Source organism: Blautia caecimuris, from assembly GCF_024622975.1.
In the GTDB taxonomy this organism is placed as follows: domain Bacteria; phylum Bacillota; class Clostridia; order Lachnospirales; family Lachnospiraceae; genus Blautia_A; species Blautia_A caecimuris.
The window spans coordinates 115,343-173,013 of sequence record NZ_JANJZT010000002.1 but is presented as its reverse complement, the minus strand read 5'-3'; the positions used below and the strand labels follow the sequence as shown (position 1 = coordinate 173,013).

The window sequence follows — 57,671 nt, the reverse complement described above, 5'->3', positions numbered from 1 at the left end:
CACAGAAGCCCTGAATTTCAGAAAATCATTGATGAGGCGGAGCAGGATCTGAGAGATCTGATGAACATTCCGGACAACTATAAGGTGCTTTTTTTGCAGGGAGGGGCATCACAGCAGTTTGCAATGATTCCCATGAACCTGATGAAAAACGGGGTGGCAGATTATATTGTCACCGGACAGTGGGCCAAAAAAGCTTATCAGGAAGCGCAGAAGTACGGCAAGGTCAATAAGATCGCATCTTCTGAGGATAAGACCTTTTCCTATATTCCGGACTGCAGTGATCTGGATATCAGTCCTGATGCCGATTATGTGTACATCTGCGAAAACAATACCATTTACGGAACAAAATTTAAAACTCTTCCCAATACAAAGGGCAAAACTCTGGTGGCAGATGTTTCCTCCTGCTTCCTTTCCGAGCCTGTTGACGTAAGTAAATACGGAATCATTTACGGCGGAGTCCAGAAAAATATCGGACCTGCGGGAATGGTGATCGTGATCATTCGTGAAGATCTGATCACTGAGGATGTCCTTCCGGGTACACCTACCATGCTCACCTACAAGACTCACGCAGACGCAGGATCCCTTTATAATACTCCAAACGCTTACTGCATCTATGTGTGCGGAAAGGTATTTAAGTGGCTGAAGTCCATGGGCGGACTTGAGGAGATGAAACGAAGAAACGAAGAAAAAGCAAAGATCCTTTATGATTTCCTGGATGAAAGTAAGCTGTTTAAAGGAACGGTGGAGCCGGAATCCCGCTCACTGATGAATGTTCCGTTTGTTACAGGAGATAAAGAGCTGGATGCGAAATTTGTAAAAGAAGCAAAGGCAGCAGGCTTTGTAAATCTGAAAGGTCACAGAACCGTGGGCGGCATGCGCGCCAGCATTTACAACGCAATGCCGAAAGAGGGAGTGGAAGCCCTTGTTGCTTTTATGAAAAAATTTGAGGAGGAGAATGCGTAATGTTTCAGTATCACTGCCTGAATCCCATTGCCGAAAGAGGCCTGAACATGTTCAGTGAGGATTACACAAAAACAGAAAATATCAATGAAGCGGACGCTGTTCTTGTAAGAAGCGCCAGGATGCATGATATGGAGCTTGGCGATTCTGTAAAGGCTATTGCCCGCGCCGGCGCCGGTGTAAATAATATTCCTGTTGATGCCTGCGCGGAACAGGGAATCGTTGTTTTTAACACTCCGGGGGCCAATGCCAACGGTGTAAAGGAGCTGGTAATTGCAGGAATGCTCCTTGCCTCCCGCGACATTGTGGGCGGCATTGAGTGGGTAGCCGGTCAGAAGGACAAGGAAAACATTGATAAGCTTGCGGAGAAGCAGAAAAAACAGTTTGCAGGCTGCGAGATCAGCGGCAAAAAGCTTGGAATCATCGGCCTGGGAGCCATTGGAGCCATGGTTGCCAATTCTGCTACTCATCTGGGAATGGAGGTTTACGGCTATGATCCGTATATTTCCATTGACGCTGCATGGAATCTTTCCAGAACCATCAAACACAGCAAATCCCTTGATGAGATCTACAGCCAGTGCGATTACATTACCATTCATGTGCCGCTTCTTGACAGCACACGCAAAATGATTAACAAAGAAGCCTTTGACAAAATGAAAGACGGAGTGGTTCTTTTAAACTTTGCCAGAGATCTTCTTGTTGATGAAGAAGCGCTGATCAATGCACTGGAAAGCGGAAAAGTGAAAAAATATGTGACAGATTTTGCAAATCCTCTTGTGGCAGGCCGGGAAGGGATACTGGTAACTCCTCATCTGGGAGCTTCCACAGAGGAATCAGAAGAAAACTGTGCAGAAATGGCAGTAAAAGAGCTTCGGAATTTCCTTGAAAACGGAAACATTAAAAATTCTGTGAATTTCCCCAACTGCGACATGGGAATCTGTGTGGCAGTGGGACGTATTGCTATCTGTCATAAAAATATCCCCAATATGATCAGCCAGTTTACCAAGATCCTTGGCGGAGAGGGCGTGAATATTGCGGATATGACAAATAAGAGTAAGGGCGAGTATGCCTATACTCTTATTGATCTGGAGAGCACAGTTTCAAGAGAGGCGCTTGAAGAACTTCGTGCTGTAGAGGGAGTATCCAAGGTTCGTGTGGTAAAATAAAATTGATTTGCAGAAAAGGGTCTTACTGAAAAAGTGGGGCCTTTTTTTGATCAGATTTAAAAAACAAGCTGTACCAGGACCATGTATAGAATTGTCCCTCCGGCAATGGACAGCAGCATCTGCCGTTTCCACAGGTGGAGAAACACCACTGCAAGAATGGACAGAAATTCAGGGATACCATGGCTGCCGGTAAAAATGCTTACGTTTTTCAGACAGTAGACCACAAGCAGTCCAAACACAGCCGGAGGGAGAACCTTTCCCAGATATTGAATGTATTTGGGAGTGGCTTTTCCTGCCGGGAAAAGAAGAAAGGGCAGAAAACGTGTCAGGACAGTCCCAAGCATTACCATTGCAATGGTAATGATCTGTTCTGTAAGAGTCATTGGTTTTCACCTCCTCTGGTCAGAGGCGTCCGGAGAAAGGTCAGCATGGCAAGGAGCATCAGCATGGCGGGAATGATGAAACGGTCCGGACCGAAAATAATCAGGCAGATAAGAGAAAGCAAAAGCCCAAGAACAGAACAGGTATGGCTCTTTTCTTTCATCCATTGTTCCATAAAGATTACCACAAACATGGCTGTCATGACAAAATCCAGTCCCTCTGTACTGAAGTGAATCAGAGAACCGAAGATGCCTCCCAGAGTGGCGCCGGTTACCCAGTAAATGTGATTATACAGGGTTACAAAAAACATGAACCAGCTTCGATCCACATCTTCAGGGATTTCTGCGGCATAGTTTATGGAAAAACTTTCATCGCACATACCGAAGATCAGATAGAATTTTTTCAGACCGGCTCCCTGGTATTTTTCCAGCATGGAAATACCGTAAAAAAGATGACGGGCGTTAATCATCAGAGCCATGGCCAGTGCCTGAACAGGATGGAAGGCGCCCAGAAGAAGATTTACGGTAACAAATTCAATGGATCCGGCAAAAATTGTCAGGCTCATGAGCATGGGATACCAGAAGCTGAATCCTGAAGCATTCATGTAAATACCATAGGTCATGCCCAGAAACAAAAAACCTGTCAGAATAGGTATGGTGTGAGGAAAGGCACACCGGGCTGCTTTTTTTATGGTGTGCCTTTCTCTGGAAGATTTATTCATAATCTGTTCCACGGAAAAATTACTGTCTGGATGCGATAAATTCCAGAACTTCTTCTCTGGACGGCATAACGCGAAGCGCGCCTTTTCTGGTGGTGATCAGAGAAGCGGCTGCGTTGGCAAAGGTCAGAAGCTCTTTTAAGTTTTCTGCAGTCAGATCCTCCAGACCATGCTCCAGAACATAGTTGAGAGCGCTTGCGCAGAAAGTATCTCCGGCGCCGGTAGTTTCAATGGTGTTTTCCTGAAGGAAAGGAGCAGCCTCCACTCTGAGATCCTTGTAATAAGCGCGGCTTCCGTCTTTTCCCATAGTGATAAGCACCAGAGGAATGTTGTATTTTTCGCGGATCAGGGCAGCGCCTTTGTCGTAATCAGTGGTTCCGAAAAGAAATTCTACTTCATTGTCAGAAATTTTCAGTACATCGCATTTTCCCATTCCGTATTCGATCTCTCTGCGTGCATCGTCCAGAGAATTCCACAGAGGAGGGCGGAGATTCGGATCAAAAGTAATGATACAGCCGGCCTCTTTTGCCAGTTCAATGGCATGACGGGTCGCTTCTCTGACACCTTCATGGGTGGAAGAAAGAGTACCGAAATGGAAAATACGGGAATCTTCAATCAGTTCTTTCTGAACCTCTTCCTTTGTGAGCATCATATCTGCGCCGGGATCACGATAAAAAGAAAAATCTCTGTCCCCGTCCGGATAAGTATGGACAAAAGCAAGCGTAGTATGATGCTTATGGTCCATGATCAGGTTGCGTGTATCAATTCCAACTTCCTCTACAGCCTTTTTTAACTGATTTCCGAACATATCGTTTCCGACTTTGCCAATAAAGGCTGTTTTTTTGCCAAGCTTCTGCAGCATGGCAAGGACATTGCAGGGAGCGCCGCCCGGATTTGCCTCCATCAGAGGATTCCCCTGAGCGCTGTCGCCGTTTTCGGTAAAATCGATCAGCAGTTCACCAAGTGCTGTTACATCGTATTTTCTGTTTTTCATAATAAACCTCCTTAAGTATCTTGTGATCCACACAGACTCCTGAGCTGGCAGGAACAGACCGGCAATCTGTATGTTTTCGCTATTATCAATTTAGCGTAGGGAATCAATTTTGTCAAACAAAATTCGGACAAATCTTTATTTTTTACAGTAAAAATGGTAAAATAACAATATTACAGATTCTTTTGCAGGGGAGAATCCATTTGTTTTAGATAATGGAGAGCCCTTTTTGCCGGAGGAATCAGTTAGGAGGTTGGAGAAGATGAACGGAAAAGCGTATGACTATATGGACTGGCCAGGAATTGAAGCGATCATATACGGGGAGGAAGTATCTCCAAAAGATATTATGGCTCCAAGGCTCACTCCGGACGGGATACTGCTGCAGGGCTTTTTCCCGGAGGCAGAAAAGGCCGAGGCGGTGATAGAGAAAAAGGCATATTCTATGGAAAAGGAAGATGAGGCAGGATATTTTGCAGTTCTTGTGCCCGGAAGAAAAATTCCTTCCTATTCTTTCCGTGTAACAAAAAACGGAGAAACAAAGGAGTTTGAAGACCCTTATGCCTTTTCTGGACAGATGACAGAGGAAGAGGAAAAGGCTTTTTGTGCAGGAGTATATTATCATGCCTATGAAAAAATGGGCGCCCATGTGATGACCATAGACGGAACAGAAGGAACCAGCTTTGCCGTGTGGGCTCCAAATGCGGTAAGCGTAAGCGTTGTGGGAGATTTTAACGGCTGGGACGGCAGAGGTCATCTGATGCACAGACGGCCCATGTCCGGTATTTTTGAACTTTTTATTCCAGGAGTAAAAAAAGGAGATCTTTATAAGTATGAGATCAGAATCCGGGGAGGTCAGAAGGTTCTGAAAGCGGATCCCTATGGAACCTGCACAGAGGCTTTTCCCGCCACAGCATCCATAGTGGACAAAGCTGCCGGAGACATTACCTGGACAGATGATTTCTGGATGGCGGAGCGTAAAAAATATGCGGACAGGAATCAGCCGGTATCTATTTACGAAACGGACCTGACTCAATGGAAAAACGGGGAAGAACTTGTTTCCTTTGTAAAAAAACTGGGCTATACCCATGTGGAGCTTCATCCGGTTATGGGATACCTGGACGAAGAGGCAGGGCCTTATTCTACATTCTCTTACTATGCACCTAACCGTAGATATGGCGTGCCGGAGGATTTTGCCCGTCTGGTCAATGAACTCCATAAAGAAAATATCGGTGTGATACTGGACTGGACTCCGGCTCATTTTCCGCGTCATGGAGAAGGACTGGAGCGCTTTGACGGAACACCTCTTTATGAGATTCCGGATCCGGCAATGGCAGTCCATCCTATGTGGGGAACCCTTCTTTATAATTATGAAAGTCCAATGGTAAAGGAGTTCCTGATCGCCAATGCGTTTTACTGGACAGAGGTGTACCATGTGGACGGATTCCGTGTGGATGATGTGGATTCCATGCTTTATCTGGACTATGGAAGAGAGGGCGAAAGCTGGCGGCCAAATCTTTACGGAACCAACGAAAACCTGGCGGCAGTAGAATTTCTGAAGCATCTGAATTCAGTTATGAAGAAAAAGCACCCCGGTGTTCTTATGATCGCTCAGGAGGACGGACTGTGGCCGGAGCTTACAGATGATGTGGAAAACGATCATATTGGTTTTGACTATAAATGGAACAATAACTGGACCAGTGATTTTATTCATTATCTGGAGCTGGATCCCGTTCAGCGTCAGTATGACCATGATCAGCTTACTTTGTCCATGCTCTATGCTTACTGCGAGCATTATGTACTGACACTGGGAACAAGAAGTGCCGGGGAGATCAGTGAATTTATGGATAAGCTTCCGGGCGATGAGAAACAGAAGCTTGCCCAGATAAGAGCTGCCTATACGTATCAGATGCTTCATCCGGGAATTAAAATGACTTCTCCGGGTAAAGAGCTTTCCCGGGAAATGGAAACATTTTTCCATGATCTGAATGAGCTTTACTGTTCTCATCCCGCGCTGTGGCAGAAAGACCATGAATATGAAGGTTTTGAATGGATCCAGCTGATGAAGTATGAAGAAAATGTACTGACCTTTATGAGGAAAACAGAAAAACCGGAAGAAACCCTTGTAGCGGTGGTGAATTTTGCGGCAGTACCCTATGAAAACTACCAGATCGGCGTTCCTTTTAAGGGTAAATACAAAGAAATCTTTAACAGCGACCGAAAAGAATACGGAGGTATGGGTGCCGGAAATCCAAGGGCAAAATCCAGTAAGGCAGAGGAATGTGATGAGAGAGAAAATTCTCTGAAGATACGGATTCCGGCTTTTGGAGCCGTAGTGCTGTCCTGTACACTGGCAGAAAAAGCAGAAAAGAAGCCGCTGAAAAAGCCGGCTGCCCGTAAAAGATCAACAGCAAAAAAAACATCCAAAAAGCCTGCGGCCTGAAAAAAGAAGGTGGCGAAAAATTTGGACTTTCAAGATTGTAGCCCCTGTTTTCTGATGATATAATAAAAAAGGCAAGGAGACCACTTTCATGTTAAAAATGATGATCCGCATGGATGATGATAAGATAACGACAGAGAAAAAATACCATTTGGACAGTATTTACAGTACAATCAATAACACATTCCTTACAGTGGGACTTTCTCGTATTGAGGATGGTTCTGGTGCGTTAGTATATCGTGATTGTGGACGGGCAAGGGATTTCAGCCTGTTTGGGAAAATAGTCAACACTTTGAAAAGGCAGACTTGGTTTATGGATAATGTAGCCGTTTGGCGTTTATATGACAGTGATGATTCCGACAGCCCCGAAGATTTTAATGAAGAAGATCTGCTGACCCATTACAGAGAAAAACAGGCTATGAGGGCTTGATCTTTTGGAGAGAAAATATTTTAAGGCACTGAATTTTTGACAGAATTATTAAAACCATCAGAAGACATTGTAATCGACGATTCACTTCTGATTGCTCCATCCGAGGAACCAACAGAATAAGGATACATATCAGGCAGGACATGAAAAATGTCCTGCTTTTTGGGCTCTATGTCAAGTTTTGGGGTGGGATTCTTAGGAATCTCGCCCCGTTACTGCGTTTGGAGCCTTTTTTACATTTTTAAGTTCTATACTTATATTTGGGCATGAAAAATAAACCTTCGTGCCAGTCTTGTTTATAAGTTTCTATTTAAATTGTCGTTCATCTCGTTCTATCTTCATAACATCACCTGATATAATTTTACATTTCATGTGATATTATTTGAACGATTATAAATTTCATACAACCGACTATTTATTTTTATAATAAGGGCAATAAATTTGACTTCCGTATTTTAATTATACATTCATTCTCTAAATTCATTCAAAAATATTTTGACCGCTTTATTAAATCCTAAAATGAAATTTTAGGAATACCGAAACCATTCAAAAATATACTAGTCACATATAGTATAAAATGGTATAATATATTTAAAAGAGGAGAATATAATGCAGATAAAATACAAAAAGAAAGCTGTAAAATATATTAATTCAGCGGACAGTCCTACAAAAAGACGTTTACGGGAAGCTATTGAAAAAATACCATTTGGTGACATCAAAAAACTAATAGGTTTCGACAATGAATATCGTTTAAGAGTTGGAGATTTACGTGTGTTATTTACGATTGAAAATGATATTGTAACTATTAACGATATAAAGCCCAGAGGTCAAGTATATAAAAAAATTATAGGAGGAAAAAATGAGTAGAGAGACTATAAAATATTTGATTGATATGATCCCCGAAAAAGACATTGATACAATTTATAGAGTTTTAGTGCGTTTTGTTCCTGAGACAGAACCACTTCCGGACGAAATAGAAGCAATATTAGAAGCAAAAGCAGATACATCTCCGACAATTTCTCATAACGAGATTAACTGGGATTAAAAGCAAATTTATAAAAGTTTTCAAAAAGAACAGGTTTTATCTTGTTCTTTTTTTATACTCAAAATTAATGTAAAAGCAGGCACAGAAAGGAGAACAAAATCATGAAAAAACAATGAAAACAATCGAACTTAGAAACCACCTTTACAAAATGGCAGAGGACAGCACTTTAGGATGGAAATACTCTTCCGATCACAAAGCTTACATGGAAATGATTGATTATCACACCGGAAAAGTTTATGCACTGGAGCATGATGTATTCGATCAAGAATACTCAAAGGGAAGACGGTTAATCCAGGTGAAATTGCAACTTTTCAGGATGTGCCTGTTATTGGTGTTTTTGATATGCGGAATGTAGATGAACCTGATATCTGGGGCAACGCAAATTATTTGAAATACATTCGTAAAAAAACTTTGACTTTTCAAGGAAAGATTGATTATCTCAAGGATAAACTTGCTAAAATAGGACAAGCGAAATCACAGTTTGCTTTTCATGTATACGAGCATGTAAAGGAACAATGCCCCAACGCAGATGCAACTTTTAAGGAAAATTTAATTACTATGGTGGGTGTACCGGGATTCCATTTGCTTGAAGAAGCTGGATATATTGAACTGCTTTCATTTTCGCCCACTATAATGCTTAAGACTTCTTTCATGCCATCTTCATTGATTCCAAGTACCACAATGCTGCCAGCTTCCTGATCACACCATCATCCCGTACAGAGAAGTGCACAGCATCAATAAAAACGATTGGATACACAGGTGACAAAGGACGGTTCTGCCATTCCTCGATTTTTGGAAGGAGCTTATCTGTGATATCGGATACCATTCCTTCACTGACTTCAAACCCATAAATATCCTCTATGGTTTCTGAAATCTGCCGTGTAGTCATCCCCTTGGCATACATTGCAATAATCTTATCATCAATCGCAGAAATATCCTTTTGACGTTTTGGGAGCACTTGCGGTTCAGAAGAACTTTGGCGATCCTGAGGTACATCTACTTCGAATTCACCGTATTTACTACGAACAGTTTTAGACTTTGTTCCATTACGGTAATTAGGCTCACCAGATCTTTCATAACGATCGTATCCAAGATGATTGTCCATTTCTGTTTCAAGCATATCTTGAAGGGCTCCGGAAAGCAGATCTTTAAGTGCCTCCTGAATATCCTCAGCTGATTGGATATCGTATTCCTGGAGTAGTCCCTGAATAAGATTTCTTTTTCCTTCTGTCATCGGTTTTGGTTTGTAAACTTCTTTTTTCTGTTTGCCATAATAAAAGGCCTCCTATGATTTAATATATTTTATCATAGAAGCCCTTTATAGTGTTTAATTTACAGAGATTTTTTTACAGGCTCATTTGCGCTTATCAGCCAATCTATAACCATCATATCCTATACTTTCCCCCATAATACAATCTTCGTATCCATCATAAGTAGATCTTTTTACTTCCGAAAATTTTTCCTTTTTGAGCCATTTAAGTATTCCACCGCCGAAAGTCTGAGATCTTACTTCTTTGCTTTTGTCTACAATAGTTTGTTTTTAAGACTTTTCTTAGCATCTTTATACTTTTCGTAATAAGCATCCTTTTTGGCGTTGATTTCTGCATTGGTTTTTCCGTAGAAATAGTTACCGTTTACATCTTTGTAGAATTTATATTTGATTCCATTAATTGTTTTGGTTCCCCATGAACCTTCTCCATTTTTTCTTCGACTTGCCATTGCATCATACCTCCAATCATCCAAAACGTATGTTCGCAATAGCTGATTAGTTTTTTAATTTTACTTGACAATCTTATATTTGTGCATTAAGATAATAAATGTGTTTGGAGAACACGTTGTACTTTTACCATAACTATAATGAAAACTATGGTAAAAGTAAATAGGGTAAAAGCAGGAAAGAAATTACCATAGTTTTACCATAGTTAGAATAACATTAGATGGTATTATAAGGTACAGCGAAGTAATACTTAACCAGTTGGAAAATCTGCTAAAAACCCTTATAACATGCGGAAATAAAGGAAAATCTTTGATTTCCGTTGTCACAGGCTGGAATAGCTCAGTCGGTAGAGCACTTCACTCGTAATGAAGGGGTCGTGAGTTCGAGTCTCATTTCCAGCTTTTATGATACAGATATCAGTAAGTGATATATACGATCCAAATAAAATGACTGTTCTTTCAGAAAATGAGAGAACAGTTTTTTGTTTTTACAGGAAAAACCAGGAGCAGGAAGGTTGTTCAGGAAAACGGAAATGTTGCTTTTGCAAATGGATTTTGGTTTTGCTGACACTTGCAATAGACAGAGATTATGGTATGATTAAATATCAGTAAGATGTTTCAGATCATGTATAAACTGACAGAAAGGATAAGCGAAACCCCATCCTTTTTATTGGCGATATACTTATTTATGAGGAGAACCGTTATGGATGAAACAGAACAGCGGATCATTGATCTTATAGAAGAGCACAGACAGGAGATTCTGGATTTTGCCAGGGATATTGAAGGGCATCCGGAGCCTGGCTTTCAGGAAGTACGAACAGCGAAAAAAACAGCAGAGCTTCTGAAAAAATATGGATATGAGGTTCAGGAGGGAATTGCCCTGACCGGAGTCCGGGGCGGCTGGAACAGCCAGGACGGAGGTCTGGAACGGATATCCGGAGCAGGAAAAAACGCTGCAGGAAAAAGTACGGGAAAGTTTCCGAATATTTCAGTGATCGGGGAGATGGATGCCATTGGATGCAAAGCTCACCCGATGGCAGATGCGCAGAACGGCACAGCCCACGCCTGCGGCCACCATGCTCAGATGGCTGTGCTGGCCGGGGCGGCAATGGTTTTTGCAGATCCTGAGATCAGAAAACAGATTACAGGCTCTCTGACTTTTTTGGCTGTGCCTGCAGAAGAATACATTGATGCAGATAAAAGAACAGCCCTTCGGAAACAGGGAATCTGTTTCGGTTCCGGCAAAAGTGAAATGATCCGAAGAGGAGAGTTTGACAATACAGATCTTGTGATGACGACTCATGTACATATGGTTCCGGTTGAAGAGGACTTTTATCTGGGGAATCCTGCCTGCAATGGTTTTACAGCAGAACGAGTGACCGTCCGGGGAAAAGCAGCCCATGCAGCCATTGATCCCTGGAATGGCGTCAACGCGCTAAGTATTGCCTCAAGCGCCATTCAGATGATGGGACTGATGCGGGAAAACTTCCGGGAGGAGGATCATGTGCGGCTTCACAATGTAATCCGAAAAGCCGGAGATGTGGTAAACAGTGTGCCGGATGAGGCGGTTGTGGAAACAAAGATCAGAGCATCTTCTCTGGAACGGATTCAGGAAGTACAGGAGATGATCGACCGGGCCTATGACGGAGCTGCCTATGCTTTCGGCGGAAAAATTGAAAGAGAAAGGATTCCCGGCTACATGCCTGTCCGTCCAAGGGAGGCGGATCCGGCGCTGGTTCAGGCGGCAGAGGCGTTGGGAGTTTCTTTTCGTACTGTGAAGCCGGGAGACTTTAACAATGCATGTACGGATATGGGAGATCTTACCCAGCTGTTTCCGATAGTAAATTTTACCTTCCGGGGCTTTGAAGGCCGGCTTCACGGAGAAGATTTCCGGATCACAGATGAAGAAAAGGCATATATTCTTCCGGCAAAGCTTATGGCGCTTGCCATTTACCGGCTTTTGAGAAACGATGCCCGGGAGGCAAAAAAAATCGTGGATGATTTCACTCCGGTTTTTGACAAAAAACAATATATAGAGTATATTGAAAAGCAAATGTAAATATATAGAGTTACTGATCACTCCGTTCACAGAAACCTGGTCAAAACGCATTCCAAATCGCTTTTGTTGATGGCATTTTGCCCCGTATGTCCCGGAACTTTGGAATATATATCAGAACACCTTCCGGGACAGTGAGGTGCAGACAGTAACGATATAAATAAAAGCATCCCGGACAGAAAATGTGTGCGGGACAGAAACAGTAAGGAGGCAGTATAAAAAACAGAGATGACAGAAAAGTGTTTGGAATTAAAAAATATCAGAAAAGGATTTTCAAATGAGGAGGAAGTTTTAAAGGGCATCAGTCTTGCTATTGAAAAAGGTGAGTTTATTACCCTTCTGGGATCTTCCGGATGTGGAAAGACAACAACGCTGCGTATTATTGCAGGACTTGAAATGCCGGATGCGGGACAGGTGTTTCTGGATGGAAAGGATGTAACTGCTCTGAATCCGGAGGACCGGGATGTAAACACGGTATTTCAGAACTATGCTCTTTTTCCTCATATGAATGTGGCAGATAATATCGGTTACGGTCTGAGGCTGAAAAAGGTTCCCAGGACTGAAATCCGCAGAAGAGTAAAGGAAATGCTGGAGCTGGTGCAGCTTCCCGGCTATGAAAAAAGAAAGCCCTCTGAGCTTTCAGGCGGTCAGAAGCAAAGAGTTGCCATTGCCAGAGCCCTTATTAATAATCCGAGGGTGCTTCTTCTTGACGAGCCTCTGGGAGCTCTTGACCTTCAGCTGAGACGGGCCATGCAGGTGGAATTAAAGCGGCTCCAGAAAAAGCTTGGCATTACGTTTATTTATATTACTCACGATCAGGAGGAGGCTATTAACATGTCCGACCGGATCGCGGTAATGAATCACGGAACCTTTGAACAGATCGGAACTCCGGATGAAATCTACAATCATCCCCGCACAAGCTATGTGGCAACCTTTGTGGGAAATGCGAATATCCTGAAAGGAGTGGCAGGAGCCACAGAAAACGGAAAGGTAGCTGTTAATATTTCAGGAGGCCATATTCAGGCGGATTCTCACAATGAGACAATCCGGCCCGGAGAAAAAGTGACTCTGGCAGTGCGGAGCGAAAACATAAGAATTGACGAGGAATGTTCCTGCGGCCTTTCGGCAGTGGTAACGGAAAAAACCTTTGCAGGAGGACTTCTTCGGGTTGTTCTGAAGCTTACAGACGGGACAGAGCTTGTGGCAAGCCGCTATGGCATAGATGCGAGAGTGCAGCAGGGGCAGACAGTCAGCGTGTGCTTTGCGCCGGAGGATGCGGTTCTTGTAGACCGGGATGCTGTCCGGGAAGGCGGGGAGGCCTGAGGATGAAAGGAACAAAAGCAAAAAAGAAAACCACCTCAGTGTGGATGATCCTGCCTCTGTATTTTTTTACGCTGGTGTTTGTGGCAGGACCTCTTATTTATATGGTGGCTCTTAGCTTCGCCCAGCCGGGAAGCGGAACCTCCGTGGAGTGGAACCTGACCCTGGAAAATTACAGAAAAATTCTGGACCCGGTTTATCTTCAGACCTTCCGGGAATCCTTTCAGCTTGCCCTGACCAGTACGGTGATCATCTGTCTGGTGGGATATCCTTTCGGGTATTTTATGGCAAAAATGTCTGATACCTGGAAAAAAAGAGCCATGCTTCTTCTGATGCTGCCCTTCTGGATCAATTCCCTGATCCGTCTTTACGGATGGATCATCATCCTTCAGAACAAGGGTGTGCTGAATTATATTTTAAAGGGGCTGGGTATCATTGATAAGCCGCTGAAAATCCTGTACAGCTATCCGGCTATTGTAGTGGGTATGGTTTATGTACTTCTGCCCTTTATGATCCTTTCCGTATATTCCAGTGCGGAAAAGCTGGACTGGTCTCTTGTGGAGGCAGCCCGTGACCTTGGGGCGGGAAAAATAAAGGCATTCTGGACCGTTTCCTTTAAGCTGACCCTTCCGGGACTTCTGTCAGGAGTGATCCTTACCTTTATTCCGTCTATGGGACTGTTCTTTATAGCGGACATCCTGGGAGGAAATAAGATCGTTCTGGTAGGAAGTCTGATCCAGGAGCAGATGACAAGGGGAAATAACTGGCCCTTTGCGGCAGCTCTTGCAGTGGTGCTGATGATCCTTACCTCACTGATGATCGGTCTTTACCGTAAAATAACAAATGTAAAAGAATTGGAGGGAATCGGATGAAAAAAAATACGAAGCTCTCCGGGCTGTATCTTGGAATTGTGTTTTTTCTGATGTATCTGCCGGTGGCAGTGGTGATTATTTTTTCCTTTAACGAGTCCAGGCTTCCTGTGCGGTTTACGGGATTTTCCCTTAAATGGTATCAGGAGCTTTTAAATGACAGAGCCATGATCGAGGCTCTGGGAAACAGTCTGGTACTGGGCGCAGCAAGCTGTCTTGTTTCCGCGGTGATCGGAACTCTGGGAGCAGTGGGACTTTCCAGAATACACTGGAAAACAAAAGGGGCTCTGGAATATATATCCATTCTTCCGCTGATGATCCCGGAGATCATTCTGGGAATGGTACTGATGGCATTCTTTTATCTTCTGGATATGCCGTTCGGAATGCTGACTCTTCTTCTGGGCCACACGGTTTTCTGTGTTCCCTATATTCTGATGGAGGTAAAAGCAAGACTTGCAGGAATGGATCCGTCTCTGGAAGAGGCGGCCCGTGATCTTGGCGCAGGAAGCTTCCGGGCTTTCTGGGATATTACGCTGCCTCTTATTATGCCGGCAGTTATGTCAGGCTCTCTTCTGGCATTTGCCATGTCCATGGATGATGTGGTGATCAGTATTTTTGTAAACGGACCCCGGATCTCCACCCTGCCCGTAAAGGTTTACACACAGCTGAAAACAGGAGTGACGCCTGAGATCAATGCACTCTGTACCCTGATGCTTGCATTTACTCTGGCAGTGCTTCTGGTGTATACGCTGATCACCAGACTGGTAAAAGGGAAAAACAGACTCTTTTCAACAAAACAAAAATAGGTTATACTAAAATAGTACAGATTAAAATAACAGATAGAGGAGGACAACATGAAAAAATCATTTGTAATGGCGTTATGTGCAGCTCTGACAGTAACTGCGGCAGCGGTTCCGGTCAGCGCAGATTCTGATAAGGAGCTGGTACTGTTTACCTGGGAAAATATGTTCCCCCAGGAGGTACTGGACGGATTTGAAAAAGAAACAGGCGTAAAGATCATATATTCCAACTTTGACACAGACGAAACCATGCTGGAAAAGCTTTCCATGGCAAAGGGCGGAGATTATGACATTGTAATTGCGGACGATTACATTCTGGAAAATGTGATCCAGGAAGGCCTGGCAGAAAAGCTGGATAAATCAAAGCTGTCCGGCTTTGAAAATATCAACCCTCTTTATCAGGGCCAGTTTTATGACCCGGAGGATGCATATACGGTTCCTTATGGTGCAGGAATCCCCCTGATCGTGTATGATCCGGAAATGGTTGACATTGATATTAAGGGATATGCAGATCTCTGGGATCCGTCTCTGGAAGACAGCATTGCCCTGGTTGCCAACTACCGTGTGATCAATGGAATCACCAATCTGATGCTTGGAAAGAGCATGAATGAAGAAGATGTAGATTCCATCAAAGAAACCGGAGAAAAGCTTCTGGAGCTGGCTCCCAACGTGCGTCTGATCCAGGATGACAACACACAGAATGCGCTTCTGAACGGAGAGGCAAGTGTGGGCTTTCTTTATACTTCACAGGTAACGGCTGCTCTTGCAGAATATCCGGAGCTTGAAGTGGTTTATCCGGAAGAAGGTCTGGGATTCGGAATTATGGGAATGTTCATTCCAAGCGAGGCTCCAAATAAGGAGGCTGCATACCAGTTTATGGACTATATCCTTCAGCCGGAGATCGCAGCACAGTGTACAGATTTTATCGGCTACTACAGCACAAATAAAGCGGCAGACGAGCTGGTAAATCCGGATCTGGTAGTGCCGGATTCAGTGAAAAAAGGCGATATTGTACAGAATGTAAGTGCAGAGGCAGAAGAGCAGTACAGCAAAAACTGGACAGAATTCAAGGCAGCCTGCGACTGACGGAAATAAGGGGGTACAAGATGGAAATCTACAAAGGGACAGCGACCTTTTCCGGAATTGCCATCGGTAAAATACTGTATTACAGCAGAGGTGAATACCAGATACGGCAGTGTCTGGTAAGCAACATAAAAAAAGAAATCCAGGAATTTCATACAGCCAGACTGCAGGCTGTTAAAGAACTGGAAGAACTTTATGAAAAAAACAGAAGTTTGAATGAACAGGAGGCAAAGTTTTTTCTGGGACAGATCAGACTTCTGGAATCAGAAAGCTATCAGAAAGCAATTGAAAGCTGCATTTCGCTGGAGAAGGTAAACGCAGCATATGCGATCATGACAAACAGGGATGAGCTGACAGAAACCTTCCGGAATCTGGAGGAGCCTGTGGTGCGCCGGCGCATCCAGGATATTCAGGAAATTTCTGCGCGGCTGATCCGTATTCTGGGAGGCTCCTGCACCCGGATCAGCCTGGGTGACGAGCCGGTGATCGTGGTGGCAGAATCTCTTGCGCCTACAGAGATCATGGAAATGGACAAGCAAAAGCTTCTGGCAGTTGTCATGCATCACGGTTCAGCAGTATCTCATACTTCTATTATGACAAAGACTATGGAAATCCCTGCTCTTGTGGATATAGAAGCAGATGATGAGTGGGACGGCCAGACAGCCATTGTGGACGGTTATACAGGGACTCTGTATCTGAACCCGGATGCGGAGATCAAGAGAGAATACCGGATCCGTCTGGAGGCGGATAAAAAGGAAAAAGAAGAGCTTCTGAAGCTGAAAAACCAGACAGATGAAACAGCAGACGGAAAAAAGATCGGGCTTTATGCCAATATCGGAAATATGAGCGATCTGAACAATGTGCTCTTTTACGGTGCGGCAGGAATCGGGCTTCTCCGCAGTGAGTTTCAATATCTGGGAAGAGAAAATTATCCGAGAGAAAACGAGCTTTTCCGGGCATATAAACAGCTTGCAGAAACTATGGGAGACCGTCTTACAGTAATCCGTACCTCTGATCTGGGAGCGGACAAACAGGCCTCCTATCTGGACATTCCGGAAGAGACAAATCCCATTATGGGAAATCGGGGAATCCGCCTCTGTCTGGACCGGAAACGTATGTTTAAGGCGCAGCTTCGCGCCATCTACCGGGCCAGCGCCTACGGGAATCTTGCCATAATGTATCCCATGGTTTCCTCAGAGGCTGAAATGGATGAAATTGAGGAGATCATTGGTGAGGTAAAGGAAGGATTGAAAGAAAAAGAAATTCCCTTCCGCGATATTCAGACAAGCATAATGATCGAAACTCCGGCTGCAGTGATGATCAGCCGTGAGCTGGCAAAAAGAGTGGATTTTTTAAGTATTGGCACAAATGACCTTACTCAGTATACACTGGCTATGGACAGGCAGAATCCCCTTTTGAAAAATAAATATGACGATCATCATCCTGCCATTCTGCGAATGATCCGCATGGTGGTGGAGGCTGCGCACGCAGAAGGAAAAAAAGCAGGAATCTGCGGTGAAATTGCCGCTGATACAGAGCTGACAGAAACCTTTCTCCGAATGGGAGTGGATTTCCTGTCCGTAGTTCCTGCCTGTATCCTTCCGGTAAGAAAGGCTCTCAGAGACACCGATTTAAGCGTCGGTGAGGCTTTGGAGACAGAACGCAGCATTTAAGAAAGAAAGGCAGCTCATGAAAAATAAAAGTAAAGTAATTCTTCTTCCCTGTAATTCCTACAGGGAAGAACTTGTTTATGATAGTTTAAAAAAGGGATTAAAGCTTCTGGGCGGACTGGAAGCCCTTATCTCAAAAGACGAAAAAATTCTTTTAAAGCCCAACCTTCTGAAGCGGGCAGAGGTAGAAAAGGCAGTGATCACTCATCCTGCAGTGGTGGGAATGTTCGGGAAACTTTTAAAAGAAGAGGGATATGAAAGAGTGATTCTGGCAGATTCCTGCGGACATGGAAATACCACAAAAGTCATTGCCGGAACAGGAATGGACACGTATCTTCAGGAACTTGGCATCCCGGCCGTTGATTTTTCGGAAGGCATCCGGACTCCCTATGAGGAAGGCGTTCAGGCAAAAGAGTTTATTCTTGGCAAAGAGCTTCTGGAAATCAACTGCGTGATCTCTCTGTGCAAAATGAAAACCCATGCGCTGGAGCGGATCACAGGGGCGGTGAAGAACAGCTATGGATTTATTTACGGCCTTCATAAAGCAAAAGGACATACCCTTTTTCCAAGTGCAGACAGTTTTGCCAGAATGCTGATCGATCTGAACCAGTGCGTAAATCCCAGACTTTATATTATGGACGGTATTACAGCCATGGAGGGAAACGGCCCGGGCTCAGGAGATCCTGTTGATATGAAGGTTATGCTGATGTCTACAGATCCGGTGGCTCTGGACAGTGTATTCTGCCGTCTGGTGCATCTGAAGCCTCAGATGGTTCCCACCTGTTATCATGGAGAGAAGATGGGACTTGGAACCTGGAAAGAAGAGGAAATACAGCTTCTGACCCCGGAAGGAGAGCTCTCCATGGCAGAAGCTGTAAAAAAATACGGAAATCCGGAATTTAATGTAGACAGAAGAATAGTAAAATATGGAATCTGGGAAAAAATGGCAAAGGCTTTGAATCTTTTCCAGAAAAAGCCGTATATTGAGGAATCCAGATGCATCCGCTGCGGAATCTGTGTGAACAGCTGTCCGGTACCGGAAAAAGCAGTGGATTTTAAAAACGGAAAAGACCATCCTCCGGTTTATAATTATAAAAAATGTATCCGGTGTTTCTGCTGCCAGGAAATGTGCCCGGAAAAGGCAATAAAAGTAAAGTGAAAAAAATTATCCCAGAAGTTTTTTCATTTCCCGTATGAAATCCGGAGTGGTTCCGCAGCAGCCTCCGATGATCCCTGCGCCGTTTTCCACAAGAACCTGCATATGTTTTGCAAAGTCCGCCGGGTTCATGCTGTATACCGCATTTCCCTGATCGTCAATAACAGGCATTCCGGCGTTGGGCTTGGCAATAACCGGAATGGAAACGGCTTCCCGGATATTCCGGATGACAGATACAAGCTGATCCGGTCCTACAGAACAGTTGATCCCAACAGCCGCGGCTCCTGCGCTCTCAAAGGCAACAGCGGCTTCTACGGCATTTCCACCGCTGAAAATACTTCCGTCAGCTTCTACCGTAACCGTACACATAACGGGAAGATCGCAGACGGAATTGGCGGCATCCACAGCGGCCAGAGTTTCCTCAATATTGATCATGGTTTCTGCTGCGATCAGATCCACTCCTGCGTTTTTCAGAATTGTGATCTGTTCTTTATACATTTCAAAGGCATCTTCATAGGTATATTCGCCGTCAGCAGTAACAAACTGGCCGGAGGTGGTAATGTCTCCTGCCACAAAGGCTTTGTTTCCCGCAATTTCTCTGGAGTAGGAAACCAGAGTACTGTTGATCTCCTGAATTTTATTTTCCAGTCCGTGCTGCTTCAGGCTCAGCCGGTTCCCTCCGAAGGTGGGGGCATAAATGATCCGGCTTCCTGCTTCTATATAAGATTTCTGAAGCTTCTGGATCACATCCCTGTGCTCGATCACCCAACGTTCTGTGCAGATGCCCCGGGGCATTCCCTGGGCCATAAGATTGGAACCGGTGGCTCCGTCAAGAAAAAGAAGGTTTTCTGTTAATTTCTGAAATTCCTGTTTTGTCATAATAGCTGCCTCCTCTGTAAGCTTTATTTTATAAGTAGCCTGTGTGCAAGCTCCGCATATCCTGCGAAAAGGTGCTTATGTCTCTGATAACAAAATCGTTATCAGTTTCAGGTGTCATTATAGCATTTTCAGGAACAGATGACTACAAAAACATAGAAAAACGTTCTGTCCGGAAAAAATCAAAATACAATATAATAAAGCCTTTTTGCACAGAAAAATAAGGAGGCGGGAGAGTGCTATGAATTTATTTGATTTTACCTACTGCGGAAATTATAACCGACACATTCAGAATCTTTCCAGAATGGTTCCCGAAAAGTGGAGCTTTGGCGAGAATGAGGACAGAGGAATCCTGAAAGGCTATCTGGAGCATACCTTCCAGAGGGTGTATGAAGAGGGAAAGGTACTGGAAGAAGACAGCTATGCGATTTTTAATACAGGACTTTTTAATTATTATTATCAGCCTGTGTACGCGTTTTTTGTGAAAAATCTGGTTCCGGACCGGCAGAAGTGGTTTCTGGAAGGATTTTACACAGAGTATTATTTATTAAAATCAGGAATCGTCAGTCTTCCGGAGAGGGCGGAATATGTAAAAAATCCTGCGGATCTTGTGTTTGATTCCCGTTTGGAGATCATCCCTCAGTATGAGCATATTTTTGGAGATGAGGAAAATATTCAGAGACTTCCGGAAAATGTCAGGACAAGCAGGATGAAGGTACAGCTTTTTGACGGAGCCCTGCGCCAGACCAGACATATGCTGGAGGCTGATTACCGCACCGCAGTGCCCCAGTATTACAATCATGGGATCCAGCTTCTGATCCCTGTCTGTCTGCAGAATCCGGGAAAGGCAGATCTGGCTCTTGCCTGTGTAAAAACCTCAGACGGAAAAAAATATCTGGGCAGGACATGCCTGACCATTAAAATGGCTTATCACAATGCAAGACTTCTTGCCAGGCTTGACAGCAGCTGGCTGCATCCGTAAGGGATAAAAGCGCTGAATTTCTGTTAATTTTAAAAATCGTATAAAAGTTATTGAAATCCCCCTGATTTTGTGATATACAGGTAGAGTTGCCCTGTATAAAAACAGGGGGATTTTTTTAGGGAGGAATGGTCATGAGTAATAAACTGATTGATTTTATGAATATCTCAAAGGCGTATGGGATGCAGACCGTTCTGGATGATTTTAATCTTTACATAAGAGAAAATGAATTCCTGACACTTCTGGGACCCAGCGGCTGCGGAAAAACAACCACACTTCGTATTCTGGGAGGCTTTGAAACACCGGATGCCGGCCGTGTGATCTTTGACGGAAAGGATATTACGGATCTGCCGCCAAATAAAAGACAGCTGAACACGGTATTTCAGAAATATGCGCTTTTTACCCATATGACGATTGCGGATAACATTGCTTTTGGACTGAAGATCAAAAATAAAAGTAAGCAGTATATTCACGATAAAATAAAATACGCATTAAAACTGGTAAATCTGGACGGCTTCGAAAACCGTATGCCGGATTCTTTAAGCGGCGGACAGCAGCAGAGGATCGCCATTGCCCGGGCAATCGTAAATGAGCCAAAAGTCCTTCTTCTGGACGAGCCTCTGGGAGCCCTTGATCTGAAGCTGCGCCAGGATATGCAGTATGAGCTGATCCGCCTGAAAAATGAGCTGGGCATTACCTTTTTGTATGTAACTCACGATCAGGAAGAGGCTCTTACCATGTCTGATACCATTGTAGTTATGAATCAGGGATATATCCAGCAGATCGGAACGCCGGAAAAAATATACAATGAACCGGAAAATGCTTTTGTTGCGGATTTCATCGGAGAGAGCAACATCATTCCTGCCACCATGGTGGAAGACCGTCTGGTTAAGATCCTGGGTGTGAATTTTGCCTGTGTGGACGAGGGATTCGGACAGAATAAGCCGGTTGATGTGGTAATCCGGCCGGAGGATATTGATCTTCTCAAACCCGGACAGGGAAGCATGGACGGAGTTGTGACACATCTGATCTTTAAGGGTGTTCATTACGAGATGGAAGTCATGGCAAATAATTATGAATGGCTGGTTCACAGCACCGATATGTTTCCTGTGGGAACAGAGGTCAGCATTCATGTAGATCCTTTTGATATCCAGATTATGAAAAAACCGGAATCTGAGGATGAGGAGGCGGTAAACATTGAAGAATAAACGTCTTCTGGCAGGGCCGTATCTTTTCTGGTCTGTGTCCTTTGTTGTGATCCCTCTTCTGGTGATTGTTTATTATGCGTTTACTACAGATGAGGGAGGCTTTACCTTTGCCAATCTGGCGCAGATCACAACGCCGGAAAATCTGAAGGCTCTGGGGATTTCCGTGCTTTTATCCCTGATAAGCACTCTGGTGTGCCTGGTGATGGCTTATCCTCTGGCAATGATATTAAGCCAGAAGCAGGTCAGCCAGACAAGCTTTATTGTATTGATTTTTATTCTGCCCATGTGGATGAATTTTCTTTTAAGGACAATGGCCTGGCAGACCCTTCTGGAAAAGAACGGTGTCATAAACAGTATTCTGAGCCTTTTTCATCTGCCGGCTCTGGAGATCATCAATACTCCTTATGCCATTGTTCTTGGAATGGTGTATAATTTCCTGCCTTTTATGGTGCTGCCCATTTACAATGTACTGATCAAAATTGATTCCAATGTGCTGAATGCAGCAAGAGATCTGGGGGCAAATCCGGTGCAGACCTTTGTAAAAGTAACCTTTCCTTTAAGCATTCCGGGGGTGATCAGCGGAATCACCATGGTGTTTGTGCCGGCGCTGACAACTTTTGTGATCTCTGATCTTCTCGGAGGAGGAAAGCTCCTTCTTATCGGAAATGTGATCGAGCAGTCCTTTAAACAGAACAGCAACTGGCATGTGGGAAGCGGACTTTCCCTGGTGCTGATGGTATTTATTATTGCCAGCATGGCTCTTGTGGCAAAATATGACAAAGGAGAAGGAGGTACGGCGTTTTGATAAAAAAATCTTTGCAGAAGCTGTATCTGGCTCTGATTTTTATAATACTTTATGCTCCTATTGTCACCTTGATGGTCCTGTCCTTTAACCAGTCAAAAACAAGGTCAAAATGGGGCGGATTCACTCTGAAATGGTATAAGGAGCTGTTTCAGAATGAACAGATCATGAGCGCGTTTTATACCACACTGATCATTGCCTTTCTTTCTGCGGCAGCGGCAACTGTAATAGGAACAGCAGCGGCCATTGCCATTCAGGGAATGAAAAACAGATGGCGCACCCTTTATATGGGAGTGACAAATATTCCCATGATGAATGCAGAAATTGTGATGGGCGTGTCCCTGATGCTGCTTTTTATTGCCTGTCGTATGACTTTGGGCTTCGGCACGATCCTGATCGCTCATATTACCTTTAATATTCCGTATGTGATCCTCAGTGTGGCGCCCAAGCTGAAGCAGACAAACCGCCATGTATATGAGGCGGCTCTGGACCTGGGAGCTTCACCTCTGAACGCCTTTTTTAAGGTGGTATTTCCGGATATTGTACCCGGAGTGCTTTCCGGATTTATGCTGGCATTTACCATGTCTCTGGATGATTTTGTGATCACGCACTTTACAAAAGGACCGGGAATCGATACCCTCTCCACAAAAATTTACACAGAGGTGCGAAAAGGGATCAAGCCGGAAATTTATGCGCTGTCCACCATTATGTTTGTGACAGTCCTTGTGCTTCTGATCCTGATCAATTATTCTCCGGAGGAAAAAGAAGAAACCAGAAAGAAGCGGGTGAAAAAGCCGTCAAAGGTAAAGAAAGTACTGTTCCGCCGTGTGATCCCGGCAGTGATCTGCGCAGTTTTTGTGTTCGGCGGCTTTTATTACGCACAGGAAAGCAATATGATGAATTCCGAAAAAGTGGTTGTTTACAACTGGGGAGAATATCTTGATCCTGAGGTTCTTACCTTGTTTGAGCAAGAGACGGGAATTGATGTCGTGTATGAGGAATTCGAGACAAACGAGATTCTTTATCCAAAGATCAGCTCCGGCGCCATTGCCTACGATGTGATCTGTCCAAGTGATTACATGATCCAGAGAATGATAGAAAACGATCTTCTTGCAGAAATCAATTTTGACAATATTCCAAATGTGAAGAATATTGGAAAGGATTATATGGAGCAGTCCAGACAGTTTGACCCGGAAAATAAATATTCTGTCCCATACTGCTGGGGAACCGTTGGTATTCTTTACAACAAAACCATGGTGGATGAACCTATAACAAGCTGGTCTGTTCTGTGGGATGAAAAATATAAGGACAATATCCTTATGCAGGATTCTGTGAGAGATGCCTTTGGGGTGACTCTGAAGTATCTGGGATATTCTCTGAATTCCACAGATCTGGATGAGCTGACTGAGGCAAGAGATCTTCTGATCAAACAGAAACCACTGGTGCAGGCTTATGTGATCGATCAGGTTCGCGATAAGATGATCGGAAACGAGGCTGCTATCGGAGTGATCTATTCCGGAGAGGCTATTTATACGCAGATGGAAAATCCTGATCTGGAATATGTGATCCCGGAAGAAGGAAGCAATATCTGGATCGATTCCTGGGTGATCCCCAAAAACGCCGAGAATAAGGAGAATGCAGAGAAATTTATTAACTTCCTTTGCAGACCGGAGATTGCCCTGATGAATTTTGAGTATATTACATACTCAACACCGAATAGCGAAGCCCGGAAACTGATCGAGGATGAAGCGATCCGAAACAGCGAGATCGCTTTCCCGGATCTTTCCAAATATGATAACCTGGAAACCTTCCAGTATCTTGGAACTGAGGCAGACCAGACCTATGGGGAGCTGTGGAACCAGGTAAAATCACGTTGATATAAGAAAACTTAAGAGATTTGCTCCGCTTTGCGCGCCAGATGCAGACTGCCACAGGCAGTCATATTCCAAATGTATCTGGCGGCATCTTTGCGGAGCATTTTTTATTTGCAGGATCAGTTTTTTGCTATCTTTGTTTCGTATATCGTTTCTCGATCAGATTCAGGATGCTGTAAAGCCCCATTGCAATGATACACAGCACAAGAATCGCCATCAGAACAGTAGTAAGCTTAAAGGTCTGGCTGGAATAAATAATCAGATAGCCAAGCCCCTGTCTGGCTCCGATAAATTCACCGATGATGACACCTACAAGACAAAGACCGATATTAACCTTCATGATGCTCAGGATCAAAGGCACGGAGGAGGGAAGGACAATTTTTGTCAGCTCATCCTTTTTGTTTCCTCCAAGGGTGGCAATCAGCTTTCGTTTATCAGGGTCTGCATCCTGAAAGCCTGTATAAAGATTGATCACTGATCCGAAAATCGCCACAGACATACCTGCAACGATGATAGTTCTTACATTTGCGCCAAGCCATACGATCAGAAGGGGCGCAAGGGCGGATTTCGGCAGGCTGTTCAGTACCACAAGATAGGGCTCCAGAATTTTTGCAAGCTTTGGAAACATCCACAGAAGCACTGCAGTTCCGATTCCAAGGATCACTACAAAAAAGAAGCTTAACAGCGTCTCAGTAAGAGTGATTCCGATATGAGTAAAAAGAGACTGGTTTCTGCACATGTCAAGGAAATTTAACCCTATGGCAGAAGGACTGCTGAAAATAAAAGAGTCGATCCAACCGATACGGGCAGAGACTTCCCACAGAGCCAGAAAGCCTGCGAAGAGAACCAGTCTGGAAATATTGACAAAATATTTTTCCCGTTTCAGCCGGGACAGATATTTTGTCTGGGCAGAGGAAAGGTCAGGCATATTGGTTCAGCTCCTTCCAGATCAGATTAAAATAAGATTTGAAATCCGGCGCATTTCGCGAGGAAAGAGGCGTGCGGTTTTCTATATCAAGATGAATGGAAACAATTTTTGCCACAGATGCAGGGCGTTTTGTCAGAATAATCACCCGGTCTGCCATACTGATCGCTTCTGAAATGTCGTGAGTTACCAGTATGGCGGGCTTGTTTTCTTTTTTCAGGATTTTGCCGATATCATCGCTGACATTCAGCCGTGTCTGATAATCCAGGGCAGAAAACGGCTCGTCAAGAAGCAGAAGCTCCGGCTTCAGCGCAAGGGTACGTATCAGGGCTGCCCTCTGGCGCATTCCACCGGATAACTGAGAGGGACGGGCAGAACGGAATTTGTCCAAACCGTAGGTGTGAAGCATTTTTTCAATATAGGACAGCTTCTCAGGGGTAAGCTCCCGGCGTACTTCCAGTCCCAGGAGTACATTTTTGTAAATGGTCCGCCATTCCAGAAGGTGATCCTTCTGAAGCATGTAGCCCATACGGGGATCACCGCGGGAAACCGATGTGCCGTTCATAAGAACAGAACCCTGCTCAGGAGCCAGAAGCCCGCAGATCACATTGAGCAGAGTGGATTTTCCGCAGCCGGAAGGCCCTACAACAGCGAGAAATTCTCCCGGCATCAGATCAAAGGATATATGAGAAAGGGCGGCAGTTTCCCCGGAAGGCGTATGGTAGGAAAGAGAAACATCTCTTACTTCCAGAAGTGGTTTCATGAAATTACCTCCATATCTATAACTGCAGCAGTTCAGATGAAATCTGAAAATGCTATATGTTATGATATGCGTACCGGGAATCTTGTGTTATGACAAAAAATGAGGACGTTATTTAGTGGGGGGAATAAGTACAGATTTAAGTGATTTTATACAAGTTTACCAAGATGATTTTATTTAATATTCACAAATTACAGAAATTATACAAAAACCTGTTGCCTTTTATCAGGCAAAGTGTTATTATCAGTTTAACAGTTAACCGGTTAACTTAAAGAGAAGGAGGGAAATGTGAGAAGGGTAACAATCAATGATATTGCCAGAGAATGCCAGACTTCAAAAGCGACGGTATCCTATGTGATCAATGGACGGTATAACAAGGTTTCTCAGGAAATGGTTGAAAAGGTAGAAAAAGCGGTAAAAGATCTGGGTTATGTTCCAAGTCTCAGTGCGAAATCTCTTGCAGGAAGAGAATCAAACCTGATTGGTGTGATCATTCCGCAGATGGATGTTGGTGAAAAGCTGGTATTTGATAATCCTTTTTACAGCGAATTCTTGTCCGGATTGGAGTATTATCTGCGAAAAGCAGGATGCGGAGTTGTCTTAAGCGTGATTAATAAGCACAATGGATTTGAAGAGATGATCAAAAAATGGAACTTGGACGGTGCCGTGGTCTTTGGGATTGATAACGACAAGATGCTGGATTCTCTTGGTAAATACAGATTTCCGGTTTTATTGATAGACTCCTATATTACAAAAACCGGATATCACAGAATGAACATCCGTGATGAAGAAGCCTGCTATGAGGCGACGAAATTTCTACTTCATGGGGAACAGGAGCCTATTGCACTGGTTACAGGTCAGTATGAGAAGAGCGGGCTTTTGCAGCAGCGTGTAAACGGTTATAAGAGGGCTCTCTGTGAAGCCGGCTGTGAAGTGGATCTGTCTCTGATCTATCAGGGGGATATCACTCACGAATATGGAATGGAAGCTGCAGAAAAAATCCTGAAACGACAGGGTGTGAACAAAATCCTGGCAACAGCGGATATTTTGGCTTATGGTATACTGAACCAGCTTCAGAACCATGGCAGGAAGATTCCGGAAGAATATGAGGTAATGGGATTTGACGATACCTATCAGTCAAGAAATATGTATCCCCGTGTCACCACCGTGGGACAGAACATCCTGAAGAGAGGCGAAAAAGCAGGAGAACTGATTCTGAAAATTATTGGTGGTCAGCAGGTGGAAAAAGAAAACTATATGGATTTTCAGATCATAGAGAGGGATACTACCAGATGAAAATAAAATAAAAAACAAAGAAACAATATTTTTTTAACGGTCAGTTAACCGTTTAACTAACGGAGGATGTTATGTATAAGTCAAAGAAAAAAATAATTTTTACATTTTTGTTTCCTAGTTTATTAGGCCTTGTGGTATTCAAGGTGGGAGCGATGCTGTATTCTCTCTATATCAGTTTTACAGAATGGAATTTATTTGGCGCACCGGAATTTGTAGGCCTGAAAAATTATATCACAATTTTTCGGGATCCCAGATTTTATGAATCCTTAAAGAACACCCTTCTTTTTATAGCAGGGTATCTGCCTGTGGTGCTGGTGCTTTCCATGGGGATTGCGCTTTTGCTGAATTCAAAGGTAAAACGTGTAAATATTTTCAGAGGTCTGTTCTTTCTTCCGGTAATTACTTCCTGGGTTGCGGTATCTATGATCTGGAAAGGACTGTTAAATCCGGAATTTGGAATTATTAATTCAATTATAGAATTTTTTGGAGGAACAGGACCGGCATGGCTCCAGGATCCTGCGTTTGTTCTTCCCTCCGTTATTATGGTAAGTGTGTGGAAAGACGTGGGATTCCTTTCCATCATCTTTCTTGGGGGACTTCAGGGAATTTCGTCAGAGTATTATGAGGCGGCGCAGATCGACAGTGCTAGTAAATGGCAGCAGTTCAGAAAAATTACGTTGCCTTTGTTATCTCCAACAACTTTTTATGCTCTGATCATTACTATTATTAACTCTTTCCAGGTATTTGATCAGATCTGGATCATGACAGCAGGAGAACCTACAGCGGATCTTGTTCCGGTCATGGTGACCGAGATTTATAAAAACAGTTTCCAGTATCAGAAAATGGGATACGCCACTGCATTATCCTGGATTCTGTTTGCAATCATTATCGGTGTGACAATTTTCCAGAACGTGATGCAGAAAAAATGGGTGCATTACGAATAAGGAGAGGAGGAAAGAATCATGACAAGAAACAAAAAAATAATTGTATATATTTTGCTGGCGCTGGGTGCTTTTATTATGATCGTGCCATTTGGATGGATGCTGATCGTTGCATTTACAAAGCCGGATATCACTTATCAGATGACATTGGAGAACATTATAAGTTCCCTGTCGCTGAATAATTTCAGAACTTTATTTTCAGAATATAACATGCCAAGATATGTGCTGAACAGTGTGATTGTTTCTGTAATCTCAACAGCAGGGCAGATTCTTCTTTGTGCCATGTCCGGATTTGTGTTTGCAAGAATTGATTTTAAGCATAAAGAGAAGATTTTTATTCTGTATCTTGCAACCATGATGATCCCGGTACAGGCTACCGTAATTCCTCAGTATATACTGATCAACAAAATGGGACTGATCAATACTTATGTAGGTTTGTTCCTTCCGGGGATTTTCAATGCATTTGGAACTTTCCTGATGCGCCAGTATTTTATGGGAATCCCCAAAGCGCTGGAGGAAGCCGCCTGTCTGGACGGAGCAGGATATGTCCGCATTTTCTTCCAGATTATGCTGCCTCTTGCAAAAACAGGTATCGCTGTTCTGGCAGTGACCAGTTTTATGGGCGCCTGGAACGATTTCCTGTGGCCTCTGCTTGTAGCGTCTGACGAGGCGCATACAACACTGCCGCTGTTTTTATCACAGTTGCAGGGCCGCTGGTATGTGGACTGGAGTGTTCTGATGGGAGCAACTCTGATCAGTGTTCTCCCTATTCTTGCAGTATATTTATTTGCCCAGAAATATTTTATTGAAGGTGTACAGAATACAGGTATCAAATAAAAAGAAAAAGTTTAATGAAAGAGAGGAAAAAATCATGAACAAAAAAACAGCAGCAATGGTTCTCTGTACAGTTATGGCAGCAGGTGTCCTGACAGGATGCGGCGGCGCAGAAGAGAAAAAAGACGGAAAAACAACTATTAAGTATGCAACGTATTCAGCGGGCCCGGATCATCTGGAGGATCTGGATAAAATGGTGGCAGAATTTGAAAAACAGAATCCGGACATCAAGGTAGAAACAGAAGTGATCGGATACGACGATTATTTTACCAAACTGCAGACCCAGGCTTCTTCCAAAACTTTGCCGGACGTATTTGAGATGAACTATGAAAACTTTAATACCTATGCAGGCAATGGCGTGCTTCTGGATCTTACAGAACTGGCAGAAAAGGACGAGGAGTTTTCTGAGGATATGCTTTCCGGAAATTCTTATGAATATTTCCAGAAAGACGGAAAATTATACGGACTTACCGAGAAAATGTCAGATGTGGTAATGTATTATAACAAAGATCTGTTTGATGAAGCAGGCCTCGATTATCCAACAGAAGACTGGACCTGGAAGGAAGAACTGGAAGCAGCCCAGACACTTACAAAGGAAGGCGTCTATGGAACGTATGCACCGGTAACTTATAATGAATTATATAAAACCGTAGTTCAGAACGGCGGCGCTCTTTTTGATGAAAATGGAACTCCGACTCTTGGTTCAGAGGAAAATATAGAAGCTTTCCAGTGGATGCTTGATAAAATGCTGGAATATAATGTACAGCCTACTCCGGAGCAGATGAGCGGAAAATCACCTGAGGATATGTTTAAAAACGGTGAGGTCGCAATGATCCGTACAGGAAGCTGGATGGTAACTACCTTTGCAGATACACCGTTTGAATGGGACATTGTACAGGAACCTGGAAATACACAGAAAGCGCACCATGTTTTTGCTGATGCAGTAGTGGGAAGCGCAGCTGCAAAAAATAAAGAAGCTGTATGGAAATTCATAAAATTCATGTCCACAGACAGCACAGCGGCAGAGATCCGTCTGGATTCCAGCTGGGATCTTCCGGCAGTAAATGATGAAAGTGTACAGGAAAAATACACAAGTCAGGAAAAACCGGAAAGCAGAGAGGTAATCTTTGATGTAATGGAAACAGGAATCATGCCTCCTGTCGTAGATCATTACTCAGAAGTACAGAATGCGATCAATGAGGAACTGAACCGCGCGATCATTGGGGAGCAGAGCGGAGAAGAAGCCTTACAGGCAGCCCAGAAAAAAGTGACAGATATTTTAAAATAAGTTAGAACCAGAGCCGCAAACTACATTGTAAAATATAATTTGCGGCTCTTTAAAAAAGGAACAGGTGGAAACAGAACATGCAGACAGGAAAATATACCGGAATTGGACTCATTGGAAATGAAAATATTGCTGCAATTTATGCAGTGAATAATGGAATCGTTGATATTAACGGGACTGGGATTTACCATTTGTTTTATAAAACTTATGCCCATGATCTTATACAGTCGGCAGTGTCGCTGATCAGAGTAAAAGATACGATTTATTATGGAAATAAGGTCTGGAAAAAATATACCCATCCGACACACATAAAGCCAGTAAAGACGTATGTGGAAGATACCTACAGGTACTGCGATGAATTTCTTCTGGAAGAACATGGGTTAAAAAGAAAAGATGTGGTCTATTCTTATGGAGAACACTGCCTGAGCTTTGAGATGGAACTGGAAAACGTTTCAGAGGAAGAACTGGAGATTGGGTGCTACGGCTACTGTGCAGTGCGTAACGATATGGAGATTGAAACGGAAAAAATGCACAATGGTACCCTTGGAATCCATACCGGCGATGCATATATGGTTATGAAAACACCATGGGCAGAAGAAATCTATGCAGTGGAAGACTCTCCGACAGACTTTGCCTACCAGGTTTTTCTGGATATACTGGAAAAAAGAGAGAACAGTCAAAGAACAAAGACAAGCTGCAGGCTTGGTTATGTGCAGGGAAGGACAAAGACACTGAAGCCGGGGGACAAGCTGCATATGTGCTGGTCTCTGATATTCGGAGACAGCTATGAAGAACTGGAAAAGGAACTTTGTCTTTCAGAGGAGGAGACTTTTAAAGCGGCAGAATACTGGAAAAATTGGATGGCAGAAGGAGAAAAGCCAGAAGATTCTGAATTTCAGGAGCAGGCGCTTGTGAACCTGACTGCTCTTAAGGCAGTCTGTGTTGGCGGCTACATACCGGCTGATCTTACCGGACATTATTTCTGCAATAAAATGCCCTGTTATTATGCCAGAGATTCCATTATGGTGGCCAGAGCTTTCCTGCTTTCCGGGCATCTCAGAGAATGCAGGGATATCATTGCCTACCTGATCGGAAGAAAACGGAAAGAAAACGGAGAGTTTTTCCAGCGGTATGACGGATACGGGGAACCAAATGAGGGAGCAAATAACAGTGTGTTTCATCAGATTGATTCCATTGGTTATTTCTGCAGAATCGTTTATGAATATTATAAAAAGACCGGAGAACTTCTGGCGGACGAGACGCTTCTGATGGAAGTGACTGACGTAATAGACGGAGCGGAGAAGAAGTCCGGAATGGCGGGACCAGAAGGCGGCGTCAATGAAGGCGTATTCGGCCCGGCCTTTATCACCTCTTCCAATATGTTTATTTATGGAGGCATCCTGGCAGCAAAACAGATCTTTGCGATTCTGGGAAATAAGGAATATGCGGAAAAATGCCGGAAGATCTGTGATCGGCTTTATGAGGGGATTCAGTCTGCCTATAATGAGGAACTGGGAAGATTTGACTATGGCTATGTGACCTATCATGACCATACAGTACGCAAATATGATACACCTCAGTATTTTGGGCCTTTGTACGGATATCCCAACGATGAAAAAATGCAGAATACTCACATTTATCTGAGACAATACGCTTCTTTCTTTGAGGACGGGATCGGTTACTCGGAGCAGGAATATCATCATGGACCGTGGCTTTTTAACACACTGGCCTGTGCGGAATACTGCAAACGGGCAGAAAACAGAGAAGAATACATTAGAAAGATGAAGTGGGCATCTGAACACAGCAACGCATACGGGCTTTTGCCGGAAGCGGTAGATGCAAATGATGAAGGTGTATGTGTGATCAATCCGTTAAGCTGGGCCTGTGGAGAATTTGCTGCAGCTTATTTCAGTAAAGGAGGTTTTGTTCATGAGAAATAAAAAATGGAAACTGGAATTATTAAACATGCTGAAATCCTGTATACAGGAAAAAGTACAGGATTTAAAAGAACCGTTAGAGCAATTTCTGGAAGAAAAAAATACAGATTTTCATGACCAGTGTCTGATTTTATTTCTTGTGGGAGAATATACAAGGATTTCCGGGGACCACTTTTTTTATAAGGAAAAGAAGCAGAAGATCGCAGAACTTCAGGATCACATAGAAGAAGCGGCATATCAGCCCTGTGGACGGATTTCAGGAGAAGGAGACGGCTTTTTTGCAGAAAATTTCGGAATGGCTTATGGCGCGCTTTATAACAGTAACCTGTTCGGAAAACGGGAAAAGACGGCAGAGGCAATTCATCAGATGAAAAATTATGCCTATGATCATTATACCTGTGCAGGAAGGCTTGCGGATGAAAAACACGGAGATCTGGCAACGCCGCAGCTGCTCTGGGTCTGTGTTCCCTTTGGACTTTTTACTCCGGAAGACCTGGTGATTGTGGCAGCAGTCCAGTCTATGAAGGAAACAACAGACCCTGCAGATTTAGGAATGCTGGGATGGTATTATGCAGAAAAGGCAGACTACAGGAAAGCAAGAAAATATTTGGGACTGTTGAAAGAAACAGAGAAAAAAGAGGAAATCTCTGAAGCCATAGAAGGGATTATCGAGGAAAAGCTTAAGATTGCAGGTATGCTCACAGAAGAACCTCTGATCCATGTGCCGACCGGTAATTTTAACCGATACGAACACCAGAATTACGAGCGTGATCCCTGGTTTCCAAAAGCAGGGGAAAAGGTTGCTTTAAACATTGCCACCTGGCCGGTAAAGTATCCGGAAGAGATTTTTGTTTACTGGAAAACAGACAGGGGCAGAGTTGGAAGTGGACAGGGAACTTATCAGCCGGAATATGAAAATTATCGATTCCAGCTGGGGAGTTTTGAAGGCGGAGAGCAGGTGACTTATTATTTTCAGGCCGGAACCTGTACCTCTGAGAAATATCAGTTTACTGTACAGAAAAAAGAAAGAATCCGTTTATTTGGAGAAAAAAGAGAAAAGGAAAATGGTTTTGAACTGGAACTACGTTCCGGAGAAAACAAGGTATATCTTCTGAAAAAAACAGTTGTCAATGGAGTTTCTCTGTTCCAGATTCTTCCAGATCCCAGTGAGAGAACCTTGGAAGAAACAGAATGGAAGCCACTGGAAGATCTGAAGGAAACCGGACTTTCCGGAATACGGGAGATTTATTTCTGGAAAGAAAAGGAACAGATTATGTCCACAGGAATCTGTACAGAGGCAGAAAAAGAAGAGGGCTTTTACGGTTTTGGAGAGAGATACAACCATATTAATCAGAGAGGCAATCTGGTGGACGTGTATGTGTATAATCAGTATAAGGATCAGGGAATCCGTACCTACATGCCCATGCCATATTTTTTGAGTTCGGAAGGTTACGGCATCTATCTTCCAACAAACCATTACACAGAGTTCGATCTGTGCAGTACAGAAGAGGGTTGCTGGAAGATGGAAGCAGAGACCGAAGGAATCTGCTGGTACCGGTTTAATGGAACTCCAAAGGAAATGATCGGGCAGTTTACAAGCCTTACAGGAAGACCGGCAATGCTTCCGGGATGGGCGTTCGGACCCTGGATGTCCAGCAATAACTGGGACAGCGAGGCCGAAGTCCGCAGACAGGTAGAACTGACAAAGAAATACGATATTCCGGCAACTGTGCTTGTGATCGAGGCATGGAGCGATGAGGCTACCTATTATATCTTTAATGATGCAGTATACGAAGAAAACAGCGGAAAAGACGGATTTTCCTACAGCGACTTCCAGTTCCCGGAATGGGGAAAATGGCCGGATCCAAAAGGAATGGTAGAATATCTTCATGAGAATGGTCTGAAATGTATTTTGTGGCAGATCCCGATCATTAAATATATCAATTCTCTTCACCACCTTCAGAAAGACAGAGATGAGGCTTACGCACTGGAGCAGGGATATTGCGCCAGGAAAAAAGACGGAACACCCTATCGTATGCCGGAGGGATGGTTTACAGACAGTCTTCTGATGGATTACACCAGTCCGGAGGCAGCTTCCTGGTGGATGGATAAGAGAAAATATCTGGTGGACGAAGTGCAGATCGATGGATTTAAGACAGACGGTGGAGAGTTTGTATTTGGGGACCAGGTACAGTTTGCGGACGGAAGAACCGGAAAAGAGATGCGGAACGAGTATCCAAATCTTTATATCCGGGAGCATTATCAATATATCCATGAAAAAAGGGACGGTATTGTTTTCAGCAGGGCAGGATTTACCGGGGCTTCCCAGATGCCTGCGCACTGGGCCGGAGATGAAAAATCAACTTTTTCTGCCTTTAAGAGAAACCTGTGCGCAGGCCTGAATGCCGGAATTTCAGGGGTTCCTTTCTGGGGATGGGACCTGGCAGGCTTCAGTGGTGAGATTCCAAGCGCGGAACTGTTTGCCCGGTCTGCGGCAATGGCAGCATTTTGTCCGATCATGCAGTATCATGCAGAGAGTAAGGCAGAATTTAATCAGGATCGTACGCCCTGGAACATTGCAGAGAGAAGAAATGCCCCATGGGTACTGGATATTTATCGCTATTATGCGAAGCTTCGTATGGCTCTGCTGCCTTATATCATGGAGGAGGCAGAAAAGTCTGTGAAGACAGGCATACCGCTGATGCGCGCTTTGTGGCTGGAATATCCAGAGGACAAACAGGCAGGGGAAATTTATGACGAGTATCTGTTCGGAGACGACCTTCTGGTAGCTCCTGTGGTAGAAGAGGGCAGCACAGAAAGGGAAGTCTATATTCCAGAGGGGTTCTGGAAACATCTGTTTACAGGTCAGGAATTTGAAGGCGTACAGACGGTGAATATGAAAGCAGAGATAAATGAGATTATTGTACTTCAGAAGAAAGAAGCACAGTGGGAAATAACAAGAGATGAAAATGGTGAGTTTCAGATGATGAGGAGATAATATTATGGAATGGTGGAAAAAAGCAGTTGTATATCAGATCTATCCCATGAGTTTTAAGGACAGCAACGGAGACGGAATGGGAGATCTTGGCGGTGTTTTGGAAAAAGTAGATTACCTGAAGAAACTGGGAGTTGACATTGTCTGGATGACACCCATCTATGAATCCCCTATGGATGACAATGGCTATGATATCAGTGATTATTATAAGATCAATCCGCTGTTTGGCACCATGGAGCAGTTTGAACAGCTTCTGGACGCTCTTCATGAAAGAGGAATCCGTCTGATCATGGATCTGGTAGTGAATCATACTAGCGATGAACATGAATGGTTTCGTCAGGCTCGAAAAGACAAAAGCAGCAAATATCACGATTATTATATCTGGAAGGATCGTCCGATCACAGATCAACAGTCCTTTTTCAGCGGTTCTGTGTGGGAATATAATGAGGAGACAGAGGAATATTATTACCATCTGTTCAGCAGAAGACAGCCGGATCTGAACTGGGATAATCCGGAAGTGCGGAAGGAAGTCTACAAACTGATCAACTGGTGGCTGGATAAAGGAATCGACGGATTCCGTATGGACGTAATCGATCTGATAGGCAAGATACCGGAAGAAAGCATCATGTACGGTGAAAAATCCCATAAATACCTGCAGGAAATGTACAGAGAGTGCTTTGAAGGAAGAGAAGCCTTTACGGTAGGAGAAACATCTTTTGCAACTCCGGTCAGCGCTCCTTTGTATTCCGATAAGGAAAGAAAAGAGCTGACAATGGTGTTTGGGTTTGAGCATCTGGGATTAGAAGAAGTAAAGGGCAATGGTAAGTGGGATCTGAAGCCTCTGGATGTCAATGAACTGAAGCAGGTATTTCTTGTATGGCAGAAAGCCCTTCATGAAAAAGGATGGAACAGTTTATTCTGGTCCAACCATGACCAGCCGAGGATTGTTTCCCGTATGGGCAATGACACGGTTTACCGGAAGGAAAGTGCAAAAATGCTGGGAATGATCCTTCATGGAATGCAGGGAACGCCTTATATTTATCAGGGCGAGGAAATCGGAATGACCAATGTAAAGTTCGCTCTGGAGGACTATAAAGATGTAGAAACCATCAATATGGTGAAGGAAAAGCAGGAAGCAGGCTGGTCCATGGAAAAGATTATGAAAGGCATTTATGCAAAAGGCAGAGACAATGCCAGAACACCGATCCAGTGGAATGCAGGAAAAAATGCCGGATTTTCAGAACATGAGCCGTGGATCGGAATAAATCCCAACTATAAAGAGATTAACGTGGAGGAAGCGATAAAGGATGAGGATTCTATTTTCCATTTTTATCAGAAACTGATCCGTCTGAGAAAAGAATATGAGATTATCAGCACAGGAGATTTTGAGCTTTTATTTGAAGAGGACCGGAGATTTTTTGCATATAAGAGACAGGCGGATGACAGGACGTTGGTGGTAATTGCCAATTTCACCGGAGAAAGCGTTGTCTGTGACTGTACAGATGAGATTACTTTTAAAGAGGGCAGAGTTCTGCTTTCCAATTATGACAGAAATTCTGTAGAAAAAATCATGAGTCTCAGGCCTTATGAAGCAGTAATGTATTATATGTGATATTGTAATAAATGCCGCCGGAGTTTCATTCAGTGTTTACAGCATTTTAATTATAGTCCTGGGTTTAAGTGCTTTTAGTGATAATTTTTTATGCATTTTGAAATATAAAAAATCACCTTTCTAAAAAGAAGGGTGATTTTTAATTAAAAATAGGTGAATATCTTAGATGCAAATAAAGGGTAGTGTGTAAAGAGAAACAATTATCATTCGATTTAGTTTGCAATCTATTTTAATTTTCCGTAATACATATCATTGAAAATACCCTCCTGGCTTATGAGCTCCTGGTATTTGCCGGACTGTACCACCTGTCCATGATCCATAACAATAATATTGTCGCAGTTTTTCAGGGTGGTAAGCCTGTGGGCAATAGAAATGATAGTCATGTTGTTTTCCTTTTTCAGCTGTTCGATTTCATTTTGTATAAAACGCTCAGAGGTATTGTCCAGAGCTGAGGTGGCCTCATCCAAAATCAGAATTTCCGGCTTCCGTAAAAAGATACGGGCAATGGCGATCCTCTGTCTCTGGTCTCCGGAAAAATTATTGCCTCCCTCGCTGATCTTTGTGTGAATTCCTTCCGGCAGACTGTTGACAAAATCATAGAGATTGGCTTTTGTGAGGGCTTCTTTTACTTCTTTGTCAGAGGGCTGCTAGTTCAGTCCATAGCAGATATTTTCCAGTATAGTTCCGGCAATTAAAAATGGATTTTGGGGAACCAGAGCTATGATCCGGGACAAATCCTTTCTTGATAAAGAGAGAATGTCCATATTGTTGATAAAAACAGAACCACTGCATTTTTCCAGCTTACAGACTGCTTTTATCAGAGAGGATTTTCCACAGCCACTGGGGCCTGCAATTCCCCAGAAAGAGCCTTTTTCAATACTCAGATCCAGATTTTTTATAATGTTTTTTTCGTTATTATAGGAAAAATTCAGATTGCGGATATCTATCATATAAGGGCCGGAGTTTTCCTGAGAGGGTACACCTGAAATTGCATCATAGGAAAAATCATGAGGAATATCTGCCATTTTGAAAAAGTCTTCTGCCAGGATCAGGCTTTCGGAAAGTTCGTCCAGAATCCTGTGAAGCTCTTCCAGAGGTTTGATAAGCTGCGAAAAACAAAGATAGGAGGTGAGAACAGCTCCCACACTGATTTTTCCCTGTGCTGCCAGCCAGGCGGAAGTACCGATCATCAGAACAGTAAAAAACACTTCGTTGATAAATTTGAGACAGTCATATTTTGTCATTTGTAAATGGTGTCTCATTTCTTTGCTTCTTAAATATTCTGATCTGTCCGTAAATCTTTTTTCCTCCAGGGTATTGCTGTCTGTGATTCGAATCACTTCTATGCCGTTCAAAAGTTCAACAATGGCTCCGTCCATTTGTGCTTTTGATTCCAGAAGTTCTACCCGGATTCCCTTTTGTGTATGAATTTGCCGGAAAACAATTGCAATTCCAATGGGGACAACAAGGAGCATCAGAACGGCAAGCTTCACCGGAAGGGTGGTGAAGATCACAACAATGGCTGCGATACTGTTAAAGATGGCTGGAGCGAAGTCCATAAAAATAAGCTTTTCCAGCTTTACAGTGCCTTCCAGACAGCGGTTTAATCTGCCATGGATATTTCCGGTCATGTGATCCTTAAAGTAGGATAAAGGAGCCTTCAGTAAGGAAGCAATCACAAGTCCCCGTGCTTTTTTCTCAGTTTTTGTGGCAATATCCTCCACCACAATCCTTCGTAATATTTTTATAACTTCATTTGCAACATTTACGATCAGAATAAAAAACAGTATGGGAAAAATTGAATAAAAATTAATTTCAGTCTGGGAAAGAATATCGTCTGTCAGCCAGCCGATCGCCTTGGGAGTGAGCTGCGTTAAGACGGAGGACAGGATCATGATCAGCATAATAAACAAAAAAGTTATTTTTTGCTTCCAGTCCAACAGGCAGTGTACATTTTTTAAAATCTGTTTTGGATTCATATGGGAATCACCTCTGTTTCTGTATATTTTTTGTATCAGGTATGAGCCAATTATACTTGCCACGAAGTCAAAAGCCGAGAAAGTTTTGCATATCTGTGTAAATCCTAAAATTTCATTTCAGTTGTCTGGATACAGCAGCTGTTTTTGTTGACGGTGCCTGTAAAAAGGGATAAAATATGACCCATGAGCAAAAGGAATTTTAACAGTAAAATAAAGGTCTTTTTACGTTACTATTCACACGGCTCTATCCCGCGAGGTGTTTTGGCATGTATATGCCAAAATTCCGAGACATACAAGCCAAAATTCCATTGCCGCAGGCAATCTGAAATGAATTTTGGCCCGTTGCTGTGAACGGAGTGAACAGTAACCTTTTTACAGTGGGCAGTGTCTCTGTCTGCTGAAAAAAATGACTGAGAGTATAAGGAGTAAAGAACTTTACATGAACAACAGAAATTATCAGAGAGAGCTGGACGCTCTGATCACCGGTTTTGAAAAAGAAAACAAGGTGCCCCGGCTGTTTCTTCACAGCTGCTGTGCGCCCTGCTCCAGCTATGTACTGGAATATCTGTCCAAATATTTTGAGATCACAGTCTTTTTTTATAATCCAAATATTTCTCCAAAGGAGGAGTACGAAAAAAGGGTGGAGGAGATCCGCCGCATGATCGGAGAAATGAATTTTATTCATCCGGTAAAGCTGGTTGAGGGAACCTATGATCCTCAGATTTTTTTCCGGATGGCAAAAGGGCTGGAGCAGGTTCCCGAAGGAGGAGAGCGGTGTTTTCGCTGTTATCGTCTCCGCATGGAGGAGGCGGCGAAGCTGGCAAAGGAAGGCGGTTATGATTATTTTACAACCACTTTGTCCATCAGTCCTCTGAAAAATGCGCCTAAAATAAATGAAATCGGAGAAGAACTGGCAGAGATTTACGGAGTGGCCCATCTTCCTTCTGATTTCAAGAAAAAAAACGGCTACAAGCGTTCCATTGAGCTGTCCGGAGAACATCATCTGTACCGTCAGGATTACTGTGGCTGTGTATTTTCAAAAAGAGACAGAAATGAATAAATATGCAAAAAATATTCTTTTTGTTTGATTTTTGGAAAAAGTGTGATATACTGGTAGCAATCAGCCGGAAACACTGTGAATGCAGGGCGTTATTTGATGCGGAAAAGCAGTTGCTGAATGGTTAATTATTAATATTATACAGAAATGAGGAGTAATTATTATGGCACAGTTATGGGGAGGCCGTTTTACAAAGGAAACGGATCAGCTTGTTTATAACTTTAATGCTTCGATTTCTTTTGATCAGAAGTTTTATGAGCAGGATATCAGAGGAAGCAGGGCTCATGTAAAAATGCTGGCAAAGCAGGGAATCCTCACAGAAAAAGAGCGGGATCAGATCCTGGAAGGTCTGGAAGGAATTCTGGAAGATGTAAAATCCGGGAAGCTTGAGATCACTTCCGAGTATGAGGATATCCACAGCTTTGTGGAAGCAAATCTGATTGACAGGATCGGTGATCCGGGTAAAAAGCTTCACACCGGAAGAAGTCGCAACGATCAGGTGGCTCTGGATATGAAGCTGTATACAAGAGATGAAATTGACGCTATTGACGGTCTTTTAAAAGAGCTTCTTGTGGCTCTTCAGAAGATCATGGAAGAGAATATCCATACCTACATGCCGGGCTTTACCCATTTACAGAAAGCGCAGCCGGTAACTCTGGCTCATCATGTGGGAGCATATTTTGAGATGTTCCGGAGAGACAGAAGCCGCATGGCAGATATCCGAAAAAGAATGAACACCTGTCCTCTCGGGGCAGGGGCGCTGGCAGGAACCACCTATCCTCTTGACCGGGAATATACAGCAGAGCTTCTGGGCTTTGACGAGCCTACAAGAAACAGCATGGATTCTGTGTCAGACCGGGATTATGTGATCGAGCTTCTGTCTGCTCTGTCTACAGTGATGATGCATCTCAGCCGTTTTTCTGAGGAGATCATCCTCTGGAATTCCAATGAGTACCGTTTTGTGGAAATTGACGATGCATACAGCACAGGCAGCAGTATTATGCCTCAGAAAAAGAATCCTGATATTGCGGAGCTTCTCCGTGGAAAAACAGGCCGTGTGTATGGAGCACTGATATCCATTCTCACAACCATGAAGGGAATTCCTCTGGCATATAACAAAGATATGCAGGAGGACAAGGAGCTGACCTTTGATGCCATTGATACGGTAAAAGGCTGTCTTGCCCTGTTTACAGGAATGGTTTCTACCATGGAATTTCGTAAGGATGTCATGGAAGCCAGCGCAAAGAACGGATTTACAAATGCCACAGATGCAGCAGATTATCTTGTAAATCACGGTGTTCCTTTCCGCGATGCTCACGGCATTGTGGGACGGCTGGTACTGACCTGTATTGACCGGGGAATTTCTCTGGATGAGCTGCCCCTTGAAGCTTATCAGGAGATCAGCCCTGTTTTTGAAAAAGACATTTACGAAGCCATCAGCATGAAAACCTGTGTGGAAAAACGCTGCACCTACGGCGCTCCCGGTTCAGAGGTGATGGAACAGGTGATCAGAGCTAATCAGGAATATCTTCAAAATCATTGAAACATAAGAAAAAACACTTGCATTTTTCCAAAAAGTGTTATAGTATTTACAAGAACGACAAATGTATGCAATACAAAGACATGAAGTGAGGAGAGCGATTATTATGAGCGAGAAACTGAGAGTCGGTATTTTAGGAGCTACCGGAATGGTAGGACAGAGATTTATTTCTCTTCTGGAAAATCATCCGTGGTTTGAGGTTGTTACACTTGCAGCAAGCCCGAGAAGCGCAGGCAAGACCTATGAAGAGGCTGTAGGCGGAAGATGGAAAATGGATACTCCGATGCCGGAAGCAGTAAAAAATATTGTTGTAATGAATGTAAATGAGGTAGAGAAGGTTGCGGCAACTGTTGACTTTGTTTTCTCTGCTGTAGATATGTCCAAGGACGAGATCAAGGCTATTGAGGAAGAGTACGCAAAAACAGAAACTCCGGTTGTTTCCAACAACAGCGCTCACCGCTGGACACCGGACGTTCCGATGGTTGTTCCGGAAATCAACCCTGAACACTTTGACGTAATCGAATTCCAGAAGAAACGTCTTGGTACAACAAGAGGCTTTATCGCAGTAAAACCAAATTGCTCCATTCAGAGCTATGCTCCGGTTCTTACTGCATGGAAAGAATTTGAGCCATATGAAGTAGTGGCTACTACATATCAGGCAATTTCCGGTGCCGGAAAAACCTTTAAGGACTGGCCGGAAATGGAACACAACATTATTCCGTACATCGGCGGCGAGGAAGAGAAGAGCGAGAAAGAGCCGCTGAGACTGTGGGGCAAAATTGAGGACGGTGTGATCGTTCCTGCTCAGGAACCGGTGATCACCTGCCAGTGCATCCGTGTACCGGTACTGAACGGCCATACAGCAGCTGTTTTTGTAAAATTCCGCAAGAAACCTACGAAAGAGCAGCTGATCGAAGCTCTTAAAAACTTCAGCGGCGTTCCTCAGGAGCTTGAGCTTCCAAGCGCACCGAAGCACTTTATCCAGTACCTTGAGGAAGACAACCGTCCTCAGGTAACAGAGGATGTAAATTATGAGAATGGAATGGGCGTTTCTATTGGACGTCTCCGTGAGGATACCGTATACGATTACAAATTCGTAGGTCTGTCCCACAATACAGTAAGAGGCGCTGCAGGCGGAGCTGTTCTCTGCGCAGAGACTCTGAAGGCAAAAGGATTCATCACAAAGAAGTAAATATTGGCAAATTATATTAAAAAAGCAGGCTGCCGGCTCTGGCTCACAGAGATATGGTAGCCTGTTTGTGTATGTTTTGGGATTTTGGTACAGGATGATCAAGGCAGAAATGGTGAGGGATTTTTCGTATGATTGGCGAAAATCCATTTGTGCAAGATAAATTCTGCTATACGAAGTGGAATTTTTGCATTTTAGGTTCAATAACAATCTGGAAAATAAATAATGACAGATGAATTTTTGGATGATATAATCATATAAAATAAAAATTCAGAAAATATATAGCGGATTAAAATTCAGGAGGAGAGCTGGTGAAGAAACAAACAATGTATTGTTCTATTGGTCTGCTTATCCTGGTAACAGGTCTTCTGGCATTGCGTTTCTGGTATGACAGTAAATGCGTAAAATTCCAGGATAAAAATATGGAAATACAGACGCTTTATCTTCTGGATTCAGGAAGAGGAAGTGTGCTGAAGGAAGAAGCAGACCGGATTAAAAGCTTTTATGTAACAGACACCTCCGGGCGTTTTGAGACGCTGGAAGATCTGAAATTATTTCCAAATCTGGAAGAACTGCATCTGACATATGACACAGGCAGTATGACAGATGAGGAAAAGGAAGAATTTCAGAAGCACAGAGCCGGAATTACAAATATGCTGGAGGAAACGCTTCCGGAGCTGAAAAAGCTGAGAAAATTAAGTCTGACATATTTTGATTATTTTGAAGATCTGGACTTTCTTTCAGAATGCAGGCAGATAGAAGAACTGGATATTAATTATAACATTATCAAAAATATTCGTGGGCTGAGAAATATGAAAAATCTTCGTATTTTAGATTTGGCTTATAATCCCTTTACTGATATTTCTGTCTTGTCTGAACTGAGAAAACTGGAAGCAGTAAATCTGTACGAGGTTTCTGTGGAGAATCTGGAGGTTTTGGCAGAGCCTCCTTCCCTGAAATTAATTGTTTATGAACCAAAAGATAAAAAACAGGAGGAAGTCTTACAGAAATTAGAGGCCGGAGGTATTGCGGTATACAGAGAAAAAGACTATAGAACAGGATTTGATTATCTGGTCAGAGAAATGGAAGAAGCAGAGCAGTAAACATACAAAAATAAAGTCCGGGAGGGAATGCTATGAGTAAAAGCAGAGATGCTGTAATTGCTGTAACGGCAACCATATTTTTCGGTGTGTTTTCCAGAGTGACTGTGCGCATCCCCTACATGGTCTGGGGATATTTTGACGAATCATTTTTTATTTCATTTGTATGGTGGCTTCTTTATGCAGGAAGCCTCTATGTGGCAATAAGAGAGTATATGGAAAATGTTGACAGTTATTTTAAGGTGATCTTTCAGGCGGTTCTGTTCGGAGGGGCAGCAGCTTTGGTAAAAGCAGGAGTTGATGCTCTTACAGAGCGGATGATATTCAATATGAATAGTGGAAACGCTGTGATCTCAGTGTTTGTCATGGAACTGGAACTGCTGATCTTTGGCAGCGGTATGATCATGTTTTTATATTATTTTGTAGCCAAAAAGAGAATTTTTTCCTGGAAGAAATCCTTAAATGTGTATGCGGGGATCATGGCAGGCGATCTTGCGGTTTATATTGGAATGATCTACTATTATCTTCTGAAAACAGACTGGGCGCTGGAACGGTTTTCTGGTGCAGTTCAACAGGTTGGCGCAGAACAGGCAAAGCTGAATCTCACAACAAAATTCGCTCAGGAATCCACTGGCGTGGGGATGCTGGTATTGGTGGCATTTTTTAGCACACTGTGGTTGGGAATGCGAAAAAATGCAGAAGACAGGAGAAGGTGAAGAAGCCTTGAAACCGGTTAAATATTAAAAGAAAATATCAGCAATATTTACTGGCGGTGTTCGGATTCCCGGTAAAATGAAAGACCATTCATTGTTGAAAGAGAATCATCAAATAGGAGAATAAAGATGAAAGTATATATTGCAGGTCCAATTACAGGCGTAAGTAATTATAAGGAAAATTTTCAAGAAGCAGAAGATAGGCTAAAGGAAGACTTTGATGTATATAATCCAGTAAAAATTATGGCTAACATGCCGGATTGTGCTACAGATGAAGAGTACATAAAAATGGGATTCTGTATTATTGATATGGTTGATGCCGTTTATATGTTGAACGGATGGCATAAATCTGAAGGCGCTACCAGGGAGTTATATTATGCTGTCAGTAAATGTAAAAAAGTATTAAATTTTAATCCTGATAAGTAAGCTTGAACGGAGAAATTTATCAAGGAGAATGACAATTAAGAGCATTCTTTTGTCTGGTGAATACGATTAACGTTTCTATTGAAGTTGGATTTTAGATAATGGATTAAGATAGGCAACAACAATGATACGTGTTATACTTACATACGAAAGATAAAAGATATATTTTGCAGAAATCTTGGCTATGGTATCAACTTTGTAGATTGATAGAGAATCAAATGGAATAAAAAAGGAAGTGAATTGAATGCTTAACATTTATTATGGAAATATGAAAGAGGCTGTATATAACACAGCAGCTTATTTTAAATATGATTATGAGGACAGTTGGATTGTCGATCCTTTTGTGAAGGAGATGATTCAGGATGTGGATCAGTCAACAGTTCTGGACAGCGGTGTAATTGACAGTCCTGTACTTGGTAAAATTCCACCTATTGGATTGTCGGGAGGAGTAAAAACTCTGATTCTTGTAAAGTTCGATAAAGACAAAGTTTTTAACGTTTCCACCTGTGGGGATAACTGTGCAAAATGGCTGCTGAGGATTGCAGAATCAGAAGATCGGACAGTGAATCTTCTGCATCTGATGGATTTTGGGAAAGAATCATTTGCTGTACGTGTGTTGAATACAGATCAGATTGTGCACTCAATGGAAGAACTGGTATCAATAGCCGGAGAGTTTGTTTGACGGGGGTAATATAATGAAAGGAAAGCACAGAATCATTGTTTCTACCAAACGATTAAAATATGATTTTGAACTGAGAAGGAATCTGACAATCATCCGGGGCGACAGCGCAACAGGAAAAACTACATTGGTAGATATGATTCGAGAATATGTAAATAATCCGTCTGGTACGCCGGTAGAGCTGGTATGTGACAAGAAATGTTATGTGCTGGAAGGCTCTTTATGGAAGGGGCAGTTGGGCGAGATCTCTGACAGTATTGTATTTATAGATGAAGGAAATGAATTTATTCGAACTGAGGAATTTGCGGGAACGATACAGAAGACAGATAATTATTATGTGATCGTATCCAGAGAATCACTGCCAACTTTACCTTATAGTGTAGAAGAAATTTATGGAATTCGTACATCGGGAAAGTATGGAACTTTAAAGCAGATTTATCATGAATTTTATCGTTTATATGGGACGAATGCTTATCAAAGAGAGATAATGCCTGAAGTGATTATTACAGAAGACAGTAATTCCGGATATCAGTTTTTTAAACAAATATGTAGAGAGAATCAGTTGGAATGCGAAACCATGAATGGAAAGTCAAACATATTCCATTATCTGAATGCTCATAAGGATGAAAAAATACTTGTGATAGCAGATGGTGCAGCATTTGGCTCGGAGATGGACAGAGTTCAGAAACTAATTTCAGACCGAAAAAATATGGCACTTTATTTGCCGGAATCTTTTGAATGGCTGATACTGTCTTCCGGTATTTTGAAAAAAAGTACTGTAATGGCAGTCTTGCATACACCGTATGATTATGTGGAAAGTGAGAAGTATTTTAGTTGGGAAAGATTTTTTACAGCAATACTTATTAACGAAACGAAAGATACTTATCTGGCATATTTAAAAAGAAAACTCAATCCGGTATATCTGAATGACTCAGCAAAAGAAGCAATTCTTTCACAGATGACTAAAATCAGACTGGACTGGAAGATAAATGATCAATAAAGGAAAAGGGGACTGTTGCATGCAGTCTCTTCTTTTGTAATAAAAGATAAAAAAACAGTTGACTCTGACCCAGCGTAATAGTTTATTCTGTAATCACCACACAGGAGGAACAGAAAGATGATGACAGTAAATGAGGTAAGCCGTCTGACCGGTGTAAGTATCCGTACTTTACAGTATTATGACAAAATAGGACTGTTAAAGCCCACAGAATATACAACGGCAGGATACAGGCTGTATGACAATCGCGCGCTGGAAAAATTACAGCAGATCCTGTTATTTCGTGAACTGGAATTTTCGCTTAAGGACATTAAACAGATTATGGATGCTCCCGGTTTTGACAGACAGAAGGCCCTGGAGCAGCAGATTGAGGTTCTTATATTGAAAAAGCAGCGTCTTGAAAATCTGATCGCTCTTGCCTGTGGAATAAAGAAGAATGGAGAAAGAAATATGGATTTTTCAGCATTTGACACCACTAAAATACAGGAGTATAAAAAAGAGGCAAAAGTAGCCTGGGGAAAAACAGCGGAATATCAGGAATATGAGCAGAAAACAAAGGACAGAAACGCAGGGGGATATCAGACTGCGATGATGCAGATGATGGACATATTTACAGAATTTGGAGAAATTCGTACGGGAGAGCCTGATTCTGCCCAGGCACAGCAGCTTGTGAAAAAACTTCAGCGCTGTATCACAGATAATTATTATACCTGTTCGGATAAAGTGCTTGCTGAACTTGGCAGAATGTATGTGGAAGATAAAAGATTTACAGAAAATATTGATAAGGCAGGAGGCTGCGGAACAGCAGAATTTGTTCATAAGGCCATAGAATGTTACTGTGGGGAATAAATCCAGTTAGTTATATCCGGCAATCCTTCAGTTATTGTCACAAATACGGAGAAAACTGCTGAGTTGGACTTGAATGTTATAAACAGTTAAAAATGGATGGCGGTTAGTCTTTGAAAGGCTGACCGCTGTTTGTTTTGGAGAATACACTTAAAAAACAGAAATTATCTGTATACATGCCCGAAAAAAAGTTTTATACTGGAAAGATAAACAGGATCTGTGTACAGACAGATAAACGGAATACACAGATTTATAAGCAAAGGTGATGTAATACTGTGGCAGAAAAGCAGAAAACAGGCAGGGCAGAGCTTTATTCCCTTCTCCTTCTGGCAGGCGGAAAAAGCAGCCGCATGGGAGAGGATAAGGCAGAACTTCTTCTGGATGGAGATAGTTTTCTTTCCTGTCAGATAAAAAAAGCCGAGAAGTTGGGAATCCATAAGGTTTATGTTTCCGTTCACGCTGCAGGAGCGGATGCTTTCCGGAATGGAACAGTAAAAAGCAGCATACATATTCAAATGGTTCCTGATATTTACCGGGAACGGGGGCCTTTAGGCGGGCTCCATGCCTGTATGAAGGCAATGGACACACCCTATTGTCTGGTGCTTCCGGTGGATGTGCCTCAGTTTCCGGAGGAAACGCTGGAGGAGCTGCTTCTTGCTCATGAGAACAGCTTAGGCGCAGCTGCTTCTGAAAATGCCGGAAGCTTTGGGAATGGCAGAGAGGGTGGCAATTCCGGGAAACCTCTTCTGCTTGTTCACGGAGAACGGACAGAGCCTTTGATGGGGATTTATCCCGTCTGCATGGCTGATTGTATTGGAGAACAGATAGAGAAGGCTTCTGCTCCGGTGTTTCGGGTTCTTGATGCATGGGGATTCGATACCTTCCGGACATCCGCAGAGGAGTGGAAGATGAGAAATATCAATACTCCGGAAGATTATAGGGAGCTTTTAGCATACATGGAAAAGGGGAAGGTGAAATGATTGAGGGAATTTTGCTGGAAAATGCCCTGGAGGAAATTCTGAAACGGGCAGACAGGATTACAGATACAAAAAAAGTAAAGGTGGAGGAAGCCAATGGATTTTGTCTTGCAGAGAATATTTATGCAGAGCTGGACAATCCTCCGTTTCCAAGATCACCGGTAGACGGGTATGCGGTGCGCTCTGAGGATATCCGGGGAGCGGTCAGGGGAAATCCTGCGGTTCTGAAGGTGGCAGGCTGCATTTATGCAGGAGATAATGGAGGGGCTTTTTCCATAAAACCAGGAGAAGCATACCGGATCATGACAGGAGCTCCTTTTCCGGAAGGGGCAGATACTGCGGTAAAGCAGGAGGATACAGACTGCGGGGAAGAAACTGTAAAAGTTAATAAAAGTCAGAAGCCATGGGACAATTATTGCTTTCAGGGCGAAGATTATAAAAAGAATTCGCTTCTTCTGGCAAAAGGTTCCAGAATTACTTTTGCAGAGCAGGGGATCCTGTCCGGTATCGGGCGTACAGAGGTGGCTGTTTACCGGAAACCGGTGATCCGCGTGCTTACCACAGGAGATGAACTCTGCCAGCCGGGAAATCCTCTGAAACCGGGAAAAATCTATGATTCCAATGGGATGATGGTTTCTTCCCGGCTTCGTGAGCTTGGAGTGAAGCCGGAATCAGTGTCTCATTGTGCAGACAGTGAGGCAGGTCTGGCAGCAGAACTGAAAAAAGCGGCAGAGGATGCGGATATCATTGTTACCACCGGCGGTGTCTCTGTAGGAAAAAAAGATATTCTTCACGGAGCCCTGGAAATCCTTGGAGCAGAAAAAATATTCTGGAGGATCCGGCTTCAGCCCGGGACCCCTACTATTTTTTCCGTATACGGGAAAACTCTGATCCTTTCCCTGTCCGGAAATCCCTTTGGTGCCATGGCAAATCTGGAACTGCTTTTGCGTCCTGCGCTGGAAGCCATGACCGGAGATCCTGCCTTTGCTATGGAAATGAGAAGAGGGATCATGGAAGTGGACTTTGAAAAAAGATGTAAAGTCCGCAGGTTTGTGAGGGCTGTGTATAAGAATGGGAAGGTTTCTTTTCCACAGGGGATTTTTTCTTCAGGCGCAATCGGAACTTTGCGGGGCTGCAACTGCCTTCTGGATATCCCGGCGGGCAGGGAAAATGTAAAAGCCGGAGAGCAGGTGGCTGTATGGATGCTGTAAAAAGAACGGGAAAACCTTTTATTGCAGCAGTCAGCGGAGTAAAAAATTCCGGCAAGACTACTTTTATGGAAAAGCTGATTTCCGAACTTGCCGGACAGGGATACCGGGTGGCTGTGATCAAGCATGACGGTCATGAATTTCAGGCGGACCGGGAGGGAACGGACACTTACCGGATGCGTCAGGCAGGCGCTTACGGAACCTGTATTTTTTCCTCCGGACAGTGGCAGGTGGTGAAACAGCAGCAGGATGTCCGGGCGGAGGAGCTGGCAGAATTTTTTCCGGAGGCGGATATTATTCTTCTGGAGGGGATGAAGGATTCTGATTATCCCAAGTTTGAGCTGGTGAGAGGAGAAATTTCCCATAAAAGTGTCTGCAGGCCGGATACTTTACTGGGACTTGTGACAGACACAGAGCTTAAAATTCCGGGAGTTCCGGTGTTTGGTTTCCATGAAACAGAGAAATGCACAGAAATTCTGATAAAAATAGTTCAAACTAACAAAGATTAAGGTTAAAGAAAAAAGAATTTGGCTGTTTTGTACAAAAAATAGAGCTGGATTCTTGTAAATAAAAATTAACAATGTTAAAATATAAACGAAGATTCATCAGCTTTTGCATATGAAAATGCAGAAGCAGTTATCTCAGGGATAACAGACATCATATATTTTTATGTTAGGAGGGAACAAGTATGGCTTTAAAACAAGTCCAGACAACCTGCGCGTATTGCGGAGCAGGCTGCCAGATTATGTTCACAGTCGATACAGATGCAAACAAGATTGTGGAAGCAGTCCCTGCAGACGGAAGAACCAATGCGGGAACCCTCTGTCTGAAAGGTCATTACGGCTGGGATTATCTTAATGATCCCCAGATTCTTACGAAACGTCTTCGTAAACCGATGATCCGTAAAGGCGGAAAAAAATCACCCCTTGTAGAGGTTTCCTGGGAGGAAGCAATTTCCTATGTAGCGAAACGTCTTGGGGAAATCAAAGAAAAATTCGGTCCGGATTCCATTATGGGAACAGGCTCTGCCAGAGGAGCAGGAAACGAGGCCAATTATCTGATGCAGAAATTTATGCGCGCGTGCATCGGCACCAACAACGTCGATCACTGCGCCCGAATATGACATGCGCCTTCGGTAGCGGGTCTACTGTATTCTTTAGGTTCAGGCGCAATGTCAATGGGCATCCCGGAGATCGAGGATGCAGGCTGTTTACTTTGCTTCGGCTATAACGGAGCAGATTCCCACCCTATTGTGGCAAGACGTATTGTAAGGGGAAAACAAAAGGGAATGAAGATCATCTGTGCAGATCCCCGCGTGACGGAGACCGCACGTATTTCAGATATTCATCTGCAGCTTAAGGGCGGTTCTAACCTTGCTCTTGTAAATGCCATGGCAAATGTGATCTGGAATGAAGGTCTTGCAGATAAAAAGTTTATTGATGAACACACGAAGGGATTTGACGAATTCCTGAAAGTAATAGAAAAATACACTCCGGAATATGCAGAGCCTATTACGCATATTCCGGCAGAAACCATTCGCAGGGCAGCAAGAGTGTACGCAACCACCAAACCGGCCATGATTCTTTATGGTATGGGAGTCTGTCAGTTTACACAGGCAGTAGACGTTGTGAAGGGACTTGCCAACCTTGCGCTGATGACCGGAAACTTCGGCGGCCCGTCCATGGGCATCGGTCCGGTCCGCGGACAGAACAACGTGCAGGGAGCCTGCGACATGGGAGCTCTTCCAAACTCCTATCCGGGCTATCAGAATGTAACCGTTCCGGAAATCCGCGAAAAATTTGAAAAAGCATGGGGCGTTCCTCTTTCTGATCAGGTTGGCTGCCCGATCACTCATGTGCCTCACAGAATCCTTCATGAGAAGGAAGAAAAGAAGAGAATCCACGCATACTACATATTCGGAGAAGATCCGGCTCAGTCCGATCCTGACCTTGCAGAGGTCCGCGAGGCTCTGGACAAATGTGATTTTGTGGTAATGCAGGATATCTATATGAATAAGACCGGGCTTTATGCGGATGTAATCCTTCCGGCTACTGCCTGGGGTGAAAACGAAGGTATTTATACCTGTGCGGACCGTGGCTTCCAGAGAGTGCGCAAGCTGATCGAGCCGGAAGGAGATATGCGTCCGGACTGGCAGATCATTGCAGATATTTCCACAGCCATGGGATATCCAATGAATTACAAAAATACAGAAGAGATCTGGAATGAAATGATCGACCTCTGTCCAAGCTTTACAGGCGCTACTTACGAAAAAATTGAAAAATACGGCGGCGTTCAGTGGCCCTGCCGGGACAAATCCATGGAGGATAAGGGAACACCGTATCTCCATAAGGACGGAATTTTTGCAACAAAGGATCATAAGGCTCTGTTTTACGGCACTGACTGGCATCCGCCGGTAGAGCTGGAAAACGACCAGTATCCAATGACTCTTTCCACTGTCCGCGAAGTAGGTCATTATTCTGTGCGTACTATGACAGGAAACTGCCGTACTCTCCGTAATCTGGAGGATGAACCGGGATGGGTTCAGATGAATACAGAGGACTGCGAGAAAATGAACCTGAAAAAGGGCGAGCTTGTGAAGATCCTTTCCAAGAGAGGCTACTGTATTACACGGTGTCTTCCTACGGACCGTGTAAAACCGGGTGCAACCTACATGACCTACCAGTGGTGGATCGGAGCCTGCAATGAGCTGACAACAGCCAAGCTTGATCCCATCAGCAATACGCCCGAGTACAAATACTGTGCCTGCCGTGTAGAAAAGATCGAAGACCAGCAGTGGGCGGAGCGCCATGTTATGGAGCTGTATGACGATATCCGTGCGCAGATGGGCATTGATACAGGAAAGGGGGCAAAAGCATGAATTACTTTGTGAAAGGAAACCCTGACCTTTGTATCGGCTGCCGTACCTGCATGATCGGCTGTGTGGTTGCCCATGAGGGAAAGCATATCTTTGAGGTGGATCCGGATTCCTACAGCTTTAATCCGAAGCTTCATATGGTAAAAACAGCGAATTTAAGTGTTCCGGTGCAGTGCAAGCATTGTGAAAATCCTGCCTGTATGGCAGTGTGTCCGGTTGGGGCTATTTCCCAGAAGGATCACTGTATTGTCATTGATACAGAAAAATGCATGGGCTGTAAATCCTGTATGGATGCCTGTCCTTTCGGCGCTATCAATATGACAGTCCAGACCGGAAAATTCCAGGCAGACGGAACAGAGAAAAAAGTGGCAAATAAATGTGATCTCTGTTACGGATTTTCCGGAGGCCCGGCTTGCGTGAGAGTCTGTCCTACAGAAGCTCTGACTCTTGTGACAGAGGATGAGCTTGGAGACGCCATGGAGCGTAAGAGAGCAGAAGCGGCAAGAAACGCATATCTGGAAACGCACCCACAGGAATAGGAGGACATAGAAATGAAAAAAGAAATCGGATCCTTTGTGGTGGGCGACAGTACAAAATGCACAGGCTGCAAGGCCTGTGAGCTTGCCTGCTTCACCGTTCATAACCGTAAGAGCAATCACCTTGGAAAAACAGTGGGAACCGTAACGGTTCCCGTAACTCCAAGACTGTTTCTTACAAAATTTGAGCAGGGCTGTATGCCCATCCAGTGTAAGCACTGTGAGGATGCTCCCTGCCTGAATGCCTGTACAAAAGGCGCGATCAGCCGCATTGACCATCAGGTGATCGTGGATGCGGAAAAATGTATCGGATGTAAAGACTGTATGCAGGCCTGTCCTTTTGGGGCGATCGCCCTTCTTCCTTATGCCAGGGACGGACGTCTGGTGGGCCAGGCAATGTCTTCGGAACCAAAGGTTTTTGCATCCAAATGTGATCTCTGCGAGGGAATTGAGGGAGGTCCGGCCTGTGTCCGTGTCTGTCCTCATCAGGCGCTCCGTCTGGTAGATCCTGAGGCAGAAAGAGAAGAAAAAAATATCAGGGCGGCAGAGGCTCTGCTTCTGACAAAAAACTGGAGATAAGGGAGGACAAAATTCATGATAGTAGCAATTGATCAGAATATCTGTACCGGCTGCCGTGAATGCGCAGAGGTCTGTCCTGCCTATGCCATTGTGGGAGAGCAGGGAAAACCGCAGACCATTGATACAGACAGATGCGTGATGTGCGGTCAGTGCGTGCAGAAATGTAAATCCTATGTTTCTGTACTGACCCATGGAAAAGACGCATACGAAAGAGTAAAAAAAGAAAGAAATATTCCGGATTCCGTTCAGGAGCCGCTTTTTGCAGCTCATGCAGTCTGCCACCTGAACGAGGTGAAGGCAGCTCTTGCAGACAAAAACAGATTCACCATTGTGCAGTGTGCTCCGGCAGTGCGGGTTGCCATTGCAGAGGAATTTGGCGCAGAGCTTGGAACCCTTACTCCGGGAAAATTATCCGCAGCTCTTCATGCTCTTGGCTTTGACCGGGTATACGATACCAACTTCCCGGCGGACGTAACTATTATGGAAGAGGGAACAGAGCTTGTAAAACGTGTGACAGAGGGAGGCGTTCTTCCTATGTTTACTTCCTGCTGTCCGGCCTGGGTAAAATTCCTGGAGGATAATTATCCGGAGCTTAAAGATCATTTATCTTCCGCGAAAAGTCCACAGCAGATCGGAGGAGCGATTTTTAAAACTTACGGAGCGCAGCTGGAAGGCAGAGAAGGTAAGGATATTTACAGCGTTTCTGTAATGCCATGTACCTGCAAGGAGTTTGAAAGCGAACGTCCGGAAATGAAAGACAGTGGATTCCGTGATGTAGATGCTGCCATTACAACAAGAGATCTGGCATGGCTTATTAAGGATATGGGAATTGACTGGGAGGCTCTTGATGAGCAGGAGTTTGACCAGCCTCTTGGTCTTTATACAGGCGCGGGAACTATTTTCGGCGTTACCGGCGGCGTTATGGAGGCAGCCATTCGTACCGGTTATGAGCTTGTGACCGGACAGCCGATCCCGGATCTGGAAGTGACAGCAGTCCGCGGTACAGAGGGCTTCCGTACTTCTGTGATAAAAGTGGGAGACCTGGATCTGAAAGTTGGTGTTGTCACAGGACTGAAAAATGTGGTTCCTGTGCTGGAAGCAGTAAAGAACGGTACGCTGGATCTTCATTTTATTGAAGTGATGACCTGCCCGGAGGGCTGTGTCAGCGGAGGCGGACAGCCCAAGCTTCTTATGGATACAGACAGAGAAGAGGCCTATGCGGCAAGAAGAGCTGCGACCTTTGCCCATGACAGAGAACTGGCCTACCGGAAATCTCACGAAAATCCTGCGATCAAAAAGATTTACGAAGAATTCCTGGAAGAGCCCAACAGCCATATTGCGCACCATCTTCTTCATACAACCTACTGTAATAAATAAAGCATAAAAATAAAAAGGTATTTCCAGACATTGTTTCAGTTTGGAAATACCTTTTTTGTGCGGCTTGCTGTTAAGAGCTGAGGTAAAATGTTCTGCTCCTGTCCGGAAAGCCAGGAGGACTTTTTATCTGTTCAGATATTCGTTTACAGCCCTTTTGCCTTCATAAACAGCCTTTTCCTCGTCAATTCCAGTAAGCTTTCCGTTTCTGACAACAATTTTCCCATTTACAACAGTATAATCTACAGCGCCCTTAAATCCTACGGTTCCCAGCATGGATTTTGGATCCAGGTCTGCGCCTACAAGCTCCAGACGGTTTTTCCGTATAAGGAAAAGATCGCCTGCTTTACCCGGCTCCAGTGAACCGATGTCGCTGCGGCCAAGAACAGCAGCGCTTCCCCTGGTGGCAAGCTTCAGCAGCTCATAGCCGTCAGGAGCCTGGCTGCTGGAATTCAGCCTGTGAAGAAGATAGGCGACACGGAGCTCTTCCAGAAGATTGGAGCCGTCATTGCTGGCGCTTCCGTCAACTGCCAGTCCCACGGGGATTCCAAGCTTCAGCATTTCCGGGATACGGCAGATCCCGGAGGAAAGCTTCATGTTGGAAATGGGGCAGTGAGCCACTCCTGTTTTTGTTTCCGCAAGGATTTTAAGCTCTTCATCATTAAAATGGATGCCATGTGCATACCATACGTCGCTGCCTGTCCAGCCAAGCTCTTCCATGTAGGAAAGAGGACGCTTTCCGTATTTTTCCAGAACATAGTTTTCTTCGTCCAGTGTTTCGCACAGATGGGTGTGAAGGCGGACTCTCAGATCTCTGGCAAGAAGAGCAGACTGCCGGTACAGCTCTTTCCCTGCGCTGAAAGGCGAGCAGGGAGCCAGGGCAACCATATTCATGGAAAAAGGCGCCGGATTGTGGAACTTTTCCACAGCGTTTCTGGAATCTTTCAGGATTTCGTCTACTGACTGAACCACACTGTCAGGGGGAAGGCCTCCGTCCTTTTTACTGAGATCCATACTTCCCCTGGATGCATACATGCGGATTCCAAGCTGCCGCGCCGCCTCAAACTGAGCTTCCAGAAGAGAGACAGAACTGCCGCCCGGGAAGACATAATGATGGTCAAAACAGGTAGTACAGCCTGTTTTTAATAATTCCCCCATACCCGTAACGGAACTGTGATAAATAATAGAACTGTCAAGGTTTTTCCAGATTTCATAAAGTGTGGTCAGCCATTCAAACAGTTCCATATTCTGTACCTGAGGCAGATTACGGCTGAAAGTCTGATAAAGGTGGTGATGGGTGTTGATAAGTCCCGGATAAACCATACATCCGGAAGCATCCAGAATTTCATCTGCGGAAAAAGTCTGCTGTCCGATGCTTCGGATAACCCCGTCTTCGATCAGAATACTGGAATTTTCCAGAACCGAATCCTGATCATCACAGGTTACAATAACAGAAGCATTTTTAATACATAAGCTGCTCATAATATGATCCTCCTATTTTCTGAATAAAAAAGCCCTAACAGCAGACAGGGGATTTCCGGTTTTGCGGAAACCTGTAGTCAACTGTTAAGGCAGTTGGTAGAAACGCTCGTCCCATTACGAACTTATACAAGCTATTATATAATGATATTACCGTTTTAGGGACGAAAGGTCAAGATGTAATATTTTTTCTGCTTTTATCTCAAAGGCAGTTTCATCGCGTTTCAAATATTTTCTGGGAATATCCTTTTCTGTTACAGTCATGCCAAGAGTTTCCATGATTTTCATGGATGCAGAGTTTCTGCTGTCACAGCAGGCAGTGACTTTATTAAGATGAAGTGTGTTTTGACAAAAACTGAGAAGAGCCTGCGCAGCTTCTGAGGCATATCCTTTATTGCAGTAATCTCTGTGAATGATCCATCCAAGTTCTCCGATTGTAAAAGCTTCATCTTCAGCGTAGACAGAAACCTCGCCAATATGTCGGCTGTTCTGTATGACAGCAAATACATAACAGCGGGGAAATTCTTTACTCCATTCTTGGCAGGTCTGTATGAGAAACTTTTTGCACACTTCCATAGATTCATCTGGATAGTATTTCATATATTTCACATGCTCTCCATCGGAAGAATAAGCATAAACAGTGGAAAGATCATCTGGACTGACTGGCCGGAGAAGCAGACGACTGGTTTGCAGGCGAATGTTTTCGTACATGGGAGGTCACCTCTTTCTGTGGATAAAAAATGAAATTGTTGTTTGATTATAGTTTACCATAACTGTAGTATTGCGGACAGAATTTTATAAAAAATCAGCGAAAAAGAAAGAAAATTAAAAACTGCTTTTTTGAAATGCGTTGACGTTAAAAAAATCGGACGATATAATAAAAAAGTACAGCTTATGGATACAAATACATGAAAGGAATTAGAGGGTGGAATCCTTGCTGTTTTTAATAACCAGGCGCTTCGGATTGTATTATACGGTTCTTATGCAAGAGAAACCTATAC

At 43.7% G+C, this 57,671-nt stretch carries 50 protein-coding genes, 1 tRNA gene, 3 pseudogenes and 1 riboswitch (2 of these 55 running past the window's edge); of the genes and pseudogenes, 42 read left to right on the top strand and 12 right to left on the bottom strand.

Going from position 1 to position 57,671, the window contains the following annotated elements; all coding sequences use genetic code 11:
- Positions 1–963: the 3' portion of a 3-phosphoserine/phosphohydroxythreonine transaminase gene (gene serC, locus NSA57_RS02295; protein WP_173752333.1), read on the top strand. The gene continues 120 nt to the left of window position 1, outside the view; the window shows 963 of its 1,083 coding nt (coding positions 121–1,083); the start codon falls outside the window, past its left edge; the stop codon is at positions 961–963.
- A complete protein-coding gene (locus tag NSA57_RS02290; protein ID WP_138269808.1) occupies positions 963–2,126 on the top strand; it encodes a phosphoglycerate dehydrogenase in 1,164 nt (387 codons plus the stop codon). The genes serC and NSA57_RS02290 overlap by 1 nt, the downstream gene beginning before the upstream one ends.
- 56 nt (positions 2,127–2,182) lie before the next feature.
- Here the strand turns inward: NSA57_RS02290 and NSA57_RS02285 are convergent, their stop codons facing one another.
- The 3 genes from NSA57_RS02285 to NSA57_RS02275 are packed head-to-tail and all read right to left on the bottom strand — an operon-like array spanning position 2,183 to position 4,219.
- On the bottom strand, positions 2,183–2,509 hold the full coding sequence (locus tag NSA57_RS02285) for a branched-chain amino acid transporter permease (protein ID WP_257463868.1): 327 nt from the start codon (positions 2,507–2,509) through the stop codon (positions 2,183–2,185).
- Complete coding sequence (locus NSA57_RS02280; protein WP_257463867.1) at positions 2,506–3,228, bottom strand: AzlC family ABC transporter permease; 723 nt, start codon at positions 3,226–3,228, stop codon at positions 2,506–2,508. Before NSA57_RS02280 ends, NSA57_RS02285 begins: the two co-directional genes overlap by 4 nt.
- Before the next feature lie 19 nt (positions 3,229–3,247).
- Positions 3,248–4,219: a carbohydrate kinase family protein gene (locus NSA57_RS02275; RefSeq protein WP_257463866.1), complete on the bottom strand. Its 972-nt coding sequence runs from the start codon at positions 4,217–4,219 to the stop codon at positions 3,248–3,250.
- A gap of 259 nt (positions 4,220–4,478) precedes the next feature.
- On the opposite strand from NSA57_RS02275, the gene glgB reads away from it, so the two are divergent.
- From glgB to NSA57_RS02255, 4 genes are all read left to right on the top strand, one after another.
- A complete protein-coding gene (glgB, locus tag NSA57_RS02270) occupies positions 4,479–6,656 on the top strand; it encodes a 1,4-alpha-glucan branching enzyme (protein WP_257463865.1) in 2,178 nt (725 codons plus the stop codon).
- A gap of 88 nt (positions 6,657–6,744) precedes the next feature.
- Complete coding sequence (locus NSA57_RS02265) at positions 6,745–7,083, top strand: hypothetical protein (protein WP_257463864.1); 339 nt, start codon at positions 6,745–6,747, stop codon at positions 7,081–7,083.
- A gap of 606 nt (positions 7,084–7,689) precedes the next feature.
- A complete protein-coding gene (locus NSA57_RS02260; RefSeq protein WP_257463863.1) occupies positions 7,690–7,947 on the top strand; it encodes a type II toxin-antitoxin system RelE family toxin in 258 nt (85 codons plus the stop codon).
- Complete coding sequence (locus NSA57_RS02255) at positions 7,940–8,125, top strand: hypothetical protein (protein ID WP_022066741.1); 186 nt, start codon at positions 7,940–7,942, stop codon at positions 8,123–8,125. Before NSA57_RS02260 ends, NSA57_RS02255 begins: the two co-directional genes overlap by 8 nt.
- Before the next feature lie 599 nt (positions 8,126–8,724).
- On the opposite strand, the pseudogene NSA57_RS02250 reads toward NSA57_RS02255, so the two are convergent.
- Positions 8,725–9,359 (bottom strand): annotated as a pseudogene (locus tag NSA57_RS02250) (IS256 family transposase); the annotation flags it as partial.
- Between the two features lie 290 nt (positions 9,360–9,649).
- A complete protein-coding gene (locus tag NSA57_RS02245; protein ID WP_257463862.1) occupies positions 9,650–9,844 on the bottom strand; it encodes a hypothetical protein in 195 nt (64 codons plus the stop codon).
- A gap of 326 nt (positions 9,845–10,170) precedes the next feature.
- On the opposite strand from NSA57_RS02245, the gene NSA57_RS02240 reads away from it, so the two are divergent.
- The 8 genes from NSA57_RS02240 (at position 10,171) to NSA57_RS02205 (ending at position 18,798) form a co-directional block, all read left to right on the top strand.
- Positions 10,171–10,243 (top strand) — tRNA-Thr (locus NSA57_RS02240).
- 301 nt (positions 10,244–10,544) lie between these two features.
- Positions 10,545–11,900 (top strand): amidohydrolase, encoded by a 1,356-nt coding sequence (locus tag NSA57_RS02235; protein ID WP_257463861.1) that lies wholly within the window; start codon positions 10,545–10,547, stop codon positions 11,898–11,900.
- A 225-nt stretch (positions 11,901–12,125) separates the two neighbouring features.
- The gene (locus NSA57_RS02230; RefSeq protein WP_257463860.1) at positions 12,126–13,220 is read left to right on the top strand and encodes an ABC transporter ATP-binding protein; all 1,095 of its coding nucleotides are present in this window, start codon (positions 12,126–12,128) and stop codon (positions 13,218–13,220) included.
- A gap of 2 nt (positions 13,221–13,222) precedes the next feature.
- Positions 13,223–14,089, top strand: a complete 867-nt coding sequence (locus NSA57_RS02225) for an ABC transporter permease (protein WP_022066745.1) — start codon at positions 13,223–13,225, stop codon at positions 14,087–14,089.
- Entirely contained in the window at positions 14,086–14,892 is an 807-nt protein-coding gene (locus tag NSA57_RS02220; RefSeq protein WP_173752324.1) for an ABC transporter permease, read from the top strand. The genes NSA57_RS02225 and NSA57_RS02220 overlap by 4 nt, the downstream gene beginning before the upstream one ends.
- Positions 14,893–14,940: 48 nt before the next feature.
- Entirely contained in the window at positions 14,941–15,972 is a 1,032-nt protein-coding gene (locus NSA57_RS02215) for a polyamine ABC transporter substrate-binding protein (protein WP_022066747.1), read from the top strand.
- A gap of 20 nt (positions 15,973–15,992) precedes the next feature.
- Positions 15,993–17,642: a phosphoenolpyruvate--protein phosphotransferase gene (ptsP, locus tag NSA57_RS02210; RefSeq protein WP_173752322.1), complete on the top strand. Its 1,650-nt coding sequence runs from the start codon at positions 15,993–15,995 to the stop codon at positions 17,640–17,642.
- Positions 17,643–17,658: 16 nt separating this feature from the next.
- Positions 17,659–18,798 (top strand): DUF362 domain-containing protein, encoded by a 1,140-nt coding sequence (locus NSA57_RS02205; protein WP_257463859.1) that lies wholly within the window; start codon positions 17,659–17,661, stop codon positions 18,796–18,798.
- 6 nt (positions 18,799–18,804) lie between these two features.
- Here NSA57_RS02205 and NSA57_RS02200 read toward each other — a convergent pair whose 3' ends face one another.
- Entirely contained in the window at positions 18,805–19,674 is an 870-nt protein-coding gene (locus NSA57_RS02200; protein ID WP_147598181.1) for a homocysteine S-methyltransferase family protein, read from the bottom strand.
- A 238-nt stretch (positions 19,675–19,912) separates the two neighbouring features.
- Here NSA57_RS02200 and NSA57_RS02195 point away from each other — a divergent pair, with 238 nt between their 5' ends.
- The 4 genes from NSA57_RS02195 to NSA57_RS02180 all read left to right on the top strand — a co-directional run bounded on the left by NSA57_RS02195 (position 19,913) and on the right by NSA57_RS02180 (position 24,537).
- Positions 19,913–20,653, top strand: a complete 741-nt coding sequence (locus NSA57_RS02195) for a DUF3825 domain-containing protein (RefSeq protein ID WP_022066751.1) — start codon at positions 19,913–19,915, stop codon at positions 20,651–20,653.
- 131 nt (positions 20,654–20,784) lie between these two features.
- Positions 20,785–21,858, top strand: coding sequence for an ABC transporter ATP-binding protein (locus tag NSA57_RS02190; RefSeq protein ID WP_022066752.1), 1,074 nt, complete (start codon positions 20,785–20,787; stop codon positions 21,856–21,858).
- Positions 21,848–22,663, top strand: a complete 816-nt coding sequence (locus tag NSA57_RS02185) for an ABC transporter permease (protein ID WP_147598182.1) — start codon at positions 21,848–21,850, stop codon at positions 22,661–22,663. The genes NSA57_RS02190 and NSA57_RS02185 overlap by 11 nt, the downstream gene beginning before the upstream one ends.
- Positions 22,660–24,537, top strand: coding sequence for an extracellular solute-binding protein (locus tag NSA57_RS02180; RefSeq protein ID WP_257463858.1), 1,878 nt, complete (start codon positions 22,660–22,662; stop codon positions 24,535–24,537). Before NSA57_RS02185 ends, NSA57_RS02180 begins: the two co-directional genes overlap by 4 nt.
- A gap of 127 nt (positions 24,538–24,664) precedes the next feature.
- On the opposite strand, the gene NSA57_RS02175 is transcribed toward NSA57_RS02180, so the two are convergent.
- Positions 24,665–25,462, bottom strand: a complete 798-nt coding sequence (locus tag NSA57_RS02175; protein ID WP_022066755.1) for an ABC transporter permease — start codon at positions 25,460–25,462, stop codon at positions 24,665–24,667.
- Positions 25,455–26,222, bottom strand: coding sequence for an ABC transporter ATP-binding protein (locus NSA57_RS02170; protein ID WP_138269822.1), 768 nt, complete (start codon positions 26,220–26,222; stop codon positions 25,455–25,457). The genes NSA57_RS02175 and NSA57_RS02170 overlap by 8 nt, the downstream gene beginning before the upstream one ends.
- A 285-nt stretch (positions 26,223–26,507) precedes the next feature.
- Here NSA57_RS02170 and NSA57_RS02165 point away from each other — a divergent pair, with 285 nt between their 5' ends.
- The 7 genes from NSA57_RS02165 to NSA57_RS02135 all read left to right on the top strand — a co-directional run bounded on the left by NSA57_RS02165 (position 26,508) and on the right by NSA57_RS02135 (position 37,119).
- Positions 26,508–27,515, top strand: a complete 1,008-nt coding sequence (locus NSA57_RS02165; RefSeq protein ID WP_147598185.1) for a LacI family DNA-binding transcriptional regulator — start codon at positions 26,508–26,510, stop codon at positions 27,513–27,515.
- A 71-nt stretch (positions 27,516–27,586) separates the two neighbouring features.
- Positions 27,587–28,459, top strand: a complete 873-nt coding sequence (locus NSA57_RS02160; RefSeq protein WP_147598186.1) for a carbohydrate ABC transporter permease — start codon at positions 27,587–27,589, stop codon at positions 28,457–28,459.
- An 18-nt stretch (positions 28,460–28,477) separates the two neighbouring features.
- Positions 28,478–29,293, top strand: a complete 816-nt coding sequence (locus tag NSA57_RS02155) for a carbohydrate ABC transporter permease (protein WP_022066759.1) — start codon at positions 28,478–28,480, stop codon at positions 29,291–29,293.
- Positions 29,294–29,327: 34 nt separating this feature from the next.
- Complete coding sequence (locus NSA57_RS02150) at positions 29,328–30,578, top strand: ABC transporter substrate-binding protein (protein ID WP_257463857.1); 1,251 nt, start codon at positions 29,328–29,330, stop codon at positions 30,576–30,578.
- A 77-nt stretch (positions 30,579–30,655) separates the two neighbouring features.
- Positions 30,656–32,515, top strand: coding sequence for a glycoside hydrolase family 15 protein (locus NSA57_RS02145; protein WP_257463856.1), 1,860 nt, complete (start codon positions 30,656–30,658; stop codon positions 32,513–32,515).
- Positions 32,505–35,510: a glycoside hydrolase family 31 protein gene (locus tag NSA57_RS02140; protein WP_257463855.1), complete on the top strand. Its 3,006-nt coding sequence runs from the start codon at positions 32,505–32,507 to the stop codon at positions 35,508–35,510. The genes NSA57_RS02145 and NSA57_RS02140 overlap by 11 nt, the downstream gene beginning before the upstream one ends.
- Before the next feature lie 4 nt (positions 35,511–35,514).
- Positions 35,515–37,119, top strand: a complete 1,605-nt coding sequence (locus tag NSA57_RS02135; protein ID WP_257463854.1) for a glycoside hydrolase family 13 protein — start codon at positions 35,515–35,517, stop codon at positions 37,117–37,119.
- Between the two features lie 224 nt (positions 37,120–37,343).
- Here the strand turns inward: NSA57_RS02135 and NSA57_RS19885 are convergent.
- Together NSA57_RS19885 and NSA57_RS19880 are read right to left on the bottom strand one after the other, a co-directional pair.
- Positions 37,344–38,069: pseudogene (locus NSA57_RS19885) on the bottom strand (ABC transporter ATP-binding protein).
- A gap of 153 nt (positions 38,070–38,222) precedes the next feature.
- Positions 38,223–39,023, bottom strand: a pseudogene (locus NSA57_RS19880) (ABC transporter transmembrane domain-containing protein); the annotation flags it as partial.
- Between the two features lie 514 nt (positions 39,024–39,537).
- Here NSA57_RS19880 and NSA57_RS02125 point away from each other — a divergent pair.
- From NSA57_RS02125 to NSA57_RS02050, 16 genes are all read left to right on the top strand, one after another.
- Positions 39,538–40,158, top strand: a complete 621-nt coding sequence (locus NSA57_RS02125; RefSeq protein WP_022066911.1) for an epoxyqueuosine reductase QueH — start codon at positions 39,538–39,540, stop codon at positions 40,156–40,158.
- A 160-nt stretch (positions 40,159–40,318) separates the two neighbouring features.
- The gene (argH, locus tag NSA57_RS02120; protein ID WP_173752316.1) at positions 40,319–41,698 is read left to right on the top strand and encodes an argininosuccinate lyase; all 1,380 of its coding nucleotides are present in this window, start codon (positions 40,319–40,321) and stop codon (positions 41,696–41,698) included.
- 103 nt (positions 41,699–41,801) lie between these two features.
- Positions 41,802–42,887, top strand: coding sequence for an aspartate-semialdehyde dehydrogenase (asd, locus tag NSA57_RS02115; protein WP_022066913.1), 1,086 nt, complete (start codon positions 41,802–41,804; stop codon positions 42,885–42,887).
- 308 nt (positions 42,888–43,195) lie between these two features.
- Complete coding sequence (locus NSA57_RS02110) at positions 43,196–43,987, top strand: leucine-rich repeat domain-containing protein (RefSeq protein ID WP_147598193.1); 792 nt, start codon at positions 43,196–43,198, stop codon at positions 43,985–43,987.
- 32 nt (positions 43,988–44,019) lie between these two features.
- Entirely contained in the window at positions 44,020–44,700 is a 681-nt protein-coding gene (locus NSA57_RS02105; RefSeq protein ID WP_257463853.1) for a hypothetical protein, read from the top strand.
- 126 nt (positions 44,701–44,826) lie between these two features.
- Complete coding sequence (locus NSA57_RS02100; protein WP_257463852.1) at positions 44,827–45,123, top strand: DUF4406 domain-containing protein; 297 nt, start codon at positions 44,827–44,829, stop codon at positions 45,121–45,123.
- Positions 45,124–45,364: 241 nt separating this feature from the next.
- Positions 45,365–45,802, top strand: coding sequence for a DUF4869 domain-containing protein (locus NSA57_RS02095; RefSeq protein WP_257463851.1), 438 nt, complete (start codon positions 45,365–45,367; stop codon positions 45,800–45,802).
- A 13-nt stretch (positions 45,803–45,815) separates the two neighbouring features.
- On the top strand, positions 45,816–46,799 hold the full coding sequence (locus tag NSA57_RS02090; RefSeq protein WP_257463850.1) for a translation initiation factor 2: 984 nt from the start codon (positions 45,816–45,818) through the stop codon (positions 46,797–46,799).
- A gap of 117 nt (positions 46,800–46,916) precedes the next feature.
- Complete coding sequence (locus tag NSA57_RS02085) at positions 46,917–47,645, top strand: MerR family transcriptional regulator (RefSeq protein WP_257463849.1); 729 nt, start codon at positions 46,917–46,919, stop codon at positions 47,643–47,645.
- A gap of 272 nt (positions 47,646–47,917) precedes the next feature.
- Positions 47,918–48,622, top strand: a complete 705-nt coding sequence (gene mobA / locus NSA57_RS02080) for a molybdenum cofactor guanylyltransferase (protein ID WP_257463848.1) — start codon at positions 47,918–47,920, stop codon at positions 48,620–48,622.
- Positions 48,619–49,830 (top strand): molybdopterin molybdotransferase MoeA, encoded by a 1,212-nt coding sequence (locus tag NSA57_RS02075; RefSeq protein WP_257463847.1) that lies wholly within the window; start codon positions 48,619–48,621, stop codon positions 49,828–49,830. Before mobA ends, NSA57_RS02075 begins: the two co-directional genes overlap by 4 nt.
- Positions 49,818–50,336 (top strand): molybdopterin-guanine dinucleotide biosynthesis protein B, encoded by a 519-nt coding sequence (mobB, locus tag NSA57_RS02070; RefSeq protein WP_147598198.1) that lies wholly within the window; start codon positions 49,818–49,820, stop codon positions 50,334–50,336. The genes NSA57_RS02075 and mobB overlap by 13 nt, the downstream gene beginning before the upstream one ends.
- 179 nt (positions 50,337–50,515) lie before the next feature.
- The gene (fdhF, locus tag NSA57_RS02065) at positions 50,516–52,705 is read left to right on the top strand and encodes a formate dehydrogenase subunit alpha (RefSeq protein ID WP_257463846.1); all 2,190 of its coding nucleotides are present in this window, start codon (positions 50,516–50,518) and stop codon (positions 52,703–52,705) included.
- Positions 52,702–53,241, top strand: coding sequence for a 4Fe-4S dicluster domain-containing protein (locus NSA57_RS02060; RefSeq protein ID WP_257463845.1), 540 nt, complete (start codon positions 52,702–52,704; stop codon positions 53,239–53,241). The genes fdhF and NSA57_RS02060 overlap by 4 nt, the downstream gene beginning before the upstream one ends.
- Before the next feature lie 12 nt (positions 53,242–53,253).
- Complete coding sequence (locus tag NSA57_RS02055) at positions 53,254–53,817, top strand: 4Fe-4S dicluster domain-containing protein (RefSeq protein WP_257463844.1); 564 nt, start codon at positions 53,254–53,256, stop codon at positions 53,815–53,817.
- 15 nt (positions 53,818–53,832) lie between these two features.
- Positions 53,833–55,194, top strand: coding sequence for a [FeFe] hydrogenase, group A (locus NSA57_RS02050; protein WP_147598202.1), 1,362 nt, complete (start codon positions 53,833–53,835; stop codon positions 55,192–55,194).
- Between the two features lie 123 nt (positions 55,195–55,317).
- On the opposite strand, the gene NSA57_RS02045 is transcribed toward NSA57_RS02050, so the two are convergent.
- Together NSA57_RS02045 and NSA57_RS02040 are read right to left on the bottom strand one after the other, a co-directional pair.
- Positions 55,318–56,673, bottom strand: coding sequence for an 8-oxoguanine deaminase (locus tag NSA57_RS02045; RefSeq protein ID WP_257463843.1), 1,356 nt, complete (start codon positions 56,671–56,673; stop codon positions 55,318–55,320).
- A 54-nt stretch (positions 56,674–56,727) separates the two neighbouring features.
- Positions 56,728–56,823: riboswitch (purine riboswitch) on the bottom strand.
- Entirely contained in the window at positions 56,821–57,381 is a 561-nt protein-coding gene (locus NSA57_RS02040) for a GNAT family N-acetyltransferase (protein ID WP_257463842.1), read from the bottom strand. It overlaps the preceding riboswitch by 3 nt.
- Positions 57,382–57,600: 219 nt before the next feature.
- Between NSA57_RS02040 and NSA57_RS19770 the strand changes: the two genes are divergently transcribed.
- Positions 57,601–57,671, top strand: partial view of a nucleotidyltransferase domain-containing protein gene (locus NSA57_RS19770; protein ID WP_147598269.1) — the start only. Its footprint extends 136 nt past the window's final position; only the first 71 of its 207 coding nucleotides appear in the window; the start codon lies at positions 57,601–57,603; the stop codon falls past the right edge of the window.

Coding starts and splice junctions, on each gene's coding strand:
- NSA57_RS02220 (WP_173752324.1), top strand. CDS start 14,086: ATGAAAAAAAATACGAAGCTCTCCGGGCTGTATCTTGGAATTGTGTTT.
- NSA57_RS02280 (WP_257463867.1), bottom strand. CDS start 3,228: ATGAATAAATCTTCCAGAGAAAGGCACACCATAAAAAAAGCAGCCCGG.
- NSA57_RS02090 (WP_257463850.1), top strand. CDS start 45,816: ATGAAAGGAAAGCACAGAATCATTGTTTCTACCAAACGATTAAAATAT.
- NSA57_RS02275 (WP_257463866.1), bottom strand. CDS start 4,219: ATGAAAAACAGAAAATACGATGTAACAGCACTTGGTGAACTGCTGATC.
- NSA57_RS02145 (WP_257463856.1), top strand. CDS start 30,656: ATGCAGACAGGAAAATATACCGGAATTGGACTCATTGGAAATGAAAAT.
- glgB (WP_257463865.1), top strand. CDS start 4,479: ATGAACGGAAAAGCGTATGACTATATGGACTGGCCAGGAATTGAAGCG.
- NSA57_RS02265 (WP_257463864.1), top strand. CDS start 6,745: ATGTTAAAAATGATGATCCGCATGGATGATGATAAGATAACGACAGAG.
- NSA57_RS02255 (WP_022066741.1), top strand. CDS start 7,940: ATGAGTAGAGAGACTATAAAATATTTGATTGATATGATCCCCGAAAAA.
- NSA57_RS02260 (WP_257463863.1), top strand. CDS start 7,690: ATGCAGATAAAATACAAAAAGAAAGCTGTAAAATATATTAATTCAGCG.
- ptsP (WP_173752322.1), top strand. CDS start 15,993: ATGGAAATCTACAAAGGGACAGCGACCTTTTCCGGAATTGCCATCGGT.
- NSA57_RS02190 (WP_022066752.1), top strand. CDS start 20,785: ATGAGTAATAAACTGATTGATTTTATGAATATCTCAAAGGCGTATGGG.
- NSA57_RS02055 (WP_257463844.1), top strand. CDS start 53,254: ATGAAAAAAGAAATCGGATCCTTTGTGGTGGGCGACAGTACAAAATGC.
- NSA57_RS02230 (WP_257463860.1), top strand. CDS start 12,126: ATGACAGAAAAGTGTTTGGAATTAAAAAATATCAGAAAAGGATTTTCA.
- NSA57_RS02095 (WP_257463851.1), top strand. CDS start 45,365: ATGCTTAACATTTATTATGGAAATATGAAAGAGGCTGTATATAACACA.
- NSA57_RS02045 (WP_257463843.1), bottom strand. CDS start 56,673: ATGAGCAGCTTATGTATTAAAAATGCTTCTGTTATTGTAACCTGTGAT.
- NSA57_RS02040 (WP_257463842.1), bottom strand. CDS start 57,381: ATGTACGAAAACATTCGCCTGCAAACCAGTCGTCTGCTTCTCCGGCCA.
- NSA57_RS02160 (WP_147598186.1), top strand. CDS start 27,587: ATGTATAAGTCAAAGAAAAAAATAATTTTTACATTTTTGTTTCCTAGT.
- NSA57_RS02215 (WP_022066747.1), top strand. CDS start 14,941: ATGAAAAAATCATTTGTAATGGCGTTATGTGCAGCTCTGACAGTAACT.
- argH (WP_173752316.1), top strand. CDS start 40,319: ATGGCACAGTTATGGGGAGGCCGTTTTACAAAGGAAACGGATCAGCTT.
- NSA57_RS02285 (WP_257463868.1), bottom strand. CDS start 2,509: ATGACTCTTACAGAACAGATCATTACCATTGCAATGGTAATGCTTGGG.
- NSA57_RS02075 (WP_257463847.1), top strand. CDS start 48,619: ATGATTGAGGGAATTTTGCTGGAAAATGCCCTGGAGGAAATTCTGAAA.
- NSA57_RS02150 (WP_257463857.1), top strand. CDS start 29,328: ATGAACAAAAAAACAGCAGCAATGGTTCTCTGTACAGTTATGGCAGCA.
- NSA57_RS02155 (WP_022066759.1), top strand. CDS start 28,478: ATGACAAGAAACAAAAAAATAATTGTATATATTTTGCTGGCGCTGGGT.
- NSA57_RS02050 (WP_147598202.1), top strand. CDS start 53,833: ATGATAGTAGCAATTGATCAGAATATCTGTACCGGCTGCCGTGAATGC.
- NSA57_RS02245 (WP_257463862.1), bottom strand. CDS start 9,844: ATGGCAAGTCGAAGAAAAAATGGAGAAGGTTCATGGGGAACCAAAACA.
- NSA57_RS02125 (WP_022066911.1), top strand. CDS start 39,538: ATGAACAACAGAAATTATCAGAGAGAGCTGGACGCTCTGATCACCGGT.
- NSA57_RS02290 (WP_138269808.1), top strand. CDS start 963: ATGTTTCAGTATCACTGCCTGAATCCCATTGCCGAAAGAGGCCTGAAC.
- asd (WP_022066913.1), top strand. CDS start 41,802: ATGAGCGAGAAACTGAGAGTCGGTATTTTAGGAGCTACCGGAATGGTA.
- NSA57_RS02105 (WP_257463853.1), top strand. CDS start 44,020: ATGAGTAAAAGCAGAGATGCTGTAATTGCTGTAACGGCAACCATATTT.
- NSA57_RS02140 (WP_257463855.1), top strand. CDS start 32,505: ATGAGAAATAAAAAATGGAAACTGGAATTATTAAACATGCTGAAATCC.
- NSA57_RS02135 (WP_257463854.1), top strand. CDS start 35,515: ATGGAATGGTGGAAAAAAGCAGTTGTATATCAGATCTATCCCATGAGT.
- NSA57_RS02100 (WP_257463852.1), top strand. CDS start 44,827: ATGAAAGTATATATTGCAGGTCCAATTACAGGCGTAAGTAATTATAAG.
- NSA57_RS02195 (WP_022066751.1), top strand. CDS start 19,913: ATGAATTTATTTGATTTTACCTACTGCGGAAATTATAACCGACACATT.
- NSA57_RS02225 (WP_022066745.1), top strand. CDS start 13,223: ATGAAAGGAACAAAAGCAAAAAAGAAAACCACCTCAGTGTGGATGATC.
- NSA57_RS02235 (WP_257463861.1), top strand. CDS start 10,545: ATGGATGAAACAGAACAGCGGATCATTGATCTTATAGAAGAGCACAGA.
- NSA57_RS02060 (WP_257463845.1), top strand. CDS start 52,702: ATGAATTACTTTGTGAAAGGAAACCCTGACCTTTGTATCGGCTGCCGT.
- mobB (WP_147598198.1), top strand. CDS start 49,818: ATGGATGCTGTAAAAAGAACGGGAAAACCTTTTATTGCAGCAGTCAGC.
- NSA57_RS02200 (WP_147598181.1), bottom strand. CDS start 19,674: ATGACAAAACAGGAATTTCAGAAATTAACAGAAAACCTTCTTTTTCTT.
- NSA57_RS02175 (WP_022066755.1), bottom strand. CDS start 25,462: ATGCCTGACCTTTCCTCTGCCCAGACAAAATATCTGTCCCGGCTGAAA.
- NSA57_RS02085 (WP_257463849.1), top strand. CDS start 46,917: ATGATGACAGTAAATGAGGTAAGCCGTCTGACCGGTGTAAGTATCCGT.
- NSA57_RS02205 (WP_257463859.1), top strand. CDS start 17,659: ATGAAAAATAAAAGTAAAGTAATTCTTCTTCCCTGTAATTCCTACAGG.
- NSA57_RS02170 (WP_138269822.1), bottom strand. CDS start 26,222: ATGAAACCACTTCTGGAAGTAAGAGATGTTTCTCTTTCCTACCATACG.